The following is a 57,061-nucleotide window of genomic DNA, read 5'->3' on the forward strand; positions in this document are numbered from 1 at the left end:
GCACCAGCTTCATGATGTGGTCGCCGGGCGGGCGGGCGCCGATCTCGATGATGCGGGCGGTGCCGGGGGAGACGAGCTTGATCTCCGCGTGCGCGATGCCGTGCCGGAAGCCCAGCGCCGCCAGCCCCGCCGCGGACGCGGCGAGCAGGGTGGCGCGGTCGTCGGAGGACAGCTCGGCGGGCACGGTGTGGCCCAGCTCGGCGCGGCTGTCGTCGGCGGTGGTGAACTTCTGCGTGATCGCCAGCTCGCGCACCCGCCCGTCGACCACCGCGGACTCGACGCTGAACTCCACGCCGCCGACGTACTCCTGGGCCAGCACGGAGTTGTCCAGCGGGGTGCCGTGCGGGAACTCGAACGGCCAGCCCTGGGCGAACTCCACCGCGCGGGCCAGGTCGTCGGCCGAGCGGACCACGGTGACCCCGATCGACCCCGCGTTCTCGGCGGGCTTGACCACCAGCGGGTACTCGATGCCCGCGGCGGCGACCAGCTCGGCCAGCTCCTCGGCGGTGGCCGCCGAGACGGTGCGCGGCGCCGGGGCGCCCGCCCGCTCGAACGCCTCGGCCATCGCCCGCTTGTTGCGGGTGGCCAGGGCCAGCTCCGGGTCGTGCGACGGCAGGCCGAGGTCGGCGGCGACCTGGGTGGCCAGGCCGGAGAAGAACTCCCAGCCGGTGATGACGCCCTCGACGCCCTCCTCGCGGCCGTAGGCGACCAGCGCCTTGCGCGCCAGCTCCAGGTCGGAGAAGTCGGTGAACACCGTGCCCGCGATCAGGTCCTTGCTGCTGGGCGGGTAGTTGTCGTAGAGGTCGGCGTGCGTGGCCACCAGGGTCCGCACCCCCAGCGCGGCGGCGGCCCGCAGCAGGTCCTCCCCGGCGTTGCCGTTCGCCTCGATCAACAGCAGCTTCGTCATCGTGACCTCTCGTGTGGTGACTGGGGTGGGTGTCCGGGGGACGGGTCAGGCGGTGGGCGCGGGGGCGGCGCGCAGGGACAGCAGCGTGGTGGAGAGCAGGCTCAGCGCGGCCAGCACCGCCCACGGCCACACCCGCCCCCACGACAGCAGGGTGGTGAACAGGGCGGGGGCCAGCGCGCCGCCGACGTTCCAGGACAGCATCTGGAACACCGCCAGGTACCGGCCGCGCAGCGCGGGCGGGGCGAGCGCGACCGACAGCGAGCTCACCGCGGGCGACTGCACGACCTCGGCCAGGGTGTAGACGAGCATCGCCGCGGTGAGCGCCGCGATGGCGAGCCAGCCGGGCACCAGGCCCGCGGCGGCGAAGGCGGCGAACGCCACGGCGTTGAGCACCGCGGCCAGCGCGATCACCCGGTGGGGCCGGTGCCGCTCGACCCACGCGCTGACGCTGGTCTGGGTGAGCGACACCAGGACGGTGTTCACCGTCAGCAGCACGCCCGCCAGCCAGATGATGCCCGGCACGGTGCGCTCGATGTAGATCGCCAGCAGCACGCTGAGCACCATGGCGTCGAGCACGAACACGAAGTTGACCGCGACGAGCCGCAGGAACGCCCGGTCGCGCAGCACGACCCCGTAGCCGACCTTCGCCGCCGCCGGTGCCTCGTCGTCGGCCACCGCCGCCGGGGCCTCCTGGGGCACCGGGCGCCAGCTGATCAGCAGCCAGGACGCGAAGGCGTAGGACACGGCGTTGGCCACCAGCAGCCAGTGCAGCCACCCGGTGCCGCCGACGCCGACCACGACGGCCGCGATCGCCCCGCCGAGCCCGACCCCCGCGTTGCGCAGCGCCTGCATCAGCCCGAACCACCGGGTCCGGTTGTCCTCCGTGGACGCCAAGGCGACCAGCGAGCCGTAGGAGGTCCAGTAGCCGCTGATGCCCACCTGCACCAGCAGGCCCAGGACGGCGACGTGCCAGAACTGCTCCGCCAGCAGGTAGGACAGGAACCCGATGCCCGCGACGAGGTTGCTCACCGCGGCCACCAGCCGCGGGCCGAACCGGTCCACGAGCCCGCCGAACAGCGCGGGCGCGGGGATCGCGAGCAGCTGGGCGACCGTCAGCGCGAAGCCGACCTGCACCAACGACATCGACGTCGTCCTGGCGAAGTAGACGACCTGGAAGGCGAACAGCAGCCCGCTGCCCAGGCTGTCGATGGCGCCCGCGGTCAGGAAGCGGGCGTTGCCGCCGATCTCCGGCAGGCCCCAGCGCGAGCGCGGCCCCCGGTCGTCGGGTGCGGTGGTGGTGGTCGGTTCAGACATGGGTGTCCGCGTCCTGTCCTGTCATGCCGGGTCCTGGGTCCGCGCGGTCGGGCCTGCTACAGGCCGTAGGCGCGGCGGAACTTCTCGAGGATGTACTCGCCGGAGCGCACCGGGGCGTGCCGCGGCGGGTCCTGCAGGGAGGTGCAGGTGGGGATGCACTCGATGAGCGCGTCGAAGTTGGGCTGGTGGAAGAACGGCACCGAGTACCGCTCCCGCGTCGCCACCTCCGGCGCCGGGTTGACCACCCGGTGCACCGTGCTGACCCAGCGGTTGTTGGTCCACACCGCCATGAGGTCACCGATGTTGACCACGAACGAGCCCTCGATCGCGGGCACGTCCACCCACTCGCCCGCCTTGTCCAGCACCTGCAGGCCGCCGGGGGCGTCGTCCTGGTAGAGGATCGTCAGGCTGCCCCAGTCGCTGTGCTGGCCCTTGCGCAGCTGGCCCGGCTTGGGCGGCACGAGCTGGGCCGGGTAGTAGTTCGCGGTCAGGTTCGTCATGTGCTCGTCGACCTTGTCGTCGAACCAGCCCTCGGGCAGGTCCAGGGCGAGGGCGAACAGCCGCATCAGCTCCAGCGCCAGCTCCTGCATGCTCGCGTAGTAGGCGCGGTAGGCGGCGGCGAACCCGGGCAGGTCCGGCCAGTGGTTCGGCGTGGTGAGCAGCGGGTCGGACCCGGCGGGCAGCGCGGGCGCGTCCGGCTCGCCCAGCCGGTTGTAGGTGTAGGTCTGCGACAGGTCCGGCAGGTCGCGCTCGTCGGCCACCGAGGCGTCGGTGTTCGACGCGGCCAGGCTGCCCGCGCGGCCGAACCCGCGCATCAGCGGGTCGTCCGGCGCGGCCTGCAGGGCCAGCTTGGCCGCGTCGGGCAGGGCGAAGAACTCCCGGGTGGCCCGGTACATCGCCGCGATGCGCTCGGCGGGCACGCCGTGGCCGACGATGGCGAGGAACCCGCTGGTCTCGCACACCCGGCCGAGGGTCTTGGCCACCAGCTCGCGGGCGGCCGGGTCGCCGGAGCGGGCGCTGGAGATGTCGATGACCGGCACGTAGCCGTCGACCAGGGTGACCGGTGCGGTGCGGGTGTCGACTGGTGAGAGGGTCATGCTCGGACTTCCTGTCTCGTTCCTGCTGGGGTGGCGCCGGGCGCGGGGGCCCAGCGGGGTGGTGGCGGGGTCCAGTCCCGCACCGCGGCGGTGAACCCCGCGGCCCCCGACACCGGGACCAGGGAGTGCCGCTCGGCCGGGCGCAGGAAGCCGTGGCGGGCCATCCGCGCCGCCACCTCGACCAGCGGGGCCCAGTAGCCGTCCACGTCGAGCAGCAGCAGCGGCTTGCTGTGGTGGCCGAGTACCAGCGCGGCCCACACCTCGAACAGCTCCTCCAGGGTGCCGACGCCGCCGGGGACGGCGACGATCGCGTCACCGAGCTCGGCCAGCTGCCGCTTGCGCTCGTGCATGGTGTCCACCACGCGCAGCTCGGTCAGCCCGGGGTGGGCCACCTCGGCGTCGACCAGCTCGCGCGGGATGACGCCGATGACCTCCGCGCCCGCGGCCAGCGCGCGGTCGGCGACCACGCCCATCAGCCCGGTGCTGCCGCCGCCGTAGGCGAACCCGGCGCCGTCCGCGGCCAGCTCCTCGACGAAGCGGCCGACCGCCTCCGCGAAGGCGGGGGAGTCCCCGCTGGCCGACCCGGCGTAGACGGTGACGCGCATCAGGGGGCCACGCGGCCGAAGGTCTCGAACGCCGCGTGCGTGATCGGCATCAGCTCGCGCCACTGCCGCTCCATCTCCTCGGCCACCACGGCGATCTCGTGCTGCGGGTGCGAGGGGTAGGTGGCGTCCTGGCGGTGGGTGCGCAGGCTGAGGAAGTGCATCAGCGAGCGGGCGTTGCAGGTGGCGTAGAGCGAGGAGTAGGTGGCCGTGGGCAGCACGATGCGGGCGATCTCGCGGGCCACGCCCCGCTCGATCAGCTCGTTGTACCCGGCGTAGGCCGCGCCGTAGGACTCCTTGGCGATCTCCACCAGCCGGTCGTGGTCGCCCTCGGCGCCCGGGACGTACTGGTAGTGGCCCGGCTTGCCCACCTGGCGCAGCAGCCGGTCGGCGTCGGGGACGTAGAACACCGGGCGCACCTCGCGGTAGCGGGCGCTCTCCTCGTTGAACGACCACGTGCGGTGGCGCATCATGTGCCGCACGGTGAAGATCGGCGCGGTGACCAGGAAGGTCAGGTAGTTGTGCTCGAACGGGCTGCCGTGCCGCGACTTCATCAGGTACTTGAGCATCCCCTCGACGTAGCCGTCGGAGCGCGTCTCGGTCTGCGCGATCTCCCCGACCGTGGACACCCGGGCGGCCCGCACCACGCCGAGGTCGCTGGCCTGGTGGTCGACGAGCTGCACGGTGATCTCGCTGCGGAACTCGATCTCGGGGTCGACGGCCGCGACGGCGGCGCCCTCCGGGCGGATCAGCTGGCTGGTCACGTGTGGTGGTCCCATCTGGTCGTTGGTGGCGGCACCCGGACCCGGACCGGGGGGTGCCGCGGCACGCCTCGCCACCCGGCCCCCCCGGGTGGCGCCTGCCCGCGCCGCCGGTGTGGCGCGGCGGTGGGCCTGTGCCGACCAGTCAACCCGGCGGTGTTATCGCAGCCTTATCGCAGGGATATCGACGCGGGCACCCCACCGCGATAGTCCGCGATAGTGCCGGGATATCGCCCGCGGCTAACGTTTTCCCCTGGCGGCCACGACGTCCGCTGCGGGGGGACGACCCCCGGGCCGGAGAGGAAGAGCGCTGATCATGAGGGGGAGCACGGTCGTGACGAGGACGCCGAGGGCCACCGCACCGCCCACCGCGGCACCGGACACCCCGTGGGGGAAGTGACGGGGTGATCCGGCGGGTGGCGCGCGTGGCGTGCCACCCGCCGCGGTTCGTCCGCCCGTGCTGGTTGCAGCGCAGCGGGACCGGGCGCCCGCGTCGTCGAACTCCCCGCTGTGGCGGGGAAGCGCTCAGCGCCCGCTGGTCAACGTGTCCAGCACCAGCGAATCCACGGTCAACCGGGCCGCTCCCACCACCGGCGGCGCGGCCTCGCGCTCCGCGCGCTCACCGAGCACCGCCTCCAGTTCCCGCTGGATCCCGTCCACCGGGATCGCGGCCGCCGCCTGCCCCGCCAGGTCCAGCGCCTCGCGCAGCACCTGCGCCGCCGCGGCCCGGTCGCCCAGCACCGCGTGCACGGCCCCCAACCGCTCCAGCACCCGCACCTGCCCCATGAGGTCCCGGCTCGATCGCACGGTGTCGAGCAACCCGCGCAACAGCTCGGCGGCGTGCTGGTAGCGCGCCTGGCGCACCAGCAGTTCGCTGAGCCGGAAGCGCAGCTGGTTCTCCACCCGCTTGCTGCCCTCCGGCGGGCACAGCGCCAGCGCGTGCAGCAGGTGCTGCTCGGCGCGGGCGATGTCGCCGGATTCCAGCTCCAGGGCCACGATCTGCACCCACACGTGGGCCTGGCCGACCACGTCGCCCACCGCGGCGAACTCCCGCGAGGCCTGCTCGTAGCCGCGCAGCGCGCTGTCGTCCTCGCCGCGCATCTGGTCCACCAGCGCCAGGTTCCGCCGCGCGATGGCCGTGCCGTGCGCGTCGCCCAGCCGGGTGAAGGTCGCCAGCGCCGGGTGCAGCAGCTCGCGCGCCAGGGCCAGCCTGCGCCCGCTCAGGTGCATCGATCCCAGCGAGCACAGCAGCGCCGCCTCGCCGCGCTCGTGCCCGGCGGCGCGCACCGCCTCCAGCGCCCGCTCGTGCGTGCGCTCCCAGTCGTCGTGGTACAGCCTCGCCTCGAACAGCGCCACGAGCGTGACGGCCAGGTCCCAGGCGTGCTCGTCCAACCCGGAGTCCGCGGCCATGTCCACCGCGCCGCACAGGCAATCCCGCTCGAACTCCAGCCACGCCAGCGGGTCCTCCTTGACCTGCCGCACCAGGTCTGCGGGCAGCTCGGGGCGCTCCACACCGCTGTGCAGCACGGTGCTGCCGTCCCGGCCGTAGAGGGTGGTGTGCGCGGTGCGGGCCAGTTCCAACCACCGCGCGACGACGCGCGCCACGGCGTGGTGGGCGCCGTCGTCCTCGACCTCCGAGCGCTCCCGCGCGAACAGCCACAGCAGCCCGTGGAACCGGTAGCGCGGCGCGGACCCCGCGCCCGCCGGGGCGATCTCGATCATCTGCATGTCGACCAGGTGCTCCAGCAGCGCCGATCCCCGGTCGACGCCGACGTCGAGCAGCACGCCCGCCACCCACGCCGGGAACGTCGCGCAGCGCAGCGCGCTGAGCAGCCGCAGCAACCGGCGCGCCTGCGGGTCGAGGCTGTCGTAGGTGAGCGCGACGCTGGCCCGCACCACCAGTTCGCCGTGCGAGAGCTCGTCGAGCCTGCGCTTCTCATCGGACAACCGCTCCAGCATCCACGACAGCGTCAGCGTGGGGCGGGCGGCCAAGCGCGCCGAGACGATCCGCAGCGCCAGCGGCAACCGGTCCACCAAGCGCACCAGGGCCTCCGCGGCCGCGCGCTCGGCGGCCACCCGCTCCTGCCCGATCACCCGCACCAGCAGCTGCACGGCCTGCGCGGGCTCCAGCACGTCGACCTCGAACACCCGCCCGCCCGCCAACCCGGTGAGCCGCACCCGGCTGGTGACCAGCACCGCGCAGCGGCTGTTGCCCGGCAGCAGGTGCGCCACCTGCGACTCCGAGGCCGCGTCGTCGAGCACCACCAGCAGCCTGCGGTCGGAGATCAGGTGCCGGAACAGCGCCGCGCGCTCGCCCAGGCTGTCCGGGATGCCCTCCACCAGCACGCCCAGCGCGCGCAGGAAGCGCCCCAGCACGTCCGAGGGCGAGACCGGGGACGGCCCGGTGCCGCCCAGCTCGCAGTAGAGCTGGCCGTCGGGGAAGTCGTGCTCGCACACCCGGTGCGCCACGTGCGCGGCCAGCGCGCTCTTGCCCACGCCCGGCTTGCCCGCCAGCACCACGACGTTCGCCGCGCGCGGGGCCTCCCGGTCGAGCAGCACCCGGCGCAGCGTGGCCACGAGCTCGGCGTGCCCGGTGAAGTCCGCGATGTCGGCGGGCAGCTGGTGCGGGGCGCGCGGCGTCCTGTGGTCATCGGATGACCGCGCCTGCACCGGAACCGCCGCGGGCCGCGGCGGGAGCAGCTGGTCGGCGTCGGAGAGCATCGCCGCCTCCAGCTCGCGCAGCTCCGCGCCGGGCTCCATGCCCAGCTCCTCGATCATCAGCTCCCGGCCGACCCGGTAGACCTCCAGCGCCTCCGCGCGCCGCCCGGAGCGGTAGAGCGCGAGCATGTACTGCCCGCGCAGGCGTTCGCGCAGCGGGTGCTCGGCCAGCAGCGCCGCGACGCCGCCGATGGCCGTGCGGTGGTCGCCGAGCCGGATCGCCAGGTCGAACGAGGTCTCCTTGGCCTGGAGCAGGCTCTCGTCGAGCTGGGCGGCGCGCGCCCGCACCAGCCTGCTGTGGATGCCGTCGAGCGCGGGCCCGCGCCACAGCGCGATCGCCCGGCGCAGCAGCGCCGCGGCCGCGGTGAGCTTGCCCTGCGCGGCCAGCACGTCGGCGTCGGCGGTCATCCGCGCGAACAGCTTGGCGTCGACCTGCTCCTCGGGGACCTGGAGCAGGTAGCCCGAGGCCCGGGTGACCAGCGCGTCGGCCCACCCGGAGCCGCGCAGCACGTTGCGCAGCGCCGACACGCAGATCTGCACCTGCGCGCGGGCGGTGGCGGGTGGCGCGCCGTCCCAGATCGCGTCGATGAGCCGGTTCGTCGCGACCACCCGGTTGGCCTCCAGCACCAGCATGGTCAGCACGATCTCCTGGCGACCGGGGGAGAGCCGGGACGACTCGGCGACGCGGACCTCCAGCGGCCCCAGGACGCGGAACGCGGGCTCCTCGCCCGCCGCACGGTTCTGGTCCACGCGCACGTTCTCCCCTGGTCAGCTGCTGCCGGGTCACCGGACCGGTCGCGACAAGTGGTCCACTGTAGCGAAACCGCGATCCAGCATAGAGATTTTGCGGGAATGGACCAGCAGTTCCAGGAGGCGAAACCATGACCGATCCGATCCCCGCCATCCGTTCCCTCTGCCTGCCCTTTCCCGGCTGCGCCGAACGGCTCAGCCACGGTGAGCCCGCTTGGTTCGCCGGTGCCCGGCGCAGGTTCGTCACCTACGCGGGGATCCGGCACTGCGCCCGGCCCGCGATCTGGTGCGCCGCCCCGCCCGGCGCCCAGGAAGCCCTGGTCGCGGCCGATCCGGTGCGCTTCTTCCGCCCGCCCTACGTCGGCCACCGCGGCTGGCTCGGCGTCTACCTCGACGTCGCCGTCGACCCCGCTGAACTGGCCGAGATCATCACCGACGCCTACCGCCAGGTGGCCCCGCCCACCCTGTTGGCCCAGCTCGACGCCGCACCCGCCCACCCCGCCGCGACGCCCCGTGAACTCCCGGGAACGCGCCGGGGCTGACAAATGGTAATTCCGCCCACCCTCCGGAAAATTCCCCGAAGAGGCCGAGGACGTGCTAACGCGCCCGCTGACGTGAATACGTCTCAGCCGCATTCCACGGCCGCGGACCACCGCATTCCCCCTGGTCGGCACCCGACAACCGCAGCCGGGACGCCGGGGGAGACGCGCGAGCGCCGCTCCGTCGGAACCCTTTCACGCGATAACCACCCTTCCGGGGGGAGAGTGCCGATAACCGTGCCGGAGGAATCCAACGAACCCCCTTTCCTGGCCGCCAATCCCCGACCCGCCGTACTGGGGACACCAGGTTCCTCGTTCACGGCGAATCGGACGTTAGCGGTCCGCAACGGACAATCCGATCGTGGCGGTGAGAAACTGACACACAAAGAGATCGGCCCGGTTATTCCCCGTCCAATTCCCGCAACCCCGCCACCCACCGCTCCCGCCGCTCGGCCGAACTCGCCTCCCACCACGGCACCCCGCGCTCACCCAACGCCACCTTCGCCACCTGCACCCGCCCCCGCGCCACCCGCTCCCCCTCGGCGTCCCCGGCCCGCACCGCCACCCCCACGGCCCGCCGAGCCGCCATCAAGTGCTTCCGCAACGCCGCCGCCGCGTCCTCCGGCACCTCCGGGTCGGTCGCCCGCCACCGCCGTCCCTCCACCACCACGTACCGCCCATCCGGCGTCCGCTCGACCACTCGCCCCTCCTCGCGCTCCCGGTGTGGCCACGGAGTGCCCTCGCGGTCGCGGCGTCAATCCCACCGAACGGTGGGTGCGGTGGGCCAATTGATACGGGTCCACTACGGATTGTTCCGGTGTTCACGGTCACTTCACACTTCGGGGCGTGGTCGGGTGTCCCCCCGGCCGCGCACCCTGCAAGCAGAGGAGAGCGCTCGTGAGGACGATGTTGGCCGCTGTGGCGGTGGCGCTGGGGGCGGTCGTGGTGGCGGCGCCGGTGGCGGGGGCGAAGCCGGGGCCGCCGGTGGGGGAGGCGCCGCCGTCGACGCAGATCATCGACGGGGGGTACTACAACCAGAGCGCGCCGTGGGCGGCTCGGCTGTTCCTCAACGGGCAGCAGAACTGCACGGCGACGTTGATCTCCTCGCAGTACGTGCTGACGGCGCGGCACTGCGTGGGCGGGTCGTTGTCGTTCCGGATCGGGAGCCTGGACCAGAGCAGCGGGGGGTACGTGGCCTACGGGGCGCAGACGACCACCCACCCGTCGGCGGACCTGGCGCTGGTGCGGCTGGACCGCAGCATCCGCACGACCTACTCGCCGCTGGGCACCTCCACCGACGTGGCGCCGGGGCGGTACGCGGTCGTGCTGGGGTGGGGGGCCACCTGCACGGACCAGGCGGAGATCAACTGCCAGTCGCGGTACCTCAAGTACGCCGACGTGACCGTTTCCACCGTCGCCGACCGGGACTACTTCGGCGGGGTGGCGATCGGCGCCCGGTACTACAACGGGATCACCGCCGGGGGTGACTCCGGGGGGCCGATGTTCGCCAACGGCCGCCAGGTGGGGGTCGCGTCGACGAGCAACCGGTACGACTACACCTCCTACACCAACATCACCCGCTACCGGTCCTGGATCAGCTCCATCGCCGGTGTGTGACCCCGTCCCGCGTCCGCGCGTCAGGCGCGGGCGCGGGGCGGTCCCCGTGGTTTGATCAAGCGGAGGTACCCCGGTCGGGGTACACATTCCGGGTGAGCGCGGAGGCGTCGGGGACACGGGTGGGGTGGGCGCAGCGGTGGCGCCGGGCACGGGTGCGGTACCGGTGGCTAGACCACCTCGTCCGGGCGGTGGACCGCTACATCGAGCACAGCGGGTACCAGTACGTCGGCGCGATCACCTACTTCAGCGTGCTGTCGGTGGTGCCCATCATGATGGTGGGGTTCTCCACCGCCGGGTTCGTGCTCGCGGGCAGCCCGGACCTGCTCACCCAGTTGCGCATCGGGGTGGGCAACGTGGTGCCCCGGCCGCTGGTGGGCGAGGTGGGCACGCTGGTTGACGGGCTGATCGACCAGCGCACCCACATCGGCGTCCTCGGCCTGGTCGTCGGGCTCTACTCCGGCTGGAACTGGATGAACGCCCTGCGCGACGCGCTCACCGCCATGTGGGACCAGCACCGGGTCGACCAACCGCTGCTGCGGGTGGTGGTGCGCGACGGGCTCGCGCTGCTCGGGCTGGTGCCCGCCATCGCGGTGTCGTTCGGGCTCACCGCGGTCGGCGGCAGCGTCGGCGGCTGGCTGCTGCGGTTGGCGGGCATCGAGGACACCCTGGGCGCGACCGTGCTGCTGCGGCTGTCCACGGTCGTGCTCGCCCTCACCGCCGACTGGCTGGTGTTCCTGTGGGTGCTCACCAAGCTGCCGCGCCGCCCGGTGGGCCTGCGCAGCGCCGTGCGTGGCGCCGCCGCGGCGGCGGTCGGGTTCGAGGCGCTCAAGCTCGCGGGCAACGTCTACCTGGGCATCATCGGCGGCTCGCCCACCGGGGTCGCCTTCGGGTCGGTGATCGGTCTGCTCGTGTTCATCTCGCTGGTCTCCCGGCTGCTGATCTTCATCGCCGCCTGGACCGCGACCGGGTCGGACACCGCCGCCCGCCAGCCCGTCGCGCCGCCTGGCCCGGCGGTCATCCGGGTGACCGCCGCCGAGCGCGCCAACCCGCTCGTGCCCGCTGCGGTCGGCGCGGCCTTCGGGGCGCTGCTCACGACCGTGTTCCGGCGCAAGCGGAAATGACCTCGTCGGTCCTCACCGGACCGTCAGCAGGTGCTCTCCGTCGCCATCGGGGCCGCGGGGTCGAACGCGTCCCGCTCGGCATCTCCCGCGTCGAGGTCCGGCTTTCCGCCCTTGCCCAGGCTGGGGGCGAGGAAACCCGCCTCGGCGGCGGCGCAGTCGACGGAGTAGGAGTACGACGACCAGTCCAGCGCCGTCAACCCGGTCGCGTCCCACCGGTCGTCGTAGAAGCCGTACTGGGTGCGCACCCGCACGACGCTGATGATGTGCAGCGGGTCGTTGACCCGCTCGGGGTCGGGGGGCCGGAACGCGTAGGCGAAGGCGTAGGACGTGTCGACGAGCAGTTCGCCCGGTCTGCCCGCCTTCGCGGTCATGGTGCCCGCGACCTTGGCAGGAACGCCCAGCAGCGTGCTCCCCGGGGCGATCGCGGTGCGGTACCCCTTGTTGGTGTGGACGTCCGCCCGGTCGCGCTCGGAGAAGCGGGCCGCGAGCCGGTCGAGGTCGTGCCCGTAGAGCACCTCGGGGTCGAGCCGAGCGGTGATGAGCACGTCGCGGACCTGGGTGAGCGCGCCCGCCACCTGCTCCGCCGAGAAGCCCGCCAGCGGTGTCGGCACGGGCACCACGACCCCCGCGGCACCGTCCTGCCAGCCGGCCGCCGCCGTCCCCGCGAAGGGTTGCGCGAGGTCCACCCGGCGCACCTCGGTCTGCGTGGTGGCGGTCGTGCTGGGCGCGCCCGTGAGCCCGGAGTCGGTGGCGCCGCGGTCCACGCTCCCGACCACCACCACGCTCGCCGCGAGCACCACCACGACCCCACCGGTGCTCAGCACGGCGGCCCGGTGCCGGGCGAAGAACCCCGGGCCGCGCCGCCGCGGTCGCCGCTTGGGCGCCTTGACCCGGTCGAGCTCCTTGCCGAGCCGGTCCCACTCCGGGCCGCGCAGGTCCGGGTGGTCGAAGATGTCGTCCCCTACGCCTGCGAATAGCTCCAGGCGGGCCCCGCGTTACACCTCCTGGAGGGGTGGCGGTGGGGGCGGCCGCCCCCACCGCCACGCGGCTACCAGGTGACCGGGAGCTCGTAGGCGCCGTAGATGCCCGCGTCGGTCTTGAACGGGATGTCGTCGACCGGGGCGGCCAGGCGCAGGGTGGGGATCCGGCGGAACAGGGTCTCGAAGACGATCTCCAGTTCCAGCCGGGCGAGGTTCTGGCCGAGGCACTGGTGGGGGCCGAAGCCGAACGCGATGTGGTGGCGGGCGCCGCGCTGGACGTCGAGGCGGTCGGGGTCGGGGAAGACCGCGGGGTCCCAGTCGGCCGACAGGCCCGAGACGATGATGCCCTCGCCCGCGCGGATGGTGACCCCCGCCAGCTCCACGTCCTCGGTGGCGACCCGGGCGGTGACGGACTCGACGATGGTGAAGTAGCGCAGCAGCTCCTCCACCGCCAGCGGGAGCTTCGTCGGGTCGGCCGTGACCAGGGCGAGCTGGTCGGGGTTGTCCAGCAGGCCGACCACGCCGAGGGAGATCATGTTGGCGGTGGTCTCGTGGCCCGCGACCAGCAGCAGGAACGCCAGGCTGACCATGGCGCCGCGGTCGAAGGTGCCGTCGGCGGTGCGCGCGGCGATCTGGCGGCTGAACAGGTCGTCGCCGGGCTCGTCGACCTTGCGGTCGATCAGCGTGCCGAGGTAGTCGCGCAGCGCGTCGACCGCGGCCGCCCGCTCGCCCGGTGCGGCGTTGCGGCGGACCAGGACCGAGGTGTGCTCCTGGAAGAAGTCGTGGTCGGCGTAGGGGACGCCGAGCAGCTCGCAGATGACCAGCGACGGCACCGGCAGCGACAGCGCCCGCACCAGGTCCACCGGCTGCCCCGGGGCGGCGAGCAGGTCGTCGACGCACCCGTCCACGATCTGCTGGATGCGCGGGCGCAGCGCGGCGACCCGCTTGACGGTGAACTCCGCGATCACCGCGCGGCGGGCGGTGGCGTGCTCGGCGCCGTCCATGCTGATCATCGAGGGCGGCTGGGTGCGGAACCGCTCCCGGATGCTCTGGTCGGTGCTGGGGATGGGGAACCCGTCGAGCCTGCGGTCGGAGGAGAAGCGCTTGTCGGCGAGCACCGCGCGGCCCTCCCGGTGCCCCGACACCCACCAGACCTCGTCGCCCCCGGTGATGCGCACGCGGCTGATCGGCGCCTGCTCGCGGCGCTCGGTGTACTCGGCGGGCGCGCTGAACGGGCACCGGCGGTCGACCGGGTACTCGGTGCCCTGCTGCTCGACGCGCTCCACGACGGCCTCGGTCACGGGCCACCCCCATCTCGGCGGATCATGTGGATGATTTTCTTCCGGTTGCCCCAGAGTAGCTAACCGGAAGGAATTCGTCCACATCCGCCGATCGGGTGACGCCGTCCCCGCCCCCACCGGTGCGGAATCGCCCGTGAGGTGCGAAAATGCCCGCTCCAGCCGGGACGACGACGAGCAGGGGGTGCGCGGTGGGGGACAAGGGCGGGACGCCACCGGCGCTGCGGGCCGACGCGCGGCGCAACCGCGCGCAGATCATCGACGCCGCCAGGGCGCTGTTCCTGCGGGTGGGCGTGGACGTGCCGATGGAGGAGATCGCCAAGGCCGCGGGCGTCGGGGTGGGCACCCTCTACCGCCGCTTCCCCGACCGCGCCGAGCTGATCAAGGCCGTCAGCCTGGACAACTTCGCCCGCCTCGTGGAGCTGGCCGAGCGGGTGGAGGGCGCCGAGCCGGACCCGGCCCAGGCGCTGACGACCCTGCTGCGCTCGGCGCTGGAGCTGCGCCTGGGCATCACGATGACGGCGCTGTCCGACCGCGCCTACCGGGCCATCCAGAGCTCGCCGGAGATCGACGAGCTGCGCGACCGGGTCATGGCCGTCGCCCAGCGGCTGCTCGGCCGCGCGCAGGCGGCGGGCACCATCCGCGCGGACATCGAGATCGGCGACACCATGCTGGCGCTGGTGCTCGTGTCCCGGCTCGTGCCGCCCGCGGGCGACGACCTCGCGGAGATGGTGTTCCAGCGGCTGTTCGCGCTGGTGGTCGACGGGTTGCGGGCCATCCCCGGCACCCCCATGCCCGGGCGGCCGGTGACCTACGAGGACATCAACGAGCTGCGCCGCTCCGGCGGGCTCGGCGGCTTCGGCAAGTTCGCCCCCGCCGACCCGGACGAGTCCCAGCGCGCCCGCTAGGGCCTGTCCACTGTGGTCCGAACGGGTGGGCGCGCTGCCGCTTCCGCGCCCACCTCCGGCACCCCCCGCACCGCCAGCGCGCCCGCGACCCCGAGCAGTGCCAGGAAGCCGAAGAACGCCGGGTATCCGCCCATGCCCAGCAGCAGCGGCGCCGACAGCGGGACGAGCGACTGCGGCAGCGTGTTCGCGATGGCCACGATGCCCAGGTCCTGGCCCGCCGTGGCGCCGTCGGGCAGCACCCGCACGCACATCGCCAGGTCCACGGCCAGGAACGTGCCCATCCCGATCCCGAGGACGCCGCCTGCGGCGAGCACGACCGGGATCGAGGGCGCGGTGGCGAGCAGCAGCATGGCCACCACCCCGATCACGGCCGAGGCCACGACGAACGGCTTCTGCTTGCGCAGCACGTCCGACAGGTGTCCCGCGACCAGGCTCGCCACCACCGCGGTGGGCACGGTGATCAGCGACCAGGCCAGCACGAGCCCGCCGACCTCCGCGGGCCGCACGCCGAACCGCTGGATCAGCAGCAGCGACACGTAGCTCCCCGCGGCGTAGGTGCCGGTGATGAGGAAGCGCACCAACCACGCCCAGCCGAACGCCGGGTACCGCCGCGGGCTCACCCAGAAGGTCCGCAGCACCGAACGGGGACCGTCCCCGCCCGCCCGTCCGCGGGCCCGGCGGTCCTCCCGCACGAGGACCACCGCGACCACCCCGGCCACGGCGGCGATCGCGCCCACGACCTGCCACTGCGCCGCGGACCCGGCAGGCAGCGCGTTGACCACGAGCAACCCCAGCAGCGGCGCGAACGGGATCACCAACCCGAGCATCCCGGACGCCAGACCCCGCCGCCGCGGGGGAACCTGGTCCGCCAGGACGGCGTTGGTGGCCGCCTGCTGGAACCCGAACAGCGCTTTGGCCAGGCACCACAGCACGACCACCTGCCACACCGCTGACGTCCCACCGATGGCCACCACCGCCGCGGCACCGCCGAGCGCGCCGACGAGGACCCACGTGCGCCGCGGCCCGAGGGCGAACGCCGTCGCGTCGCTGATGCGCCCGGCGACCGGCGTCACCACCAGGACGACGACGGCGCCGAGCCCGGTCGCCAGCCCGAAGGCGTCGGCCGCCCGGCCCGCGTCGCCGGTCAACCCCGTGAACCGCAGGGCCAGCAGCAGTTGCAGCGGGGTGATGATGGCGGTGTAGACACCGAACTGCGAGGTCAGAAGCGCGGCGGCGACCCTGCCGAACGGCGTGGCCCCGGGACCTCGTGCACCCATCCCGTCCTCCTCACACCTGGAGCCGCGAATGGTGCTGGCGCCCGGGATCGCGGGTCAACCGCCCGTCCGGTGAAATCAGCGGACCGCGTTTTCCCGCACTACCGCATATTTCCTGTTTACGCGCCGCGGCCTTGACCCGGTGATCACGCCGTCCCTAGCGTCGGTGGCGAACGCGACGACCCCGCTCATCGAACACCGCCGAGAGGCAGGCCTGTGACCCGGATCGTGCACCAGCTCTCCCTCAACGAGAACCACTCGCCGCCGCTGCCCGGGGTGCGCGCGGCGCTGGCGGGTTCGTTGGACTCGGTGCACCTGACCCTGGACGCGCTGTCGAGCGGCTTGGAGGCGGAACTGGCCGCGCACCTGGGTGTCCAGCCGGAGCAGGTCGTCGCGGGTGCGGGGTCCGGCGCGCTGCTCGCGCAGTTCATGACCGCCCACGCGGGTCCCGGTGACGCCGTCGTGCACAGCTGGCCGTCGTTCGAGGTGTACCCGCTGCTCATCAGCACCAGCGGCGCGCGAGCGATCGCCGTGCCCGCACCGGACGACCGCCAGGACCTCGCGGCCGTCGCCGCCGCCGTCACACCCGCCACGACGGTCGTGCTGCTCTGCAACCCCAACAACCCCACGGGTGAAGTGCTCGGCGCCCCGGCGCTTCGGGAACTCCTTGACGCCCTGCCACCGCACGTGGTCCTGCTGGTGGACGAGGCGTACCGGGAGTTCGCCGAACCGGGGTCGATCGCGGACGCGCTGGAGCTTGCGGCCACCGACGACCGCGTCGCCGTGGTGCGCACGTTCTCCAAGTCCCACGGCCTGCTGGGCGCGCGCGTCGGCTACCTCGTCGGGTCCCGGCGCGTGGTGGACCCGCTGCGCCCCTCGACCATCTTCTACCGGGTGCCCACCCCCGCCCAAGCCGCCGCGGTGGTGGCGCTGCGGGCGGAGGACGCGATGCGCGCGCAGTGCACCCAGGTCGCCGCCGAACGCGACCGCGTGCGCCGCGGCCTGCTCGACCTCGGCTTCGACGTGCCGCCCAGCGGCGGCAACTTCCTCTGGGTGCGCCTGGGCGAGCGCAACGACGAGTTCGTCGCGCACCTCGCCGAGCACGGGATCGCCGTGCGGGCGCTCGCGGGCGGGGCCGGGGTGCGGGTCAGCACCGGCACCCGCGAGGCCGACGACGCGGTGCTCGACGCCGCCAAGCAGTTCCCCCGCTGACCACCCCGAGAGGACGGCTCCGCATGGCACCGGTGCAGGTGGACGCGCTCGACAGGGCGGTGGCGGAGGGCGCCGAGGCCCTGTTCCGCGCCCAGCGCCCCGACGGCGTGTTCGACTACAGCGAGGACAACCTCACCTCCACCCTGGGCACGGTCGGCGCGGTGTCGGCGCTGCACTTCGCGGACCCGGGCGGCAGCGCCGACCTCATCGCGGCGGGCGCGGGGTGGCTGCGCCGCACCCAGAACCCCGACGGCGGCTGGGCCATGGTGCCCGGCCTGGCCAGCGAGGCGGGGCCGACCGCCGTCGCCTCCGCCGTCCTGCACCTGGTCGACCCCGGCGGCAGCGCCGGCCCGGTCGCGTCGGGGCAGCGCTGGATGGCCGACTTCGGTGGCCTGGACGCGATCCCGCACCCCGAGGTCGTCGCCTGGTGCAGGCAGTACTACGGGTTCGTCGGCTGGCTGGACCCCCGGGAGATGCGCCGCTTCCCGCTGGAGCTGGCGCGCTTCCCCGGCCTCTACCGCAAGCTGTTCGACCTGCGCCTGCCCATGGCGTCCGCGCTCGGCCTGGCCCAGGCGCGGCACAAGCCGCTCAACCGCCTGCACCGCGCGCTGGCCCGCTGGGGCGAGCCGAAGGCCCTGGAAGTCGTGCGCCAGGTCTACGAGCACGAGGGGTCCACCGGCGCCTGGTGCGAGAACGCCTGGGTCACCGGGCTGGTCTGCACCGGGCTGGCGCGCGCGGGCCTGGCCGAGGACATGGTGGCCGCGGCCGTGGGCTGGTTCCGCCGCTCGATGCACCCGGACGGCTGGTGGCAGACCGGCCCGCTCGACGCGGCGTGGTCGATGTACGCGGTGCGGGGGCTCATCGAGGTCGGCTACGCCGACGATCCCCGGCTCGTGGCCTCACGCGAGCTGTTCGTCCGCCTCCAGCAGCACAAGCCGTTCCTCGCCTTCGGCTGCCCGCCCGGCTACTGGGGCTGGGCGGGCACCGAGGGGTGGCCATCGACCCTGGAGACGGGGGAGATCCTGTCGGTGCTGAGCAGGCTGCCCGGCGACGCCCAAGCCGGTGCCGTCGCCGCGGGCGTCGAGTGGCTGACCCGCGTGCAGGACTCCCGCGGCTCGTGGGGGCTGTGCGTGCGCAACACCAAGGTCGCCAACAGCGGCCCGTGCCCCATGACCACCGTCCAAGCCGTTGACGCGCTGCTCGACGCCGGGGTGCCCGCCGACGACCCGCGGGTGCGCCGGGCGTTGCGGTGGCTGGCGCGGGTGCAGGCGGCGGACGGGACGTTCGAGTCCGTCTGGTACCGCCACCACACCATGGCCACGGCCGCCGTCCTGGAGACCTTCACCCGCGTCGGCCAGGCGGCGGGCCCGACGGCGCGCCGGGCCGCCGCGTGGCTGGAGCGCACCCGGCTGCCCGACGGGTCGTGGGGCGACGGGCTCGGCGCGCCGGGCACCGTCGAGGAGACCGGCTGGGCCATCGCCTCGCTGCTCGCCGCGGGCGCGGACCCGGCGGGGGTGCGACCGGGGGTGGAGTGGCTGCTGGCCCGCCGCACGCCGGACGGGTGGCCCGCCGAGAGCGTGCACGAGTACGTCCGGTTCGTCAGCCGCTACGCCAACCCGGCCTTCACGCAGGGCATGGCCCTGCGCGCACTGGGCCGCTACCGGGAGGTCGCCAGGTGACCCGCGCGGAGAGCTTCACCGAGGAATACTGGCGCGATCCGCACGCCGCGCTGGCGTGGGCGCGCGAGCACGAACCGGTGCGCGCCGTCGACTTCGAGGGTGGCCGCACCTGGCTGGTCACCCGGTACGCCGACGTCCGCGCTGGCCTGGTCGACCCGCGGTTGGCCAAGGACCACCGCTCCGCCCTGCCCGAGCACGAGCGCGCCACCACCCCGCACGCCCTGCCCGCGCCGATGTCGCACATGCTGACCTCGCTCGACCCGCCCGAGCACACCCGCCTGCGCGCCCTGGTCACCCAGGCCTTCACCGCCCGCCGCGTCGCCGAACTGCGCCCGCGCGTGCTCGCCGTGGCCGAGGACCTGCTGGCGGGGCTGCCCGAGGACGAACCCCTCGACCTGGTGGCCCGCTACGCGATCGTGCTGCCCATGGTGGTCATCTGCGAGCTGCTCGGCGTCCCCGACATCGACCGCGACGAGTTCGCCCGGCTGTCCACCGTCCTCATCGACGAGTGCCCCGACGAGGAGCTGGCCAGGGCCTCGGCGCAGATGGCGACCTACCTGGAGGGCCTGGTCGCGGCCAAGCGCGCGGCCCCGGACGACGCCCTGCTCTCGGCGCTGATCACCGCCTCCGACGAGGGCGACCGGCTGACCGACCTGGAGATCGTCGCGATGGCCATGCTGCTGCTCATGGCGGGCCACGAGACCACGGCGGTCTTCCTGACCAACGGCGTGCGCGCGCTGCTCGCCGCCCCGGCCCTGATCGACCGGCTGGCCACCCCCGCCAGTGCCGCGGTGCTGGTGGAGGAACTGCTGCGCTGGCTCTCCCCGGCCATGAACGCCTCCCTGCGCTTCGCCACCGAGGACCTGGTCATCGGCGGTGTGCCCATCAGGCGGGGCGACTCGGTGATGCTCTCCACCGGCGGCGCCAACCGCGACCCCGCCCGCTACCCCGCCGCCGACCAGTGCGACCCGGACCGCGACACCACCGGCCACCTCGCCTTCGGCCATGGCATCCACCGCTGCCTGGGTGCGGCCCTGGTGCGCTTGGAGGGCGAGATCGGCTTGTCCGCCCTGTTCCACCGCTACCCGCGGTTGCGCTCCGCCGCGGACGAGGACGACCTGACCTTCCGCCGCAGCGTCCACGTCCACGCCCCGCGCACCTACCCCGTCGTCCTCGGGCCCCGCAACCGGGAGTAGACGACCAGGCGCGACCCGCAGTCGCGCCGGGGGCCGCAGCTGGCATCAACCACCGAAATGCGCACGGGGAGTTGCGCAGTCAGCGGGAAGGCGGGGGCCGCAGTCCCATCGCTCCGTCCCCGCCTCCACACTTCCCGCCTTTTCCGAGCCGCTACTCCTTCACGGTGGTGGCGGCCATGCCCGGTTCCGCGAAACGCTCCCACCGGGGTTCAGCACCGCGGGGTTCGTCGCCCATGACCGTCACGCGCTGGCCCACTCGCCTGCCCGCGTAATCGTTGACCGCGTAGTGCTGGGTGGCCCGGTTGTCCCACATGGCCACCGCGCCTTCCACCCAGCGGTATCGGCACGTGCGCTGTGGGCTTTCCGACAGCTCGAACAAGTGCGAGAGGACGGCGTCGCTCTCGCCCTTGCTCAGTTGGAGGATGCGGCGGGTGAACATGCGGTTGACGTACAGGCTCTTGCGGCCCGTCACCGGGTGCACGCGCACGACCGGGTGTTCTGCCTCGCTGCGGAAACTGCCGTGGGGGTGGGCGAAGACGTGGGCGGCGGTGGTCCCTTCCAGCAATTCCTTCATGGGCGCGGACAGGGCCTCGTACGCCAGGTGCTGGTTGCTCCACATCGTGTCGCCGCCCGCCACCGGGGTGCGGGTGAGCTGGAGGACCGAGGCGATGGGCGGGCTCTGGACGTAGGTGACGTCGGTGTGCCAGACGTCGGCGCGGGCGCCCTGGTCGGAGTCCAGGACGACGATGTGGTCGTGGCCGGGCAGCTTGGGCAGGAAGGGGTGGACCTCCAAGGCGCCGAAGCGGCTGCCGAACGCCTCGTGCGCCGCGGGGGACAGCCCGCCCGCCTCGGGGAAGAACAGGACGAGGTGGCGCACGAGCAGGTCGTGCAGCTCGGTGAAGACCTCGTCGTCCACCGCGGCGAGGTCGACGCCGCGGACCTCCGCGCCGAGCGCGCCCGAGATCGGGTTGACCTGGATTGCCATTGCACTCCTCCACTGCTGTCGCTGAACACCACGCCTGGGGCGTGGTGGACTTTCATCCGGAAGCGCCGAGCGCGCCCTTTCCCGCTCCCCGGCGGGCTGCCAGCATCGGATCAGAGGCATTTCCCCGGCGACGAGAGGATTGCACCGGTATGTCGGCACAGCAGGAGTTGGCCAGGATGGTCGACCTGGCGACCCCGTTCGCGGTCCGGGTGGCGGTGGCGCTGCGGCTGCCCGAGCTGGTCGAGGCGGGCACCACCGACCTGGCGGCGCTCGCGGCGGCCGCGGGCGCCGACCGGGACGCGCTGCGCAGGCTGCTCGGCCACCTGACCGGCATCGGCTTCCTGGCCGAGCCGCGGCCGGGCAGCTACGCGCTGACCGAGGTGTCCCGGGTGCTGCTGCGCGACGACCACGCCGCCGCGCGCCGTTGGCTCGACAGCGAGGGCCCCGGGGCGAAGATGGACCTGGCCTACGCGGGCATGGCGCACTCCGTGCGCACCGGCCGCTCCGCCTACGGGCAGGTGCACGGCGTGCCGTTCTGGGACGACTACAGCGCCGACGAGGGCCTGCGGCTGTTCTTCGGGCAGGTCATGGCCGCGCACGCCTGGCAGACCGGGCCGGTGGTGGCCGCCGACCTCGACTGGTCCGGCGACGAGCGCGTGCTCGACGTCGGCGGCGGCATCGGGGCGCTGCTGGTCGACGTGCTCGCCGCCAACCCGCACCTGGGCGGCGGCGTCCTCGACCTGCCCGCCGTGGAGCCCGAGGCCACCGCCCACCTCGCGGAGGCCGGTCTGGCGGACCGGGCGCGGTTCGTGCCCGGCAGCTTCTTCGACCCGCTGCCCGCGGGCTACGACACCTACGTGATCTCCCGGGTGCTCACCGACTGGGGCGACGAGGACGCCGCGCGCATCCTGCGCCGGGCCGCGGAGGTGGTCGGCGGGGGCCGGGTGCTGGTGGTGGAGGTGCTCGCGGGCCAGGAGCACGCCAAGAACAACTCCTCCTTCGACCTGCAATCGCTGGCCCTGCTCGGCGGCCGGGAGCGGTCGGAGGCGGACTTCCTGGCCCTGGCCGCCGAGGCGGGCTTCGCCACCGCCGTCCCCCGGCGCTGGGACGGGGGCCTGCTCGTGGTGGAGTGCCGGGCCTGACACCCCGGTCACGACCGCGCCCAGCTCGGGATCCGCCCGCCCCGCGGGTCCGGCAGGATCCCGAGCTGGTGCAGGCGGTCGAGCGGGGTCAGCGGGTGCCTGCCCAGGCCCGCCATGTTGTGCATGATGGTGAAGCTCAGCCTGCGGTTGCCGCCGGTCTTGCGCAGCGCGCGGCGGCCCAGCGCCCGGCCGAGCGGCGACCGGTCGGTGATCATGCGGGTGGCGTTGTGGCTGGTGGTGCCGACGTGCTCCAGCGCCTGCCTGCGCTCGCCGCTCCACACGCGCAGCCGCGGCAGGAGCGCGCCGTCGGACAGGTCGCCGTCGGACAGGTGCGCCGCCAGGCTCGCGGCGTCGATGATCGAGCTGTTCATGCCCTGGCCCGCGGCGGGGTGCACCGCGTGCGCGCTCTCACCGATCAGCACGAGGCGCCCCGAGGTCAGGGTCTTCGCCAGGGCGCGCCCGACCGGCAGCACCTGCCGCGTCGGCCAGGCGTGGACGATGGCGTCGCGCAACGGGGCGAAGGCCGGGACGTCGCGGATCACGCCGTCCACCCAGCCGCCCGCGTCGGAGACACCCCGCAGCTCGTCCGGTCCGATCTGGACGTAGAGCCGGGCACGCCCTCCGGGCAGGGAGTAGCGCATCGCCAGACCGCGCGAGGTGGCGTAGGTGGAGACGTCATCGGTGAGCGGTTGGTCGACGAGCTCGAACGCGGCGAGCCGGTGCGGGTAGTCGACGCGGTCGAACCCGATCCCGGCGTCGCGGCGCAGGCGCGAGGACACGCCGTCCGCCGCCACCACGAGGCGCGCGGACACGTCGCCGTCGTCAACGCGCACCCCCGCCACGGGGCCGTCGAGCAGGTTCCGCACGACGGCACCGCGCCGCAGCTCCACCGACGGCGGCAGCGTGCGGGCCAGGGCGTCCAGGATCACGTGGTAGTCGTGCACCAGCAGCCACGGCCGGTCCGTCCCGAGCGTCGTGTAGTCCATCGTCATCAACGCCTCGCCCGCGCTGTCCCGCGCCACGAGCCCGGACAGCCTCAGTGCGCCCCTGGACCCCAGCCCCGGTGCGACGTCCCAGTCGCGCAGGACGCCGGTGGCGCCGGGTTGCAGCAGCTCGCCCTTGGGGATGGGCCGCACCTCGCGCTGCTTGTCCAGCACGAGGACGCGCAGCCCGAGGCCACCGAGCGCGTGCGCGGCCGATAGCCCGGCCACCCCCGCCCCGCTCACCACCACGTCCACATCGGTCGTGGCGGGGCCGGTGTTGGAGCTGGTCATGGTGCAGTCACCTTCCGCGGTTCGGCCGGGGGGATCTCGTGGGTGGAGCGCATCGCGTTCTGGGTGAGCACGCTGAACACCAGCACCGGCACCAGGACGGTCACGGCGAACGCCGCCCCCGCACCCGCGGCGGTGACAGCGCAGGCCAGCACCAGGCGTTCTGCCACCAGCACTTCGTGCGCGCGCAATGCCGATTCACGGGTGATGCCGTCGCCCTGCGAGAGCAGCCCACCGAACACCCACGCGCCCATGGCGGTGGCCGCGATCAGCAGCACCAGGTAGGACGTGCGCTCGTGCAGCGGCAGCAGGACGCAAGCAGCGGCAGTGGCCAACGCCGAACCGTAGAGGGACTGGGCGAGCCTCGCTCCATAAGCGACACCCCGCCGGACGGGCACCGACCGGTAGCCGCCCGCCTGGTCGCCCCCGACGTCGCGCACAGCACCGACGAGGTTCGACGCGGTGTCGTGCAGGAGGAAGACCAAGGCGAACGGCACCGCCACCCACACCTGCCCGCCGGGGACGCACGTCGCCCCGCACAGCACGGCCAAGGCCGTCAACGCGCCGCGCACGAGGTTCCCGGAGATGCCACGCCCCTTGCACACCCTGCTGTACGCGGCGATGCCCACCACGCCCAGCGCGAGCAGCACCAGCACCCGCCAGTCGACCGCGAGCGCCACCACCGCGGCGCCCACCTCGCACACCACCGCGGAGATCAGCGCGGCGCGCGGGCTGAGGCGGCCGGACGGGATGGGGCGCTGCGGCTTCTCGATCGCGTCCAGCTCCCGGTCGAACCAGTCACCCAGGTAGTGCCCGCCCAACCACACCAGCACCGGCACCACGGCCGCGGCGGCGAAGTGCGCGGGCCCCGGCGTGCCCCCCGCGATCGCGGCACCCGCCAGGCCGACGAACCCGGGGTAGGGGAGGGTGTAGGGGCGCCACGTCTGCACGTGCGCGGTCAACCGCACCGACACCGCTACCGCCTCCGGTCGACCGACAGGTCCGCCACCTCGGCCAGGACCGCCGTGTGCTGGTTGGGCCCCAGACCGTCCAAGTAGGACTTGGCCAGCGCCACCTCCGCCTCGGCGTGCTCAACGGCGCGCTTCACCGCGCCCGTCTCGTCGAGCACGTCCCGCAGCTGCGGGTAGGCCTGCTCCGGGGGCAGGGTGCCGCTCAGCGCCGCCGCGACCCTGGCCCGCTGCTCCGCGGTGCCGGTCTCGTGCGCCAGCAGCACGGGGTAGGTCGGCCGCAGGTTGCGCAGGTCGCTCAGCGCCGACTTGCCCGCGGTGGCCGAGTCCGACAGGTAGGGGAGCAGGTCGTCGTGCATCTGGAACGCCAGGCCAAGGTGGTCGGCGTACCGGCCGATCGCGTCGACGACCTCCGGGGCCGCGCCGCCGAGCAGCGCGCCCGCCCGGCACGCGCCGCGGAACAGCGCGCCCGTCTTCAGCGCGATCATCGCGAGGTAGTCGGCCAGCGGCCGGTCCGGGTCGGCGGCCATCGCGCCCTCCAGCGCCTGGCCGCGGCAGACGTCGACACCGGCGGCGGAGATCTCCCGCACGGCGGCCAGCGCGGCGGCCTCGGGCACGCCGCGCTGGACGCACTCGGCCACCGAGCCGAAGGTGCGCAGCATCAGCGCGTCCCCGGTGGCGATCGCGTCCGGGACGCCGAAGCGGTGCTGCACCGACGGCTTGCCCCGCCGGGTGTCGTCGCCGTCGATCACGTCGTCGTGCACCAGCGACCCGACGTGCAGGTACTCCACGGCCAGGGCGGCGGGCACGACCCGCTCGACCGCGCCGCCCACGGCCCCCGCCGCGGCGGCGAGCAGCAGCGGGCGCAGCAGCTTGCCCGGGGTGAGCAGGGCGTACCGGGAGATGCCCAGCACCGGGTCGGTGTGCTCCGGCCACGCCCGGTGCAGCGCCTCGCGCAGGCGGGTGACGGTGGCCTCGGCGGCGGGGGACAGGCCCCGGCGGGTGTGCTCGGAGATCAACGCGATCGCCGCGTCGTTGGCCTCGCGCGTGCCCACCGTGACCCGCACGCCCATGCCGTCCACCTCGCTCACGGCCACGCCGTTGTCCGCCAGGTGGCGCACCAGGTCGGCGCTGCGGTCGCCGAGGGGCAGCCAGAGGTAGTTGCCCGCGCTGGGCGGCACGGGCAGCCCCCGGTCGAGCAGGGCCGCCCGCACCCGGTCGCGCTCGACGCGGACGGCCGCGCACTGGGCGCGCATCTGCTCCTCGGCGGCCAGCGCCGCCGCGGCCGCCGCCTGGGCGACCGTGCTCACCCGGTAGAACGGCGTCGTCTCCCGCACCCGGGCCGCCACCGGCTCGGCCGCGACCAGGTACCCCACGCGCAACCCCAGCAGGCCGTGCGACTGGGAGAACGTGCGCACGACGACCACCCGGTCGTCCACGCCGCGCAGCGCCACCGCGTCGGCGACCTCGGCCCGGTCCGCGAACTCCCGGTACGCCTCGTCCACGATGAGCAGCACGTGCTCCGGCAGCGCGTCGAGCAGCCCGCGCAGCCGGTCGTGGTCCAGCACCGATCCCGTGGGGTCGTTCGGGTTGGACAGCAGCACCGCCGCCGTGCGCGGCGTGACGGCGGCGGCCAGCGCCTCGACGTCGGTGGCGTACCCGTCGGCCAGGGGGACCGGGACGGGGGTGGCGCCGGAGTTCCGGATCATCCTCGGATACCCCCACGACGCCGGGACGGCGTGCACGACCTCCCCGCCGGGGCCCGCGACCGCGTCCAGCAGCTGCTGGAGGACCGCGCCGGAACCGGCGCCGACGACCACGTCGGCGGCGGGCACGGCGAGGTGGTCGGCGATGGCGCCGGTGAGCCCGTCGGCGAGCGCGTCGAGGGCCAGGTTCGGGTGGTCGGCGGCGTGGATGACCGCCTCCCGGACACCGGGCAGGGGCGGCGCGAAGTGCTCGTTGCGGGACAGCTGGTGGACGATGCGCGGCACGCTCTGCTCCCCGTTCACCGGTCGGGCACCGGGTCGCTTGACTGGTCCGGACCACCATCGCCCGGGGGCGCGCGGCGGCGGGAGGGTGGGCGCGGCGATGCTGGAAGAAGGTCCACCTCGACCACCTGCTTGTCGCAACGGCCGACCACGCGCCGTTCCCAGGTCCGCCCGTCCGGGTGACGCGCGTCCGGCGCGGGCGCGGTCGGGGTTGTCGTGGCGCGGTGCGAGACTGGGGCCGTCGCGTGTGGAGGGAGTGTGCTGTGGAGACCCTGGTGCTGCTGTGCGTCCTGGCGGGCTCGCTGGGCCTGACCGCGGTCGCGCGGCGCTTCGAGCTGTCGGCGCCGCTGCTGATCACCGTGGTGGCGCTGGCCGTGGCGGCGGTCCCCGGGGTGCCCAGGGTCGACCTGGAACCGGAGCTGATCCTCACCGCCGTGCTGCCGCCGCTGCTGTACTCGACCTCGGTGGACAGCTCGGTCGCGCACTTCAAGGCCAACCTGCGCCCGATCATCTCGCTGGGCGTGGTGCTGGTCGTGCTGACCGCGTTCGCCACCGCGTTCGTGGTGCGCCTGCTGCTCCCGGGGATGCCGTGGGCCTCGGCGCTGGTGCTCGGCGCGGTGGTGTCCCCGCCGGACGCGGTGACAGCGGTGGCCATCGGCCGCAAGCTGGGCCTGCCGCGCCAGGTGATGTCGATCCTCACCGGGGAGAGCCTGGTCAACGACGCCGCCGCGCTGACCCTGTACAAGGTCGCGCTGGCCGCCGTCGCGGGCACCGCGGCGACCCTGCCGCACGGGCTGGCCGTGTTCGCGGTGGCCGCCGTGCTCGGCATCGCGGTGGGCCTGGCGATCGGCGTGGTGGTGACGGTGGTCCGCGCCCGGCTCGACGACCCGCTGGTCGAGTCCGCGTTCGGCATCTTCGTCCCGTTCGCGGCCTACCTCGCCGCCGAGCACCTGCACCCGTTCGGCCCGGGGTTCAGCGGCTCGGGCGTGCTGGCGGTGGTCACCGCGGGCCTGTGCATCGGCCACCGCTCCCTCTACGCCTCGGCCGCCACCCGGATGCAGGACCGCACCGTCTGGTCGGCCATCGACGTCGTGCTGGAGGGGTTCGTCTTCGCGCTGATGGGCTTGCAGCTGCCGGTGGTCCTGGAAGGCGCGGACGCCGCGGGCGAGGACAACCTGCTGCTCGCCGTCACCGCGGGCGTGGTGCTGCTGGCGGTGATGTTCCTGCGCATCCCGGCGGTGTTCCTGTTCACCGCGCTGCCGCTGGCCGCCCGCCTGTCCGGCCGCGACCGGCGCAGACCGCCCTGGCAGTCGGTGGCGGTGGTGTCCTGGACGGGCATGCGCGGCGTCGTCACCCTCGCCGCGGCCGCGGGCGTCCCCGAGGGCACACCGGGGCGCGAGGAGATCCAGCTCTGCGCCTTCGCCGTGGCGGTCGGCACCGTGCTCGTCCAGGGCCTGACCCTGCCACCGCTCATCCGCTTCCTCGGCGTCCGCGACCCCGGTGAGGCCGCCCGCGACCGCGCGGAGGAGGAGGCCGCGCGCGAGGTGGCCCGCCACGCCGTGCAGGACCGCCTGCGCGAGCTGGTCGAGGCCAAGCTCACCGCCCCCGGCGTCGGCCCCGAGCAGGCCGAGCGGCTGCGGCGCAAGGTCGAGTGGATGATGGACAACCGCGACCGCTTCGCCAAGGCCGCCGCGTCCCTGTCGACCGAGGAGGAGGGCGCCGACGTCCGCGCCAGGATGGGCGCCTTTCGCCGCGAGGTCCTGGCCACCCAGCGCGCGGTCGTGCTGCGGGAGAACCGCGAGGGCAGGCTGGACGACGAGGTGCTGCGCAAGGTGCTCGAACAGCTCGACGTCGACGAACTGGCCTCAGCCGCCCGCACCTGACCGCCCGTCGCGCCCGGGGGTCAGGCGCGCCCCGAACGCGGCGCAGGCGGCCCGGAACTCGGCGGGCTCGTCGACGGAGAAGTCCGCGTCGAGGAACGCCAGGGGGAGCAGCAACCACTGCCACGAGTCCAGGCGCAGCACCGCCCGCGTCCGCCGGGCCCCGAGGCTGGTCAGCTCGACGTCCTGGTGGCGCAGGGCGTCCGCGACCCGCTCCACCGGGGCCTCGACGGTCAGCACCACGCGCGTCCGCTCCTTGTTCAACCCCGCGCGCAGGTAGTCGATGCCGCTGTCGGCGGGCAGGGGGCGCGGGGTGAACCCGCGCCCGGTGTCCGCGACGCCGCTGACGCGGTCGGTGCGGAAGACCCGCCAGTCCTGCCGGTCGGTGTCCCAACCGAGCAGGTACCAGCGCAGGTGCCGGTGCAGCTGCCGGTGCGGCTCGACCCGGCGGCGGCTGCTCCGCCCGGACACCGAGGTGTAGTCGAAGGACACGACGTGCCCGGCGTGGATGGCGTCCGCCAGGGCGCCGACGGCCGCCACGTTCGTGCTGGGCGCCGGGGTCCGCTCGGCCTCCAGCGCCCCGCGCAGGGCCGCGGCCCGGGGGCGCAGCCGCTTGGGCAGGTACTGGTCGACCTTGCCGTGCGCGCGGGCCGCCGCGTCGTCCAGGCTGCCCTCGACCGCCGTCCCGGTCGCGGCGAGGGTGGCGAGGGCGAGCAGGGTGGCGACGGCCTCGTCGTCGTCGAGCAGGAGCGGGGGCAGGGCGCGGCCCGCCGCGAGCCGGTAGTACCCGCCCGGCCCCGGCTGGGTCTCGACCGGGTACCCGTAGCCGCGCAACCGGTCCACGTCCCGGCGCAGCGTGCGCGGGGTCACCGACAGCCGGGTCGCCAGCTCCGCGCCCGAGAACGCCCGGCCCGTCTGCAACACCGCGAGCAGGGCCAGCACCCGTCCCATCACGTCGGCCACGCCCCGAGTGTGCACCAGGACGCGGACACTTTGTGGCCACGTCTGGTCCTAGCTTCGCCGTCATGCAGAAGACCGCCATGGAGAAGATCAGCATCCGCGGCGCCCGCACCCACAACCTCGCGGGCCTGGACCTCGACCTGCCCCGGGGCGCGGTGGTGGTGTTCGTGGGCGTGTCGGGGTCGGGCAAGTCGTCGCTGGTGTTCGACACCATCGCCGCCGAGGCCGGGTACCAGCTCACCGAGACGTTCCCGCCGTTCACCCGCAACCGGTTGCCGAAGTGGACCCGGCCGCGGGTCGACCGGGTCGAGGGCCTGTCGCCGGTGGTGGTCGTCGACCAGCGGCGCCTGGGCGGCAACGCCCGCTCCACCGTAGGCACCGCCACCGACGCCTGGACCTACCTGCGGCTGCTGTTCTCCCGGGTAGCCACCCCGCACGTCGGGGAGTCGAACCACTTCTCCTTCAACGAGCCCGCGGGGATGTGCCCGACCTGCTCGGGGCTCGGCGAGGTGGTCACCAGCGCCGTCGACCGCTTCCTGGACCTGGACAGGTCGCTGGCGGGTGGCGCGATCCTGCTGCCGGGGTTCGGCAACGGCGGCTACTGGTACTCCCAGTACGCCGACATCGGCGCGTTCGAGGCGACCACACCCCTGCGGGACTGGACCGAGGACGAGCGCCAAGCCCTGCTGCACGGCGGCGAGCGCGCCGCGGCCCTCGGCGCCAAGTCGGACTACGAGGGCGTGGTGGAGCGCTTCGAGCGCGTCTACCTGCGCACCACCGACAACCTGTCCGACCGCAAGAAGGAGGCCCTGGCCCGGTTCACCCGGTCGTCGACCTGCCCGGAGTGCGCGGGCGACCGCCTCAACGCGGCCAGCCGGTCGGCGACGCTGCTGGGGCGCACGATCGGGGAACTGGCCCGCGTGGAGATCAGCGAGCTGGCCGGGTTCGTCACCGGGATCACCGAACCCGCGGTGGCGCCGGTCGTGGGGCTGCTCAAGGACCGGCTCGACGCCATGGTGGCGATCGGCCTGGGCTACCTGCACCTCGGGCGCGGCACCACCACGCTCTCCGGCGGCGAGTCGCAGCGGGTGAAGACGGTCAAGCACCTGGGCAGCAGCCTCGTGCAGCTGCTGTACGTGTTCGACGAGCCCACCGCGGGCCTGCACGCGCAGGACGTGCCCGCGGTGGTGGCGCTGCTGGAGCGGTTGCGGGACAAGGGGAACACCGTGCTGGTCGTCGAGCACGACCCGGTGGTGATGGCCGCGGCGGACCAGGTCGTCGAGATCGGCCCGTCCGCCGGGGACGCGGGTGGGCGGCTGGTGTTCCAGGGCCCGTACGCGGACCTGCTGCGGGCGGGCACCCCGACGGCGGCGACCCTCACCGAGCCGCGCCCCACCACCGGCGCCCCGCGCACGCCGACGGGGTGGATCACCGTCGAGGGCGCCACGCGCAACAACCTCCGCAACGTCACCGCCCGCATCCCCACCGGGGTGATGACGGTGCTGACCGGTGTGGCGGGGTCGGGCAAGTCGAGCCTGGCCGCGGAACTCGTGGCCCGGCACGACGCGGTGGTGGTCGACCAGCGGCCGGTGAGCGCCAACCGCCGCTCGACCCCCATCACCTACACCGGCGTCGCGCCCGCCATCCGCAAGCTGTTCGCCAAGCGCAACGGCGTGCCCGCGGGCCTGTTCAGCGCGAACTCGGCGGGCGCCTGCCAGGAGTGCAAGGGGGCGGGCGTCCGGTACGTGGACCTCGCCTTCCTCGAAGGCCAGGAGACCGAGTGCGAGGCCTGCCACGGGCGCCGCTTCACCCCCGAGGTGCTGGCGCTGACCGTGGACGGCCTGTCGATCGCGGACGTGGACGAACTCACCATCGCCGAGGCCATCGACCGGTTCCAGGACCCCGCCATCACCGGCGCGCTGCACCACCTCGCCCGGGTGGGGCTGGGGCACCTCGGCCTGGGCAGGCCGCTGTCGACGCTCTCGGGGGGCGAGTGCCAGCGGGTGAAGATCGCCAAGGAGCTGCGCGGGACGACCGGCCCCGCGCTGCACGTGCTCGACGAGCCCACCACCGGCCTGCACCTGCGCGACGTCGACACCCTGCTGGCCGCCGTGGACGACCTCATCGCCGACGGGCACACCGCGGTGGTCATCGAGCACAACACCGATGTGGTGCGCCGTGCCGACTGGCTCATCGACCTGGGGCCGGGGCCGGGCAGGCACGGCGGGCGGGTCATCTACGAGGGTCCGGTGGCGGGCATCTCGGGCACCCCGACCGCGCGCGCCCTGCACGGCGGGTGAGGTGCCGGGGGAGTGGCGGTCGGGTCGCCCGCGCGCTGTCGCCCCACGTCGGGGTGGGGGTGGGTCACGAGGTGCCGGAGCAGGCCTGGAGGAGGGCGTTGGCCTGGTCGGTCTTCTGGCGGAGCCAGTCCACCGGGCTCGCCAGGTCGTCGAGGGTGACCGAGTCCAGGGTGGCGGCCAGGCGGTCGATCGCCTCGTTGACCGTGGTGTCGGCGGCTTGGCCCGCGAGGCCGGACAGCTTCTCGGCGGCGTTCTGGGTCTGCTCCAGCGCCTGCTGCGGGTCGACGTCCGGGGTGAAGTCCACGGCGTTCACCGCGTCCAGGCAGACCTGGGCGGTGGTCAGGGACTGGTTGACCTGGGTCGCGGTGTCCGCGGCCTCCTGCAGGCTGCCGCACGCGGACAGCAGCACCAGGCCCGCGGCGGTGGTGAGGGCGACGATGGTCTTGCGCACAGGGCTCTCCTCCGGTCGATGACCGAAGGTCTCCCCACCGCCCGAGGCGGCGCCGAGGCCGGGCGGATGTGGATCCACCGTACTGACGACCCGCGGCCGGGGGGTACTCCCCTTCGCACCACCCATGATCCGGACGCCGGGGGTCGCTGTCAAGCCAGGACGTCCGCGTCCCACCCGCCGATCCTGTCCACAACGGACGGATGGCGGCGCAAGCCCTTCCACAGTGCGGACACCGTTGCCGCCCGCCGCGCGACGTCGGCACGCTCAAGGCCGCGGCCTGCCCACCCGGGCGGCCAAGCCCACCCAGGAGGTACCGGTGACCGCGTCCGCCCAGCAGCTCAACGCCGTCGACATCGCGGCGGTCGGCGCACTCGTCGAGGCCGTCCGCGCCGACCCCGCCCAGGCCCGCACGACCTGGGCGGCGCACGTCACCTGGGAGGGCGGGTTCCGCTCCGCGGCCAGGGTGCGCCGGTTCGACCCGGTGGCCTCCGACGAGCCGCCCGCCCTCGGTGGTGGGGACAGCGCCCCCAACCCGGTGGAGCAGCTGCTGGCCGCGCTCGGCAACTGCCTCGCCGTCGGTTACGCGGCCAACGCCACGGTGGCGGGCATCGAGCTGGAGTCGCTGTCGGTGGACGTGCGCGGCGACGTCGACCTGCGGGTCTTCCTGGGGCTGGCCGAGGGCCACGCCGGGTTCGACGGCATCACCGCCACCGTGCGGCTGGGCACCGGCGCGTCCCCGGAGCAGGTGGCGGCCCTGCACGAGAAGGTCGTGGCCACCTCCCCGGTCGGGCACACCCTGGGCGCGGCCGTGCCGGTGGACGTGCGCCTGGCCTGACCCCGTCGGCGGACAGCACGGCTCGGCGGGACAGCCCGGCTCGCGGACAGTAGGTGTCCGCGAGCTGTGGCAGGGTGGCCGCGCAGTCCGCAACGACGAGGAGAACCGATGAGCCGCGAGGTGCAGATCACCTTCGACGCCCACGACCCGCACGCCCTGTCGTGCTTCTGGCGCGACGCGCTGGGCTACGTCCACCCGGGCCCGCCCGGGGTGGAGCTGCCCGAGGGCGCCGACCCGCTGGCGGCGTGGGACGAGTTCCTCGACCGGGCGAACGTGCCGCAGGACCAGCGCAACACCAGCTCGGCCGTGCAGGACCCGGACGGCCGCGGCCCCCGGCTGTTCTTCCAGCAGGTGCCCGAGGACAAGGCGGGCAAGAACCGGGTGCACCTCGACGTCCGCGCGGCCCCGGGGCTGCGCGGCGACGAGCGGATGGCGGCGCTGGAGCTCGAGTGCGAGCGCCTGGTCGCGATCGGCGCCACCCGGCTGCGCCGCGACGAGCCCGCCCCGCCGCTGAGCCACGGGTTCATCGTCATGGCCGACCCCGAGGGCAACGAGTTCTGCCTGGACTGACGGCGACGACCTGCGGGGCCGCCGCGCGGCGGCCCCGCAGGTGGGCTGTGGGCCCGGGTGGGCTGTGGGCGCGGGTAGTCTGTGGGCACTGTGGAGACTGGTGGCGGGGCGCGCAAGCGCCGGGGGTTCTTGGACTACGCGGCGATCGTGATCCCGGGCATCGGCCGGGTGCGGGCGCAGAAGGAACCGTTCGCCCGCGCCTGGGAGCGGGAGAACGAGCGCGCGCTGGCCTCCGGTGAGCCGCTGTGGGTGGCGCTCGGGGACTCGATGAGCCAGGGCATCGGGGCCGCCGACATCTCCGGCGGCTGGGTCGCGCAGCTGCGCGACCGGCTCGACGGCGTGGCCGTGCTCAACCTGTCGGTCACCGGTGCCCGCATCGGTGACGTGCTCACCGACCAGCTGCCCCGCCTGCACGACCTGGGCGTGCGGCCCCGGCTGGTGACGCTGATGGTCGGCGCCAACGACATGCTGCTGCGCAAGCGCAGGCGCGGGGCCCCGGACGAGTTCCGCGCCGTCCTCGACCGCCTCCCCGGGTGCGACGCGGTCATCGCGACGCTCCCGCAGGGCGTCACCGAGGCGCAGGAGATCAACGCCGTCCTCGACCGGGAGGCCGCCGCCGGGCGGCTGCGCGTCGCGGAGATGCGCGGCGGCGCGCTGGGGTCCTGGCGGGGCAGCCTGGCCGAGGACTTCTTCCACCCCAACGAGCGCGGCTACGCCCGCATCGCCGCGGTGTTCGAGGACCCCGTGCGCCGTTCCCTGCGCGAGCCCCGGCGGCAGTAGCGTGACCGGGTGGACGAGTCGCGGGACGGTGTGATCCGGGTCGAGCAGGGGCGCAAGCGGGTGCGGGCGTTCCTCGGTGGGCAGTTGGTGGTCGACACCCTGCGCCCGGTCCTGGTGTGGGAGTGGACGCGCTACCCCACCTACTACGTGCCGGTCGAGGACGTGCGGGCCGAGCTGGTCCCCACCGGCGAGGTGCTGCCCACCGGCCGGGGCCGCGCCGCCGTCCACGACCTGCGCGCTGGTGGGCTGACCGCGCCCCGGGCGGCGGTGCGCTACCTCGACCCGCCCGTGGCGGAGCTGCGTGACCTGGTGCGCGTCGAGTGGGCGGCGGTGGACCAGTGGTTCGAGGAGGACGAGCCCGTCTCGGTGCACCCGCGCGACCCGTACAAGCGGATCGACGCGCTGGCCAGCAGCCGCCGCGTGCGGGTGGAGCTCGGCGGCGTGCTGGTCGCCGACTCCACGCGGCCGGTGATCCTGTACGAGACGGGGTTGCCGCCGCGGTACTACCTGCCGCTCACCGACGTGCGCCAGGACCTCCTGCGGCCGTCCGCGCTGCGCACGAGCTGCCCGTACAAGGGCACCGCCGACTACTGGTCCGTCGAGGTCGGCGGCACCCTGCACCGGGACGTCCTCTGGGGCTACCGCACGACCCTGCCGGAGAGCGCCAAGATCGCCGGGATGGTCGCCTTCCACGACGAGCGCGTCCACCTGACCGTCGACGGCGCTCCCGGCTGACCTAGGGCCCGTCCTCAGCTGGGGTCCAGCTTGGACTCCAGCCTGCCCAGCGGGTCGGGGTCGGCGTCGAGCTCCTTGCGCGCCAGGTCCCACGCCCCGCCGTCGACGCCGAGCGCGTCGCGCAGGAAGGCCGTGGTCAGCCGCTGCTGCAACGCCACGCGGCCCGGGTGCGCGTCGGTGGTCTCCGCGACCTCGTAGCCGGGGATGCCGCCGAGGGAGTGCTCCGCGCCGAACAGCGTCAGCAGGCTCTTGCGGCCCGGGCTGAGCGCGTACGGGTCGGTCATCCAGTCCGGACCGCGCAGCGTCAGCGGGGAGTCGTCCGCGTCGCCGGCCACCACCAGCGCGGGGGTGCGCATGTGCGTGAAGTCGGGGTTCATGAAGGGGAAGTGTTTGGCGGCGAACGGGCTCAGGTCGGCCCCGCCCCTACCCGCGGTGGCGAACAGGACCCCGGCCCGCACGCGCGGGTCGGACAGGTCCTCGCCGTCCCCGCTGACCGGGTCGACGACCCGCAGGCCGAGCAGGGTCCCCGCGGTCTGCCCGCCGAAGGAGTGGCCCGCCACGGCGACCCGCTCGCGGTCGACCCGCCCGCCCAACCCCGGCACCGCGGCCTCGACGGCGTCGAGCTGGTCCAGCACCGCGCGCACGTCGGCGACCCGGTGGCGCCAGATCAGCGGGGTCCGGGGGTCGTCCTGCGGGGTGGCGAGGGTGCGGGAGTCGAGGTGGGTCGGCTGCACGACGACGAACCCCTGCTCGGCCCAGTGGTCGGTGAGCGGGCCGTAGCCGTCGAGGGAGGAGCCGAAGCCGTGCGAGAACACGACGACGGGCAGGTCCCGACCGGTGGCGGGCGCGCTGACCCGCACCAGCAGGTCGGTGCCGCGCGCCTGGGTGCCGACCGGGTCGGGGGCGCGCAGGGCGAGCGGCTTCACGGAGATGATCACGGGGGAGGTCCTTCCGGCGATCGGCGGTCCCGGCGGGGTGCGCGGTCTGGCACCATGGTCAAGCGGGACGGCGTCCCGTTTGACGATACGGAACAGCGTCCCGGTTAACAAGTGGGACGTTGTCCCGCTTGGCTGGGTGGCGGGAGGGTTCGCGGTGGTGGACGACCGGGCGCAGGGGCGCGAGCCGCGCCGCGCCGACGCGCGGCGCAACAAGGAGGCCCTGCTCAGGGCCGCGGCGTCGGTGTTCGTCGAGGCCGGGGTGCAGGCCCCGATCCGCGACATCGCCGCCCGCGCCGGGGTCGGCACGGCGACGATCTACCGGCACTTCCCGACCCGGGCCGACCTGATCGTCGGCGTCTACCGCCACCAGGTCGAGGTGCTGGCCGAGGCCGGGCCCGCCCTGCTCGCCGAGTCCGCCACCGGGTACGCCGCGCTGGCCCGCTGGCTGGAGGCGTTCGTCGACTTCGTGGTCACCAAGCAGGGCCTGGCCTCGGTGTTGCAGTCCGACGACCCGTGCTTCGACCCGCTGCACTCCTACTTCCTCGACCGGCTCGTGCCCGTGTGCACCGAGCTGGTCGAGGCGGCCTCGGACGAGCTGCGCGAGGACGTCAGGGCCTACGAGCTGATGCGCGGCGTCGGCGGGCTGTGCGCGAGCTCGGGTGGCCCGGGCGCCTACGACGCCCGCAAGCTGGTGCGCTTCCTCGTGGCCGGGCTCCGCCGCGCGGCGCCACCGGCCGGGGACGCGGCGTGAGCGGCGGGGAATAGGCTGGCGGGCACGGGCGTTCGCAGGACAAAACCGAGATCGACTGGGAGGTACGCGGTGGCGCTGGACCCGGAGGACGTGGTGGAGGTCGACTCCGACGTCCCGGACCTGGACGGGGTCGTGCTCCTGCACCACTTCGACGGCTTCATGGACGCGGGGTCCGCGGGCGCGGTCGTCGTGGCGCACCTGCTGGAGACCCTGGAGCACCGGGTGGTCGCCCGGTTCGACGTCGACGACCTGCTCGACTACCGCGCGCGCCGCCCGCCGATGACCTTCGAGACCGACCGGTGGACCGCCTACGCCGCCCCCGAGCTGGTGGTGCACCTGCTGCACGACTCGCTGGGCACGCCGTTCCTGCTGCTCACCGGCCCCGAGCCGGACCGGGGCTGGGAGCGGGTCATCCGCGCGGTGCGGTCGCTGGTCGAGCGGTGGGGCGTGCGGCTGGCCGTGGGCATGCACGGCATCCCGATGGGCGTGCCGCACACCCGCGACCTCACCGTCATCTCGCACGCCACCCGGCAGGAGCTGGTGACCGGCACCTCGCCGTTCAGCCGGGTGCAGGTGCCCGGGCACCTGTCGGCGCTGCTGGAGTACCGCCTGGGCGAGGCGGGCCACGACGCGCTCGGCTACACCGCCTTCGTCCCGCACTACCTCGCCCAGACCACCTACCCCACCGCCGCGGTGAAGCTGGCGGAGGCGCTGATGGCGGGCACCGGGCTGGTGTTCGGCCTGGAGGCGATGCAGGAGTCCGCCACCAGGGTCGAGGCGGAGATCGCCCGGCAGGTGTCGGAGTCCGAGGACGTCGCGCAGCTGGTGCAGGCGCTGGAGCAGCAGTACGACGCCTACGCCAGCAGCCCGGGCAACCTGCTCACCGACGGCGAGCGGGTGCCCAGCGCGGACGAGCTGGCGGCGGAGTTCGAGCGGTTCCTGTCCGAGCAGCCCCGCGACGGCTGAGCCACCCCGCCCGTCCGGTGGCGCGGTGTTTCACTTTCGCGCGACCGGCTACACGGGGAACATGGACCACTCACGCGCACCGGTTCTGCAGGCCCTCGCCGACTTCAAGGAGGAGGGGCACCTGCCGTTCATCCCGCCCGGGCACAAGCAGGGTCGCGGGGTCGACCCCCGCGTGCTCCAGGTGCTCGGCGGCGACGTGTTCCGCTCCGACGTCATCATGATGAACGGCCTGGACGACCGCGCCATGGGCAAGGGCGTGCTGTCCGAGGCCATGGCCCTGATGGCCGACGCGGTCGACGCCGACCACGCGTTCTTCTCCACCTGCGGCAGCTCGCTGTCGGTCAAGACGTGCCTGATCACCGTCGCGCGGCCCGGGGACAAGGTGCTGGTCTCGCGCAACGCGCACAAGTCGGTGATCGCCGGGCTGATCATCAGCGGTGTCGAGCCGGTGTGGGTGCACCCCCGGTGGGACGCGCGCTGGCAGTGGGCCTACCCGCCCGGGGCCGAGGAGGTCGCCGCGGCCTTCGACCGCGCGCCCGAGGCCAAGGGCATGCTGCTCATCACCCCTACCGACTACGGCACTTGCGCGGCGATCCGCGAGGTGGCCGAGGTGTGCCACGAGCGCGACCGACCGCTCATCGTCGACGAGGCGTGGGGCGCGCACCTGCCGTTCCACCCGGAGCTGCCGTCGTGGGCGATGGACGCGGGCGCCGACCTGTGCGTCACCAGCGTGCACAAGATGGGCGCGGGCCTGGAGCAGGGCTCGGTCTACCACCTGCAGGGCGACCGGGTGGACCCGGCCGTGCTGAGCATGCGCGCCGACCTGCTGGACACCACCAGCCCCTCGTCGCTGGTCTACGCGGGCCTCGACGGCTGGCGCAGGCAGATGGTCGAGCACGGCCACGAGCTGCTGGACAGGGCCATCGCGCTCGACGCCGACGCCCGCAAGCGGCTGGGCGAGGTCGTCACGGTGGTCAGCCGGGAGGACGTGGTGGGGCCGGGCAAGGCCGACGACCACGACCCGCTCAAGATCGTCATGGACCTGTCCGAGCTGGGCATCTCCGGCTACGACGCCGCCGACTGGCTGCGCGAGCACCACCGGGTCGACGTCGGCCTGTCCGACCACCGCCGGATGGCCGCGCAGATCACCGTCGCCGACGACGACGGCACCGTCTCCCGCCTGGTCGACGCCGTGGTCGACCTCGCGGAGCACGCGCGGGAGCTGCCCAGGGCCGAGCGGGTGGACGTCCCCGAGCCGGGGGAGTTGGAACTGGAGCAGGCGATGCTGCCGCGCGAGGCGTTCTACTCCGACGCCGAGCACGTGCCCGCCCAGGAGGCGGTGGGGCGCGTCTGCGCGGAGACGATCAGCCCGTACCCGCCGGGCGTGCCCGCCGCGCTGCCGGGCGAGGTCATCACCCAGCCGGTCGTCGACTACGTGGTCAGCGGCCGCCGCGCCGGGATGTACCTGCCGGACCCGACCGACTCGGAGCTGAAGACCATCCGCGTCGTCAGCCGGTGATCGCCGCTCACGGCCGCCTGACCGGCCCGGTCAGGCGGCGGTGAGGGCGGGTGCGGTGTCGCGGAGGGTGCGCAGGGCGTTGTGGACGCGGCTTTTGACGGTGCCGACGGGGATCTGCAGGACGGTGGCGGTGGCGGTGGTGGTGCGGTCGGCCCAGTAGATCTCGATGAGGGTTTGGCGGTGGGTGTGGGGGAGGGTGTCGAGGGCGGTTTCGACGACCATGCGGTCGAGGATGTCGTCGGTGTGGGCGGGGGTGCTGGTGGGGTCGTTGTCGGGCATGGTGACCTCGGTGGGGCGGGCGGTGCGGGCGCGGTGGTGGTCGATGGCGATGTTGTGGGCGACGCGCATGAGCCAGCCGCGGACGGAGCCGCGGGTGTCGGTGAGCTTGTCGAGGTTGCGCCAGGCGCGGAGCCAGGTTTCCTGGAGGACGTCTTCTGCGTGGTGGGTGTCGCCGTTGAGCAGGCGGGTGGTGTAGGCGAGCAGGGCGGGGCGGTGGGTGGTGATGATGGTGTCGAGGGTGTTCATGGTGTTCTCCCCTGCTGGTGCCCGTTGCTGACAGGGAGAACTCTGGTCGAATCGCGCCCGCTTATCGGTGGGCTGAGCCCTCCCGCCCGAGGGGAGCGCCCGATAGTTGAATGCGGGAATACCCGGGGTGCCCCGGTAGGGGAAACCCCACCGGGCCCCGGTCGGACCACCACCGCGGCACTGGGGAACCAGGACCGCGCTGCGGGTCAGGCGGTGCGGACGCGGAAGATCGCCACGCGGGCGTCGTGGCCGTCGACATCCATCGCCACGGACTTGGTGTTGAGCAGTTCCACCTGCACGCTGCCGTTGCCCGGGGGCAGCCAGTCGATGCGGTCGATGCCCGAGCCGAACGCCTTGCGCTCGGCGTCCTGGCCGGTCGCCTTGTCGTAGCCGGGGTTGTTGGTGTCGGCGGTCCAGAACACGAGCCTGCCCTGCTGGTGCTGGGCGATCACGCGGTCCCGGTGGGTCTGCTTGTGCAGGTTCCACTCGTCGCGCAGGTCCGGGTTCTGGGCGCCGTTGTACGCCCCGGCGATGTAGTGGGTGTTGATGACGGCGAACTGGAGCCCCGGGATGGTCTCGTGGCGCACCACCACCTCGGTGATCCACCGCGGCGGGCTGACGCCCGCGATGCCGCCGTGGACGAAGGTGGGCTTGGTGTCGACCACGACCCACGGCGCGGGCACCGAGATGGGCACGCGGAAGGCGGTGTCGTGGCGCAGGAAGGTGTTGCGGTAGGCGCTGCCGAAGTGCTGCTCGATCAGCGCGGGCTCACCGCTGTCGCCCTCGCTGATCTCCTGCCAGCCCACCAGCGGGCGGGTGTCGTCGGCGGCGCGCACGTCGCGGATCGCGGGCCCGCGGGCGGCCAGGTTCTTGCGGCCGATGTTGGCCGTGACCAGCGGCAGGCGCACCCACGCGCTCGCCGCCGAGGCCGGGGTGGCCGCGCCGACACCCGCCGCGGCCCCGAGCAGCGCCGCACCCCCGAGGGTGAGCGCCGCACGCCTGTTGATCTTCCCCACCACTGCTGATCCCCTCTCCGACGATGAGACGGACGTGGTGGGATTGTCACATCTCGCGGCGGTGCCCGGTGGGGGGTCCACCGCGGATCAGGGGGTGGCAGGGGTCCGGTCGTGCCCGACGACCAGCAGCGCCACGTCGTCGCCGTGCGGCTGGGCACCGATGAGGGTGTCCATGACGTTCGCGCACACCGCCGCGGGTGGGCCGTGCTCGACCGCGCCGGTCAGCGCCGCCAGGCCGAGGTCCAGCGGCTCGGTGCGGCGCTCGACGAGCCCGTCGGTGCAGAAAGCGAGCACCGCTTGGTCAGGCAGGTCGACCACCAGGGCGCGGCGGCGGCGGTCGGCCTGCAGGCCCAGCCCGATCGGCAGGTCGGTGGGCACCGGCAGCAGGGTGGCCGGTTCGCCGGGCACCGCCAGCACCGGCGGCAGGTGGCCCGCGCAGGACAGCGCCAACCGGGCCGTGCCGATGTCGACCACGCCGTAGATCACCGTGGCCATGGCGTTCGGCTCGAAGTGCGAGGACTTGCGCGCCAGCCGGGTCAGCACCTCGGCCGGGTCGTCGTGCTCCAGCGCGTAGGCCCGCAGCGCGCTGCGCAACCGCCCCATGACCACCGCGGACGGCAGCCCGTGGCCCGCCACGTCCCCGATCGCCAGGCCCAGCCTGCCGCCGGGCAGGGTGAACACGTCGTACCAGTCGCCGCCGACCGCGCTGCCGGTGCCGGGCACGTACCGGGCGTCGAAGGTGAACCCGGCCACCGGCGGGAAGCTCGACGGCAGCAGGCTCTGCTGGAGCAGCGTGGCCGCGGCCAGCTGCGCCTGCGACACCTCGGCCTGCACCACCAGGGCCATCCGGTCGGCCACCGAGGCGAGCAGGTCGACCTCGGCGCCGCTGAACTCCCGGGGCGTGCGGGCGCCCACGTGCAGCACCCCGACCAGCTCGTCGCGGGCCACCAGCGGCACCCCGGCCAGCACGCGCAGCCCGGAGCGCCACAGCAGCGGGTTCACCACCGTGGTCTGGTCCACCTGGTGCAGCACCACCGGGCTGCGGCGCTCGGCCACCCGGCCCGCGAACCCCGCGCCGATCGGCACCGTGACGCCCTGGCTGACCTCCTGCTCGATGCCCACCGCCGCGCGCACCCGCAGCGCCTGGTGCCCGGGGTCGCGCAGCAGCACGCTCGCGGTGTCCACGCCCAGCCCACCCGCGACCTCGGTGAGCACCGCCCGCAGGTAGTCCTCCAGGTCGGCGTGGTCGATCGCGAGCTCGATGACCGCGTCGAGCACGTCGCCCCGCGGGCCGGTGGTCTCTGGCACCTCAGAACCGTACCGAAGGGGCGGGCGGGTGCGGCCGACCGCCGCTCACGCGTCGAGCAGCCCGGCGTAGAGGGTCAGCCCGGGTCCGAAGGCCATCGCGACCACCGGCGCACCCGCGGGCAGGCCGCGGCGGCGCAGCTCGTCGAGGATGAGCAGCACGGTGGCCGACGAGCAGTTCCCGCGCTCGCGCAGCACCGCCCGCGACGCCGCCAGCGCGTCCCGGGGCAGCCCCAGCACGTCCGCGACGGTGTCGAGGATGCGCGGGCCGCCCGGGTGCACGGCCCAGGCGCCGACGTCGGCGCGGGTGAGGCCGTTGCGGGCGAGCAGGTCGTCCACGGCGGGGCCGACGTGGCGGCCCAGCACGTCGGGCACGCGCGGCGACAGCTCCATCCGGAAGCCGCGGTCGGTGATGTCCCAGCGCATGTGGTCGGCCGTGGCGGGCGCGGTGCGGGCCACCAGGTCGCGCACCCCGATCCCCGGTCCCGCCGCGCCACCGGGGTCGTCCGGCCCCGCGCCGTCCGGGCCGGGGCGCAGCACGACGGCGGCGGCCGCGTCCGCGAACAGGGCGTGCGTGATCACCTGGGCCAGGTCGTCGGTGGTCGGCTGGGCGTGCAGCGAGGTCAGCTCCAGGCACAGCAGCACCGCGGGCCTGCCGCGGGCGACCACGTGGTCGGCGACCGCGCCGAGGCCCGGCAGCGCCGCGTAGCAGCCCATGTGCCCGATCACCAGCCGCTGCACGTCGGCGGGCATGCCCAGGTCGGCGGCCAGGTGGATGTCCAGGCCCGGGGTGGCGTAGCCGGTGCAGGACACCACCGCCAGCAAGCCCACCTCCTCGGCGGCCAGCCCCGCGTCGGCCAGCGCGGCCGACACCGCCTCCTTGCCCAGCGCGGGCGCCTCGGCGGCGTAGCGCAGCATCCGGCGCTCGGTCGACCAGTCCGACACGTCGTCGACCAGCGGGTCGGCCACCGCGTGCCGGTGCTCGACGCCCGCGGCCCGGAACAGCCGCTCGGCCACCCGGGAGTGGCCCAGCCGAGGCGCGAAGTAGCCCGCCCACACCTCGTCCTGGTCGATCCGCCGCGGGAAGGCCGTGCCGAACCCGCTGATCCGGGCGCTCACCACGCGCGGGCCGGGGTCGGCTCGGCCGCCGGTGCCTGCACCGGGTCGATCAGCACGCCTGTCATGCACTCCTCTTCCTGCCTGCGGCCTGGAACAGCACGGCGGTGGTGGGCGCGGGCACCATCCGGACGTCGTCGCACCGCCCGGCGAGCCACCGCGCGAGGTCCACCGCCGAGGGCCGGATTCCCCGCAGCGCGAGTTCCACACCGCCGCGGGCGCAGGAGCGCACCAACCGGGCGCGGTCGACGAACAGGGCCGGGTCGTGCAGGCCGCGCGGCGGGCCGCCGGGCAGCCGCTCGGCCAGGGTGATCGAGACGAACCGCGACAGCGCCGTGGCGGCCAGCGTGTCGAGCACCAGCAGCCCACCGGGGCGCAGCACCCGGCACGCCTCGGCGACCGCGGCGTCGTGGTCGGCGACGTGCTCCAGGATCTCCCCGGCGCACACCACGTCGGCCACCCCGTCGGCCAGCGGCACCCGGGTGACGTCGCCGCGCACGGCCTCGACGCCGTGCGCGGCGGCCAAGGCCAGGGCGCTGCGCGTCAGGTCGACCCCGACGTGCCGGTACCCCTTGCCCGCCAGGTGCGGCGCCAGCAGGCCCGCGCCGCAGCCCAGGTCGACCAGCACCGCGCCGGGCCGGGTGGCGGGCGGCACCAGCGCCGCCCGCGCGGCGGCCAGCCAGTGCAGCATCGCGAAGTCCCCGCGCGGCAGCCACCACTGCCCGGACAGCTCGTCGTACTGGGCCGGGTCGTTGCGGACCCGGGTACCTCCGGCGACTCCCACCCGCCCACGCTCGCACACCCGGCGCCCGCCCGCTCGGGCCCGCCGCGCCCAGCGGCCGCCGCCCGACCCGTGCCAGGCTGGTCCGGTGCCCACCGCCGCCGCCCTCGTGCGGGCCTGCCACCCCGAACCCACCGCCGCGGTGACCCTGGTCGCGGCGGGTGTCGCGCTGAGCGCCGGGGCGCCGTGGCGGGTGGTGCTGCTGGTCGCGGCCGCGGTGCTGGCCGGTCAGCTGTCCGTGGGGTGGTTGAACGACTTCCTCGACGCCGAGCGCGACCGCGCGGTGTCCCGCTCGGACAAGCCGATCGCGAGCGGGCGCGTGTCCCGGCGGGCTGTCGGGCGCGCTGCCCTGGTGGCGGCGCTGCTGTGCGTCCCGCTGTCCCTGGCGACGGGGTGGGTCCCGGGCGGTGTGCACCTCGCGGCGGTCGTGTCCGCGTGGGCCTACGACGCGAAGCTGAAGGCGACCGCGCTGTCGGTGCTGCCGTACGCGGTGTCGTTCGGCTTGCTGCCGCTGTTCATCCTGCTCGCGGCGGACGCGCCTGCGCCGTGGTGGGTGCTGGGGGCGGGCGCGCTGCTGGGCACGGGCGCGCACTTCGCCAACACCCTGCCCGACCTGGCCGACGACGCGGCGACGGGGGTGCGCGGCCTGCCGCACCGGCTCGGCGCCCGGGCTTCGGTGCTGGTGTCCGTGCTGGCGCTGCTGGCCGCGATGGTGTGCCTGCTGCTGGGCCCGCCCGGCGGACCCGGGCCCGTCGCGGTGGTGCTGTTCGTCGTGGCGGTCGCCGCGGTGGTCGCGGCCCTGGTGTGGCCGGGCGCCGATCGCCCGCGCGCGCTGTTCCGGGCGATCATGCTGACGGCGCTGCTGGCGGTGGCCATGCTCCTCACCGCCCCGGTGGGCACCTGACCCGCCCGGGCAGGCAGTCTGCTGTGGTGGATGCGAAAGCCCTCCTGCACGAGCAGTTGCGCGAGCAGCGCGACGCGGTCGTCCGCACGCTCGACGGATTGTCCGAGTACGACACCCGCAGGCCGCTGACCGCCACCGGGACCTCCTTGCTGGGCTTGGTGAAGCACCTGGCCACCTGGGAGGCGCGCTACCTCGGTGAGGTCTTCGACCGGCCCTTCCCCGGCGCGCTCCCGCGCTGGGACGACCCGGCGGCGCGCGGGGCGGACCTGTGGGCCACCGAGGACGAGAGCCGCGCGGACGTGCTGGGCCGCTACCGCGCGGTGTGGGCCCACGGCGACGCCACCGTCGAGGCGCTGCCGCTCGACGCGCCGGGGTTCGTGCCCTGGTGGCCCCGGCCGCACGTGACCCTCGCCGACGTGCTCGCGCACCGGGTGGTGGAGACGAGCAGGCACGCCGGGCACGCCGACATCCTGCGCGAACAGCTCGACGGGACCACCAGTTCGGCCGGGGTGCGGGAGCCCGGCTTCTGGGAGGCGAGGTGGGAGCGCATCGAGCGCGCGGCGGCGCACTTCCGGTGACCCGCGGCCGGCCGCAGTGGACGGCGGCGTCGCCCACCGCGCACACCGGGGCCGTCGGCCAGCGCGGGTGAGCCCACGTGCGTGCGCACACCGCTCCCGGAGCGGTGGCCCCACCCAGCGCATTGTCCAGTCTGGTGCCGTGCACACGGGGTGACCTGGCCCCGCGCGCCCTGTCGGAGTGGTCACGAGGGGCGTACGGTCGGTTCGGGGGTCACCGCAATCCACCGCTGCCACCGGGGTGGGGAAGGGCGAATGCCCGATGCCGCTGATGACGAGTTCGTTCCTGGCCGAAGCGAAGGCGCCGTGCGTGGTCGTGGGCGGCGAAGTCGACGTGAGCAACGCGCAGGAGCTGCGCGAGTCCCTGGAGGCGGCGCTGCGCCGGGTCGACCGGCACGAGTCCCTGGTGGTCGACCTGCTCGGCGTCGACCTGCTGGCCTGCGCGGGCGCCCGCGAGATCCGGCGCTTCTGCGCCCGCTGCCTTGAGGCCGGGGTGGTGATGACCATCCGAGCGCGCGCGGGCGGCACCGTCGCCGAGGTGCTGCGCGTCGCGGGGCTGGCCGACCTGCTCGGCTGAGGCCCGCCAGCGCGGCAGACCGGCGAATTCCCCACCAGGACCGCACCCGTGTCGTGTGGACCCCACCACCGGCCCGTAGGGTCGTCCCGGCCCCACCCGGGGGCGGCGACGGGGAGGTGCGGCCGATGGCGGGGCGCGGCAGGCGGGCGGTGGCCCTGGTCCGGGCACGGGTGTCCGGGTGGCCGTGGGCGCACCGGGTGGGCGCGACGCTGGAGCGCTACCGCGACCGCGACGGCGACCACTACGCCGCCGCCATCACCTTCTTCACCCTGCTGTCGATGGTGCCGCTGCTCATGATCGGCGTCTCGATCGCGGGGTTCGTGCTGGCCAGCGACCAGGAGCTGGTGGCGCGGCTGGGCCAGGCCTCGGCCGGGGTGCTGCCCGCCGCGGTCAACGAGCAGCTCATGGGGATCGTGCGGCTCGTCGTGGACGAGCGCGGCAAGCTGGGCCTCATCGCCCTCGCGGCCTGCCTGTACTCGGGGTGGAGCTGGATCAGCAACCTGCGCGACGCCGTCACCGCCCTGCTGGGGCAACCGCGCGAGCGGGGGCCGCTGGTGCGCACGGTGCTGGCGGACGTGGGCACCCTGTTCGGGGTGGGGGCCGCGCTCGCCGTGTCGTTCGGCCTCGCCGCGCTGACCGGGGCGCTCGGCGCCTGGCTGCTGGCGCTGACCGGGCTCGACGGGCTGCCCGGCGCGCAGCTGGTGCTCGCCACCGGGTCGCTGCTGCTCGCCCTGGTGGCCAACTGGCTGCTCATCGCGTGGTGCCTCGCCCGGCTGCCGCGCACCCGCCTGCCGTTCACCGCCGGGCTGCGCCCCGCCGCGGGCGCCGCCGTCGGCCTCGCCGCGCTCCAGCAGGCGGGTGGGCTCTACCTGGGCCTGCTCGGCCGGTCGCCAGCGGTGACCACCCTGGGCGCGCTCGTGGGCCTGCTGCTGTTCGTGTTCCTGGTCGTGCGCTGGCTGCTGCTGGTCACGGTGTGGACCTCGACGCGCGGCGTCGAGCCCGAGGAGGGCGTGCGCACCGAGGCGGGCCGCGCGGGGGCCACCCTCGCCGTGGGCGCCTCCGCGGGCGTGGCGCTGCGCACGCTCACCGGCCGCTGACGCGCGGTTCACCGCCGCGCCGCCGGGTAGCCGGACCCCACCGGCGACCAGGAGGCAGCGCATGAGCACGACACCGCTCACCACCCCACCGCGGACCCCGCCCATGTCGGCCAGCAACGAGGCCGACCCCGACCAGCTCCAGGTGGCCCGGGAGCAGGGCGAGGCCTACCACCGGGCGCTCAACGCCATGCTGGAGGAATCCGGCGGGGTCGTCGAGCGGGCGGGGGAGTACACCGTGGTGCTCGTGCAGGAGGGCGCGGAGGGCATGTACGGCCTGCACGACGGCGAACTGGTGTGGCACGAGGCGGCCGAGGGGGCCAACGGGCACCTGGAGGTCGCCGTGGCCGACGCCGCCGACGGCCGGTTCGTCCCCGGGCTGGAGGTCACCGCGACGGTGCTGCGCGGGGACCGGCCGCTGTTCACCGCGCACCTGCCGTTCCTGTGGCACCCCTTCCTACACCACTACGGCGCGAACGTCCGCATCCCCGGGGAGGGCGCCTACACCGTGCAGGTGCGCATCGAACCACCCGCGTTCATGCGCCACGACCCGGTGAACGGCAAGCGCTACGCCGAGCCGGTCGACGTCACCTTCACCGACGTCACCTTCCGGCCCGGGCGCAAGCCGAGCCCGGAGGCGGGCCCCCGCGGGGAGGACGCGTCGTACTACGCGCCCCCCGGCGAGCGCTGACCCCCGGGCCCGCCCGCTCACAGCCCCCGGGCGATCACCGCCGCGGTCACCCGGTCGTCGATCGCGGCGACCGGGGACTCGGTGGCCACCCAGGGCGACCCGCCGAAGTACTTGCTGAAGATGTTCTCCGCCGTGCGCGTGGCGAGCGCCTGGGCGGTCAGGGTGGGGTTGGCCCCGCCCGCGGAGTTGGCCAGCGCGGAGTTGTCCGCGACGAACAGCCCCGGCACCGCGCGGGTCTCGCCCGTGGGCGCGACCACCGAGTCCGCCGGGTCCAGGCCCATCCGCATGCTGGAGTGGATGTGCAGCAGCAGCGGCGGCCAGTTGATCCGGTGCACCCGCCGCGCCCCCGCCGCCCGCACCAGCTCGACGGCCCTGGCGGCCAGGAAGTCGCGGTTGCGCCGGGTGCGCGCCGTGCGGGCCCGGTACTTCATCTCCACCCGCGGCACCGGCCCGTTCTCGTCCGGCGGGATGATCGGCGACAGCGTGACCCGGTTCTCCGGCTGCACGTCGTCGTCGGTGACCACCAGCAGGGTGAGCAGCTTGTCCACGTTGGACATCACGTCCTGCAGCTGCGGACCCACCAACCTGCCCACCGTGTCGGCCCCCTGCGGGCCTACACCGCTGCCGTTGTCGTAGGCACCGGCCACCCCGGAGTCGCTGAAGTTGAGCGCGAACGCCTGCAGGGCGGGTCCGAAGCCGACGTTCTCCACCCCGCCGTAGCCGGGGAAGTCCATCCGCGCCTGGGAGTTCGCGCCCTTGCTGGTGCCCACCTCCTCGTCCATGAGCCCGACGACCCAGTCGAGGTGGTGGTCGGTGACCCCGCGCCCCACCCAGCCGTTGGGGTTGGGCAGGCCGCTGTTGAACCACAGCCGGGGGTTCTCCACCGACCCGCCGGAGAGCACGACCACCTTGGCCTCGACGGTGTGCCGGGCGCCGTCGGGGGTGCGGAACACCACGCCCTTGGCCCGGCCGCCGTCGGTGAGCACCTTGACCACGTAGGCGTCGGTGATCAGCTCGGCGGGCTTGCCGCCCGGCGACCAGGCGTCGGCCGTGAGCATCATCGGCACGTACGACACGTCGGTCGACTGGCGGGCCTTGAGGTTGCGCGGCGCCTTGCGCGGCTCCATGCAGCCCTGAAAGCAGTGGCCGCAGAACGTGCAGCCCCGCGCCTGCGGGTGCAGCAGGTCCTTGGGGTCGCTGCTGCGGCCTGCGGTGCCCTGGGGTTGCAGGATCGCGTTCTCCTGCGGGCGGTAGCAGGGCCCGGTGGGCTCCTTCTTCGTCAGGTGCGGCAGGCCCATCCGCTCGGCACCGCGGTAGAACGCCGCCTCCTTGCGCCCCATCGGCGCCGTCTGCACCTGCACCGTGTGCTCGACCCACCGCAGGTACGGGCGGAACTCCTCGTAGGTGAAGGGGAACAGGTGGGCGGTGTCGTAGTTGCCCTTGTCCGCGCCCTCGTACCCGGCGAACGCCCCGGCGGGCGGGCGCGGGTAGTTGCCGAAGAAGTGCAGCGTCGTGCCGCCCACCCCGGCGATCTGCCAGACGTAGGAGCTCTGCGGGAAGTCCCGGTCCCACGGCGCCTCACCGAGGTCGGAGGGCCCCACCCGGAACTTGCCGGTGATGGGGTTGTTCATGTCGTCCTCGAGGTGGGTCCACTCCTGCTCGGGGCGCAGGTGGCGGGCACCGGCCTCGATGACGAGCACGTCCAGGCCCCGGGCGGCGAGCTCCTTGGCCACCACCGGCCCGCCGCCCCCGGACCCGACGACCACTACATCGCGCATGGTGCTCTCCTCACTCGGGGACGCGGTCGATGCCGCGGTAGAAGCCCTGGAACTCCGCCCAGCCGTCGTTCGGGCCGTCGTAGGCGGACAGGTCCCAGCCCAGCGGTCGCCCGGTCAGCTGCTGGGTCTCCCGGTTGAACACCGGGGCCTCGGAGTAGAGCTGGAAGGCGGCGAGGGTGGGGATGGTGTTGATGACGAAGCGCACCGGGGTGCCGTCGGCCAGCCCCGGTTCCTCCAGCCTGCGCAGCACCTCGGTCTTCTGCGCGTGCTTGAGGTTGGCGAAGGACGAGGCGAACGGGCCGATGAGCGCGCCGGGGTTGACGTTGAGCGCGACGATGTTGAGCAGGGCGGCGACCGCGGCGGCGCCCGGCAGGTTGAGGTTGAACGGCCGACCCACCACGGGGAACGGGATGGCCTGGTCGTAGGTGCGCTCCAGCGGGGCCGCGCCCCCGGTGTCCGCGCCGCCCCGCAGCGGGAGGGTGACCCCCTGGTGCTGGGAGAACTTGTCCGTGCCCGGCACGAGGTAGGCGAGCAGGCCCTGGAAGGTGTCCCGGATCGGCGGCAGCTCGACCGCGCTCGCGGTTGGCGCCACCCCGACCGTGGCGACCAGACCCGCGACCCCCAGCCCGGCGAGCAGCGTGCGACGGGTGATCGGTTCCGACATGCCGATGACGCTAGGGGCGGCCACCGCATTCCGCTGGGCCCCGAGGACAAATCCGCCCGACATGACAAGTACCCGTTTCCGGTCGTGGGCGAAATGATGCCTATTCGATGTTTCCGCTCGGTCCCGGCGGGTACCGCCTGCGGTTTGACGTGCGGATACGCGGTTGTGGCCACTTCTGGGCGAAAGGTTCGGCTGTTCGCTGGTTTGCCGGTTCCGGCGCAGGGAACACCCGGGCGCCGGATCGCGGCCGGAGGAGGAACATGCGCCAGGAACTGACCGGTACCATCGCCGCCCTCTTCCGGGCGCTGGGCCGCGCGCGGTCCGCGCCCGCGTTCCACCCCACCGGCCGAGTCTTCGAGGGCAAGATCACGGCGACCCCTACATGTCCGTCGTGGCTGCCTCTGTCCAGCGGCGGCGCGCCCGCGCTGGTGCGGCTGTCCAAGGGGGTCGGGCTGCCCGGCGGCGCGCCCGACATCCTGGGGCTGGCGGTGCGCACCTGGCCGGGTGGGCGCTCCTGGGACCTGCTGCTGTCCAGCAGCGCCTTCGGCGTGCTGCCTTTCCCGGCCCGCGAGTGGGGCCGGGCGAACTACAGCACCATCGGCGCGCTCGCGGGCACCCACGGCGGCGGGGTGCTGCTGGCCCGACCGCGACGGCTCCCCGCGCACGCCCGCCTCGACGCGCTGAACCCCCTGCTGCCCTTCCACTTCGACCTCCTGCTGCGCGGCACCGGGCTCGTCGGTCGACTGTCGATCACCCGGCAGGTCGACCCGGGCCGCACGGCCTTCGACCCGGTGCGCAACGCGGGCGGGCTGGAGCTGCGCCCGCGGTGGCTGCGCGCGGTCCGCGCGGCGGCGTACGCGGGCAGCCGCGCGGGCCGCGACGCCGAGGCGGCGGTGGAGCGCGGCAGCGCAGCGACGCCCCTCATCGCCACCCCCGATGCTTGACGCCGACGGGGATTGGCGCTCGGAATCTCGATCCGGCTGAGGTCGAGCTGGAGTGCGGCAGCGCGCGTGTGCGCCTTGCCTGCGGGGTTGTCACCCGCGTACGAGAACCCGACCGCCGTCGCTCACCTGGCCGCATCCCTGGTCCCGTTTCCTGGGAATCACCCCCCGGGTGCGCGTGATCGGGCGGAAACCCGCTGGCACGGGCCTACCATGGGGGCGTGGCCCGACCAGTCCCGCTGCCCCGCGCCCTGCGCGTGGTGCGCGGCGGTCTGCTCGCGGCCAGTGCGGCCACCCTCGCCACCGCCGCCCACCTGACGGCGGGTGGCGCCGTTCCGGCCACCGGCGTGGCGCTGCTGCTGACCGCGGTGCTGAGCTGGGCCGGCATCACCGTCGCCGAGCGCAAGCCCGGCGTCCTGGGGACGACCGCGGTGCTCGGCGTGGTGCAACTGGTCTCGCACGGGCTCCTCACCGCCCTCGCGACCGCTGAGGACCACCACCTGCACCACCACCCGCACACCGCGCACCCCGGCCCGGCGGCGATGCTCGGCCTGCACGCCGCGGCCGTGCTGCTCACCGGTGTGCTGCTGGCCAGGGCCGACGCCGCTGTTCTCGCCGCGGCCCGGCTCGTGGCGGCCGTCCTGCCCCGCCCGCCCGCGCCCGCGGCGCCGGTGCGGGTGCCCCAGCCGGTCGTCGCGACCGCGCTGCTCGCCCCGGTCTCGGTGACCTGGGCCAGGCTGCCCGCCCGGCGCGGCCCACCCGCTCGGCGCTGATCGCCCTCTCGGGCCGTTCCCGCGCGGAACGGCCGGTCCTCGTCGCGCACCGCCCGCGGTGCCGCGCACCCGCACCCCGCCGCGCCGTCGCGCGCGCCCGGGGCTCATCGACCTGAGCGAGGCTCCCAGTGCCGCACCCCGCGCTGTCCAACACCGACCCGCCGCAGTTCACCCTGCCCCAGACAGTCCAGCCCCATACCGCCCTACCCCAGACAGCCCTACCCCATACCGCCGTGCCGCAGGACGCCCTGCCCCACGCGGGTCTGCTCCGCGCCACCGACCGGTTCTGGGTGGGGGACCCCAGCGCCGACCTGCTCCCCTCCGGCAGGCACGTGCTCAGCCGGGAGGAAGTGGAGGTCGCCCAGCGCAGGCGGTTGCTGCGCAGCGCCTTGGAGGTCGTCGCCGAGCACGGCTACGCGAAGGCCACGCTGACCGAGTTCGTCGACCAGGCCGCAGTGTCCCGCCGGACTTTCTACGAACAGTTCGAGAACAAGGAGCACTGCTTCGCCACCGCCGTCGCGCTGTACACCACCGCCGCCCACCAGGTGCTGGCAGACCTCGTGCACACGACGCCGGACCCCGACTGGCAGGGGCGCCTGCGCGCGGGTGTGCACGGCTACCTGGACTTCCTCGCCGCGCACCCGGCCTACACGCGCGCCTGCCTGGTCTGCGCCACCGGGGCCGCCCCGTCGGTGGACGCCGTGATCACCGCCGGTCGCGCGCACCTCGGGGACATCCTGTCCCAGCTGCACGAGGAGGCCCAGGCCGCCGGGGCCGCGGTCGAACCCGTCGGCCGCGACCTGATGGACTTCGCCGTGGGCGCGCTCGCCGACGCCGTGCGGGTGGCGGTCCTGCGGTCGGGGGTGCCGTCGCTGCCCGCGGTGGCGCCGACGGTCGTCGAGTTCACGACCAGGATGTTCACCGCCCGCGGCTGAGCCAGGTCCGGTCCCGCAGGGCGAGCTGGAGCTCCAGCAGCAGCCGGTCGGCGGGGTCGGTGAGGTCGACCCCGATGACCTCGGCGGCCCGCCGCACCCGGTACCGCAGGGTGTTCGGGTGCACCGCGAGCGCGGTGGCGGCGGCCCGGACGTCGCCGTGGTGGGCCAGGAACACCGCGGTGCTGCGGGCCAGGTTGGCGCCGTGGTCGCGGTCGTGGGCGGTGAGCGCGTCCACCCTCGGGTCGCGCAGCTCGGGGTGCTCGGCCACCAGGTCCAGCACCTCCCCGAGCAGCACCGCCGTGCGGGACTCGGCCAGGGTGGTCACCCGGTCGGCGGGGAAGGCGGCGCCGTCGAGCACCCGGTCGACCTCGGTGCGCGCGGCGGCCACGGCCCCGAGGTCGGGCACCGGCAGCGCGATGGCCGCCCGCAGCACGCAGGCGCGCCGGGTCTCGAACTCGGCCACCAGCCTGCGCGTCCACGCGGTGACCGCGGCGGCGGAGGTGTAGCCGGGGAGCAGGACGTAGGCGCGCTCACCGAGGGCGGTGACGAGCGCGTCCGGGCGCAGCGCGCTGGCGAGCAGCCGCAGGCTGCTGCCCGGCACCGCGCTCCCCGGCCCGTGCGGGGCCAGCCCGATCACCGCCGCGGCCCCGGTCTGCGGCAGGTGCAGCGCGGCGGCCAGCGACGGCACGTCCACCCCGCCGCCCCCGGCGCCGAACAGCCGCTGCACCTGCGCGGCCTCGGTGGACGGCGCCGCCAGCGAGCGGGCGATGGCGTGCGCGGCGATCGCGGCGGCCCCGCGCAGCACCTCCTCGGCGTCGGGGCTGAACGGCCGGTCGCCCTGCTGCAACCAGATCGAGCCGAGCACCCCCGCCTGCCCCCGGATCCCCACCACGAGCCTGCGCTCGGTGCGCAGCTCCGGGTGGGCGGGCACGTCGATCACCTCGTCGCTGGCCCTGATCCGGTCGAACACCCCCCACTCGCGCAGGGCGCGCAGGTAGTCGCGCGGGCCCTGCCTGCCCAGGATCGACAGCCTGCGCAGCTCGTCGGCGGAGGCGTCGGAGGCCGAGTAGGCCAGCACCCGGGACTGGGCGTCCTCGATCGAGACCATCCCCCCGGCGTCGCGGGCGACGATCCTGGCCAGGTCGAACAGGTCGGTGGCGGCCAGGTCCGGCGCCGCGGCCTGCCTGCGCGAGCCGTCGAGCAGCCGGTGCACCACCGGCAGCACGCTGTCCCACCGGGCCAGCGGGTGCACCGCGACCAGGGCCACCCCGGCCGCGCGCGCGGCGGTCCGCACCCCGGCGCCGACCGACTTCGCCATCACCGCGCGCGGCCGGTCGCGGGGGGCGCGCCGGGCCAGGTCCGCGAACCACCGCTCGGCCTCGGCGGCCCCGACCCCGACGTGCAGGTGCAGGTCGGGCACGGCGGCGGGCCAGTCCCCGTCGGCGGCGAGGTCGGCGCCCTCGACCAGGGCCGCGGTGGCGACCTCGACCAGGTCGCCGTGGGGGGCCTCCAGCAACCCCACCACGGCCGAGTCCAGCGCCGCGACCAGCTCGCGCAGGGTGATCGCCCCGGTGCCCATGCCACCCTCCTCGTCCTTCGTCCGATCGTACAAAACCCGGCGGTCAGGTTTGGCCGACCGGATGAACCGCGCGGGGCCGCGCGCGCGGTTGACTGGCGGCCGAACCCGCCCGCCACCTGGAGGTCTTGTGCAGGCCGTCACGACAACGCCGCAGCCGGTCAACGAGCCGGTGGGCTCGTTCGCCCCCGGCTCGCCGGAGCGCGCCCGGCTCACCGCCAAGCTCGCGGAGCTGGCCGCGAACCCCACCGAGGTGCACAACGTCATCGGCGGCGAGCACCGCCGGGGGAGCGGCGCGGCCGTCGACGTGGTGCAACCGCACAAGCGCGCCGCCGTCCTGGGCACCTTCACCGAGGCCGGCCCGGCCGACGTCGAGGCCGCCATCGCCGCCGCGACCGCCGCGGCCCCCGCGTGGCGCGCGCTGTCCTTCGACGACCGCGCGGCGGTGTTCCTGCGCGCCGCCGACCTGCTCGCCGGGCCCTGGCGGGAGACCATCGCGGCGGCCACCATGCTCGGCCAGTCCAAGTCCGCCTACCAGGCCGAGATCGACGCCCCGTGCGAGCTGGTGGACTTCTGGCGGTTCAACGTCCACTTCGCCCGGCAGCTGCTGGCCGACCAGCCGATCTCCGCGCCCGGGGTGTGGAACCGGGTCGAGCACCGGCCGCTGGAGGGGTTCGTCTACGCGATCACCCCGTTCAACTTCACCGCCATCGCCGCGAACCTGCCCACCGCGCCCGCGCTGATGGGCAACACCGTGCTGTGGAAGCCCTCGCCCACCCAGGCCGTCGCCGCCTACTGGACGATCAAGCTGCTGGAGGCCGCCGGGCTGCCCGCCGGGGTGATCAACATGGTGCACGGCCCCGGCCCGGCCGTCTCCGACGTGGCGCTGGCGGACCGGCGGCTGGCGGGCATCCACTTCACCGGCTCCACCGCGACCTTCCAGCACCTGTGGCAGCGGGTGGGCGCGAACATCGCCCGCTACGACACCTACCCGCGGCTGGTGGGTGAGACCGGCGGCAAGGACTTCGTGCTCGCGCACAGCTCCGCCGACCCGGACGTGCTCACCACCGCCCTGCTGCGCGGCGCGTTCGACTACCAGGGCCAGAAGTGCTCGGCCGCCTCCCGCGCGTTCATCCCGCGCTCGGTGTGGAAGCGGATGGGCGACGACCTGGTGGCCAAGGCGTCCGCGCTGAGCTACGGCGACGTGTCCGACCTGGCGCACTTCGGCGGCGCCGTCATCGACCAGCGCTCGTTCGACCGCAACGCCGCCGCGCTGGCCCGGGCCAAGTCCACCCCGGGCCTGACGATCGCCGCGGGCGGGCACGCCGACGACGCCGAGGGCTGGTTCGTCGAGCCGACCGTGCTCCTGGGCGACGACCCCGCCGACGAGGCCTTCCGCACCGAGTACTTCGGCCCGATCCTGGCCGTGCACGTCTACGACGACGCCGCGCCCGGGTCGTTCGCCAAGGCGGTCGAGCTGGTCGACTCCGGGTCGGCCTACGCGCTCACCGGGTCGGTCATCGCCACCGACCGCGCCGCCGTCGCCGAGGCCACCGAGGGCCTGCGCTTCGCCGCCGGCAACTTCTACGTCAACGACAAGCCGACCGGCGCGGTGGTGGGCCAGCAGCCCTTCGGCGGGGCCCGCGCCTCGGGCACCAACGACAAGGCGGGCTCCCCGCAGAACCTGCTGCGCTGGACCTCGGCCCGCACGATCAAGGAGACCTTCGTCCCGCCGACCGACCACCGCTACCCGCACCAGCGGCCCGAGGAGTCCTGATGCCCCTCGCAGGCGTCCTGCGCCCCGCACTGCTCGCCGCGGCCCGCTCGCCCAAGGCCGAGCGCGCCATCACCCGCGTCCCGGCGACGAAGTCCCTGGTGGACCGGTTCGTGGCCGGGACGTCCACACCGGACGCGGTCGCCGCCACCCGCGACGTGCTGTCCACCGGGCGGTTCGTGACGATCGACCACCTCGGTGAGGACGTCACCGACGCCCAGCAGGCCACCGCCAACGTCGAGCACTACCTCGACCTGCTCGACGCGCTGTCGGCGATCAGCGACGCCGCGGCCGTCACCCGGCCGACCGAGATCTCCCTGAAGCTCTCGGCGCTGGGCCAGTCGCTGCCGCGCGACGGGCACAAGGTCGCCCTGGAGAACGCCCGCACGCTCTGCACCGCCGCCGAGGCTGCCGGGGCGTGGGTGACCGTGGACGCCGAGGACCACACGACGACCGATTCCACGCTGTCGATCGTCGCGGAACTGCGCGAGGACTTCCCGTCCTTGGGCACGGTCCTCCAGGCCTACCTCAAGCGCACCGAGGCCGATTGCGCCGAATTGTCCTGGTCGCGGATCCGGCTCTGCAAGGGCGCTTATCGCGAACCCGCGTCCGTGGCCCACCAGGGCGCGGCGGTGGACGAGGCGTACGTGCGCTGCCTGCGGGTGCTGATGAACGGCACCGGCTACCCCATGGTCGCCACGCACGACCCGGCGATGATCGCGGCGGCGACCCGGCTGGCGCTGGCCGCGGGGCGCACGACCCGCGACTTCGAGTTCCAGATGCTGCACGGCATCCGCGACGCCGAGCAGCGCACGCTGGTGGCCGACAACCACCGGCTGCGCGTCTACCTGCCGTACGGGGACCAGTGGTACGGCTACTTCATGCGCCGCTTGGCGGAACGGCCCGCCAACCTGGCGTTCTTCCTGCGCGCGGTGGCGGGGTCCGCGGGCCGTTGATCACCCGGGTGCAGGGGCGGCGGCGATCCCGCCGCCCCTTCCCGCGGTGGTGGGTCCTTGCATTCCAG

General features: G+C 74.4%; 52 protein-coding genes (1 of these 52 running past the window's edge). 27 read left to right on the forward strand and 25 right to left on the reverse strand.

Annotation, left to right across the window (positions count from 1 at the left end):
• From BJP25_RS09615 to BJP25_RS09640, 6 genes are all read right to left on the reverse strand, one after another.
• A protein-coding gene (locus BJP25_RS09615; RefSeq protein ID WP_075974483.1) for an ATP-grasp domain-containing protein crosses the window boundary here: on the reverse strand, positions 1–907 show its 5' portion. It extends 332 nt beyond the left edge of the window; only the first 907 of its 1,239 coding nucleotides appear in the window; the start codon lies at positions 905–907; its stop codon lies beyond the left edge, outside the window.
• 45 nt (positions 908–952) lie between these two features.
• The gene (locus BJP25_RS09620; protein ID WP_084793828.1) at positions 953–2,221 is read right to left on the reverse strand and encodes an MFS transporter; all 1,269 of its coding nucleotides are present in this window, start codon (positions 2,219–2,221) and stop codon (positions 953–955) included.
• Positions 2,222–2,277: 56 nt separating this feature from the next.
• Positions 2,278–3,318: an isopenicillin N synthase family dioxygenase gene (locus tag BJP25_RS09625; protein ID WP_075974484.1), complete on the reverse strand. Its 1,041-nt coding sequence runs from the start codon at positions 3,316–3,318 to the stop codon at positions 2,278–2,280.
• Positions 3,315–3,923: an LOG family protein gene (locus BJP25_RS09630; RefSeq protein ID WP_075974485.1), complete on the reverse strand. Its 609-nt coding sequence runs from the start codon at positions 3,921–3,923 to the stop codon at positions 3,315–3,317. Before BJP25_RS09630 ends, BJP25_RS09625 begins: the two co-directional genes overlap by 4 nt.
• Entirely contained in the window at positions 3,923–4,684 is a 762-nt protein-coding gene (gene thyX, locus BJP25_RS09635; protein ID WP_198943406.1) for an FAD-dependent thymidylate synthase, read from the reverse strand. The genes BJP25_RS09630 and thyX overlap by 1 nt, the downstream gene beginning before the upstream one ends.
• A gap of 522 nt (positions 4,685–5,206) precedes the next feature.
• On the reverse strand, positions 5,207–8,149 hold the full coding sequence (locus BJP25_RS09640) for an AfsR/SARP family transcriptional regulator (RefSeq protein WP_233157981.1): 2,943 nt from the start codon (positions 8,147–8,149) through the stop codon (positions 5,207–5,209).
• A gap of 131 nt (positions 8,150–8,280) precedes the next feature.
• Here BJP25_RS09640 and BJP25_RS09645 point away from each other — a divergent pair, with 131 nt between their 5' ends.
• Entirely contained in the window at positions 8,281–8,691 is a 411-nt protein-coding gene (locus BJP25_RS09645; RefSeq protein WP_075974487.1) for an MmcQ/YjbR family DNA-binding protein, read from the forward strand.
• Positions 8,692–9,088: 397 nt separating this feature from the next.
• On the opposite strand, the gene BJP25_RS34710 is transcribed toward BJP25_RS09645, so the two are convergent.
• Positions 9,089–9,388, reverse strand: a complete 300-nt coding sequence (locus BJP25_RS34710) for a hypothetical protein (RefSeq protein ID WP_075974488.1) — start codon at positions 9,386–9,388, stop codon at positions 9,089–9,091.
• A 206-nt stretch (positions 9,389–9,594) separates the two neighbouring features.
• On the opposite strand from BJP25_RS34710, the gene BJP25_RS09655 reads away from it, so the two are divergent.
• Positions 9,595–10,305 carry a S1 family peptidase gene (locus BJP25_RS09655; RefSeq protein WP_075974489.1) on the forward strand — a complete coding sequence of 237 codons (711 nt, stop codon included), beginning with the start codon at positions 9,595–9,597 and terminating at the stop codon, positions 10,303–10,305.
• A 188-nt stretch (positions 10,306–10,493) separates the two neighbouring features.
• Positions 10,494–11,426, forward strand: coding sequence for a YhjD/YihY/BrkB family envelope integrity protein (locus BJP25_RS09660; protein ID WP_233157982.1), 933 nt, complete (start codon positions 10,494–10,496; stop codon positions 11,424–11,426).
• A 23-nt stretch (positions 11,427–11,449) separates the two neighbouring features.
• Here BJP25_RS09660 and BJP25_RS09665 read toward each other — a convergent pair whose 3' ends face one another.
• Positions 11,450–12,250, reverse strand: coding sequence for a hypothetical protein (locus BJP25_RS09665; RefSeq protein ID WP_075974491.1), 801 nt, complete (start codon positions 12,248–12,250; stop codon positions 11,450–11,452).
• Between the two features lie 224 nt (positions 12,251–12,474).
• Complete coding sequence (locus tag BJP25_RS09670; RefSeq protein WP_075974492.1) at positions 12,475–13,707, reverse strand: cytochrome P450; 1,233 nt, start codon at positions 13,705–13,707, stop codon at positions 12,475–12,477.
• 146 nt (positions 13,708–13,853) lie between these two features.
• Here BJP25_RS09670 and BJP25_RS09675 point away from each other — a divergent pair, with 146 nt between their 5' ends.
• Positions 13,854–14,612: a TetR/AcrR family transcriptional regulator gene (locus BJP25_RS09675; RefSeq protein ID WP_075974493.1), complete on the forward strand. Its 759-nt coding sequence runs from the start codon at positions 13,854–13,856 to the stop codon at positions 14,610–14,612.
• On the opposite strand, the gene BJP25_RS09680 is transcribed toward BJP25_RS09675, so the two are convergent.
• On the reverse strand, positions 14,609–15,889 hold the full coding sequence (locus BJP25_RS09680) for an MFS transporter (protein ID WP_075974494.1): 1,281 nt from the start codon (positions 15,887–15,889) through the stop codon (positions 14,609–14,611). The two genes, BJP25_RS09675 and BJP25_RS09680, sit on opposite strands and share 4 nt — an antisense overlap.
• A 213-nt stretch (positions 15,890–16,102) precedes the next feature.
• Here BJP25_RS09680 and BJP25_RS09685 point away from each other — a divergent pair, with 213 nt between their 5' ends.
• The 3 genes from BJP25_RS09685 to BJP25_RS09695 are packed head-to-tail and all read left to right on the forward strand — an operon-like array spanning position 16,103 to position 19,973.
• Entirely contained in the window at positions 16,103–17,098 is a 996-nt protein-coding gene (locus BJP25_RS09685) for an aminotransferase class I/II-fold pyridoxal phosphate-dependent enzyme (RefSeq protein WP_084793831.1), read from the forward strand.
• Positions 17,099–17,121: 23 nt separating this feature from the next.
• Positions 17,122–18,777 carry a prenyltransferase/squalene oxidase repeat-containing protein gene (locus tag BJP25_RS09690; RefSeq protein ID WP_075974495.1) on the forward strand — a complete coding sequence of 552 codons (1,656 nt, stop codon included), beginning with the start codon at positions 17,122–17,124 and terminating at the stop codon, positions 18,775–18,777.
• Entirely contained in the window at positions 18,774–19,973 is a 1,200-nt protein-coding gene (locus tag BJP25_RS09695; protein ID WP_075974496.1) for a cytochrome P450 family protein, read from the forward strand. The genes BJP25_RS09690 and BJP25_RS09695 overlap by 4 nt, the downstream gene beginning before the upstream one ends.
• Before the next feature lie 151 nt (positions 19,974–20,124).
• Here BJP25_RS09695 and BJP25_RS09700 read toward each other — a convergent pair whose 3' ends face one another.
• Positions 20,125–20,958, reverse strand: coding sequence for a TauD/TfdA dioxygenase family protein (locus BJP25_RS09700; RefSeq protein ID WP_075974497.1), 834 nt, complete (start codon positions 20,956–20,958; stop codon positions 20,125–20,127).
• A 149-nt stretch (positions 20,959–21,107) separates the two neighbouring features.
• Here BJP25_RS09700 and BJP25_RS09705 point away from each other — a divergent pair, with 149 nt between their 5' ends.
• Complete coding sequence (locus BJP25_RS09705) at positions 21,108–22,100, forward strand: methyltransferase (protein ID WP_075974498.1); 993 nt, start codon at positions 21,108–21,110, stop codon at positions 22,098–22,100.
• A gap of 8 nt (positions 22,101–22,108) precedes the next feature.
• Here the strand turns inward: BJP25_RS09705 and BJP25_RS09710 are convergent, their stop codons facing one another.
• From BJP25_RS09710 to BJP25_RS09720, 3 genes are read right to left on the reverse strand one after another with little or no spacing between them, the layout of a single operon-like run.
• On the reverse strand, positions 22,109–23,374 hold the full coding sequence (locus BJP25_RS09710) for an FAD-dependent oxidoreductase (protein ID WP_075974499.1): 1,266 nt from the start codon (positions 23,372–23,374) through the stop codon (positions 22,109–22,111).
• Complete coding sequence (locus BJP25_RS09715; protein ID WP_233157983.1) at positions 23,371–24,345, reverse strand: UbiA family prenyltransferase; 975 nt, start codon at positions 24,343–24,345, stop codon at positions 23,371–23,373. The genes BJP25_RS09710 and BJP25_RS09715 overlap by 4 nt, the downstream gene beginning before the upstream one ends.
• Positions 24,346–24,347: 2 nt before the next feature.
• The gene (locus BJP25_RS09720) at positions 24,348–26,330 is read right to left on the reverse strand and encodes an aminotransferase class I/II-fold pyridoxal phosphate-dependent enzyme (protein WP_143218968.1); all 1,983 of its coding nucleotides are present in this window, start codon (positions 26,328–26,330) and stop codon (positions 24,348–24,350) included.
• Between the two features lie 260 nt (positions 26,331–26,590).
• Between BJP25_RS09720 and BJP25_RS09725 the strand changes: the two genes are divergently transcribed.
• A complete protein-coding gene (locus BJP25_RS09725) occupies positions 26,591–28,210 on the forward strand; it encodes a Na+/H+ antiporter (protein ID WP_075974500.1) in 1,620 nt (539 codons plus the stop codon).
• Here the strand turns inward: BJP25_RS09725 and BJP25_RS09730 are convergent.
• Positions 28,193–29,170, reverse strand: a complete 978-nt coding sequence (locus BJP25_RS09730) for a helix-turn-helix transcriptional regulator (RefSeq protein WP_075974501.1) — start codon at positions 29,168–29,170, stop codon at positions 28,193–28,195. The genes BJP25_RS09725 and BJP25_RS09730 overlap by 18 nt on opposite strands.
• 62 nt (positions 29,171–29,232) lie before the next feature.
• Between BJP25_RS09730 and BJP25_RS09735 the strand changes: the two genes are divergently transcribed.
• Positions 29,233–31,467, forward strand: a complete 2,235-nt coding sequence (locus BJP25_RS09735) for an ATP-binding cassette domain-containing protein (RefSeq protein WP_233157984.1) — start codon at positions 29,233–29,235, stop codon at positions 31,465–31,467.
• A 64-nt stretch (positions 31,468–31,531) separates the two neighbouring features.
• Here BJP25_RS09735 and BJP25_RS09740 read toward each other — a convergent pair whose 3' ends face one another.
• Positions 31,532–31,918: a bacteriophage spanin2 family protein gene (locus tag BJP25_RS09740; RefSeq protein ID WP_075974502.1), complete on the reverse strand. Its 387-nt coding sequence runs from the start codon at positions 31,916–31,918 to the stop codon at positions 31,532–31,534.
• 316 nt (positions 31,919–32,234) lie between these two features.
• On the opposite strand from BJP25_RS09740, the gene BJP25_RS09745 reads away from it, so the two are divergent.
• The 4 genes from BJP25_RS09745 to BJP25_RS09760 all read left to right on the forward strand — a co-directional run bounded on the left by BJP25_RS09745 (position 32,235) and on the right by BJP25_RS09760 (position 34,838).
• Positions 32,235–32,753, forward strand: coding sequence for an OsmC family protein (locus BJP25_RS09745; protein ID WP_075974503.1), 519 nt, complete (start codon positions 32,235–32,237; stop codon positions 32,751–32,753).
• Between the two features lie 108 nt (positions 32,754–32,861).
• Entirely contained in the window at positions 32,862–33,323 is a 462-nt protein-coding gene (locus BJP25_RS09750) for a VOC family protein (protein ID WP_075974504.1), read from the forward strand.
• 90 nt (positions 33,324–33,413) lie between these two features.
• Entirely contained in the window at positions 33,414–34,103 is a 690-nt protein-coding gene (locus BJP25_RS09755) for an SGNH/GDSL hydrolase family protein (protein WP_233157985.1), read from the forward strand.
• 9 nt (positions 34,104–34,112) lie between these two features.
• Positions 34,113–34,838: a DUF427 domain-containing protein gene (locus tag BJP25_RS09760; protein ID WP_075974506.1), complete on the forward strand. Its 726-nt coding sequence runs from the start codon at positions 34,113–34,115 to the stop codon at positions 34,836–34,838.
• A 14-nt stretch (positions 34,839–34,852) separates the two neighbouring features.
• Here BJP25_RS09760 and BJP25_RS09765 read toward each other — a convergent pair whose 3' ends face one another.
• A complete protein-coding gene (locus BJP25_RS09765) occupies positions 34,853–35,776 on the reverse strand; it encodes an alpha/beta hydrolase family protein (protein WP_198943438.1) in 924 nt (307 codons plus the stop codon).
• Between the two features lie 136 nt (positions 35,777–35,912).
• Between BJP25_RS09765 and BJP25_RS09770 the strand changes: the two genes are divergently transcribed.
• From BJP25_RS09770 to BJP25_RS09780, 3 genes are all read left to right on the forward strand, one after another.
• The gene (locus BJP25_RS09770; RefSeq protein WP_233157986.1) at positions 35,913–36,527 is read left to right on the forward strand and encodes a TetR/AcrR family transcriptional regulator; all 615 of its coding nucleotides are present in this window, start codon (positions 35,913–35,915) and stop codon (positions 36,525–36,527) included.
• Positions 36,528–36,596: 69 nt separating this feature from the next.
• Complete coding sequence (locus BJP25_RS09775; RefSeq protein WP_075974507.1) at positions 36,597–37,493, forward strand: proteasome assembly chaperone family protein; 897 nt, start codon at positions 36,597–36,599, stop codon at positions 37,491–37,493.
• A gap of 61 nt (positions 37,494–37,554) precedes the next feature.
• The gene (locus BJP25_RS09780) at positions 37,555–39,012 is read left to right on the forward strand and encodes an aminotransferase class I/II-fold pyridoxal phosphate-dependent enzyme (protein WP_075974508.1); all 1,458 of its coding nucleotides are present in this window, start codon (positions 37,555–37,557) and stop codon (positions 39,010–39,012) included.
• Positions 39,013–39,042: 30 nt separating this feature from the next.
• Here BJP25_RS09780 and BJP25_RS09785 read toward each other — a convergent pair whose 3' ends face one another.
• The 5 genes from BJP25_RS09785 to BJP25_RS09805 form a co-directional block, all read right to left on the reverse strand.
• A complete protein-coding gene (locus BJP25_RS09785) occupies positions 39,043–39,537 on the reverse strand; it encodes a sigma-70 family RNA polymerase sigma factor (protein ID WP_075974509.1) in 495 nt (164 codons plus the stop codon).
• Between the two features lie 206 nt (positions 39,538–39,743).
• Positions 39,744–40,553, reverse strand: coding sequence for a hypothetical protein (locus tag BJP25_RS09790; protein WP_143218969.1), 810 nt, complete (start codon positions 40,551–40,553; stop codon positions 39,744–39,746).
• An 87-nt stretch (positions 40,554–40,640) separates the two neighbouring features.
• Positions 40,641–41,861, reverse strand: coding sequence for a PP2C family protein-serine/threonine phosphatase (locus BJP25_RS09795; RefSeq protein WP_075974511.1), 1,221 nt, complete (start codon positions 41,859–41,861; stop codon positions 40,641–40,643).
• A 45-nt stretch (positions 41,862–41,906) separates the two neighbouring features.
• The gene (locus BJP25_RS09800) at positions 41,907–42,977 is read right to left on the reverse strand and encodes a type III polyketide synthase (protein ID WP_332888629.1); all 1,071 of its coding nucleotides are present in this window, start codon (positions 42,975–42,977) and stop codon (positions 41,907–41,909) included.
• A 61-nt stretch (positions 42,978–43,038) separates the two neighbouring features.
• On the reverse strand, positions 43,039–43,758 hold the full coding sequence (locus BJP25_RS09805; RefSeq protein WP_075974513.1) for a methyltransferase domain-containing protein: 720 nt from the start codon (positions 43,756–43,758) through the stop codon (positions 43,039–43,041).
• 85 nt (positions 43,759–43,843) lie between these two features.
• On the opposite strand from BJP25_RS09805, the gene BJP25_RS09810 reads away from it, so the two are divergent.
• From BJP25_RS09810 to BJP25_RS09830, 5 genes are all read left to right on the forward strand, one after another.
• Positions 43,844–44,659 carry a UbiA family prenyltransferase gene (locus BJP25_RS09810; protein ID WP_075974514.1) on the forward strand — a complete coding sequence of 272 codons (816 nt, stop codon included), beginning with the start codon at positions 43,844–43,846 and terminating at the stop codon, positions 44,657–44,659.
• Between the two features lie 23 nt (positions 44,660–44,682).
• Positions 44,683–45,237, forward strand: a complete 555-nt coding sequence (locus BJP25_RS09815) for a DinB family protein (protein ID WP_075974515.1) — start codon at positions 44,683–44,685, stop codon at positions 45,235–45,237.
• Positions 45,238–45,505: 268 nt separating this feature from the next.
• Entirely contained in the window at positions 45,506–45,811 is a 306-nt protein-coding gene (locus BJP25_RS09820; protein ID WP_158075623.1) for an STAS domain-containing protein, read from the forward strand.
• A 125-nt stretch (positions 45,812–45,936) separates the two neighbouring features.
• Complete coding sequence (locus BJP25_RS09825) at positions 45,937–46,908, forward strand: YihY/virulence factor BrkB family protein (protein WP_075974517.1); 972 nt, start codon at positions 45,937–45,939, stop codon at positions 46,906–46,908.
• A gap of 61 nt (positions 46,909–46,969) precedes the next feature.
• Complete coding sequence (locus tag BJP25_RS09830) at positions 46,970–47,596, forward strand: iron transporter (RefSeq protein ID WP_075974518.1); 627 nt, start codon at positions 46,970–46,972, stop codon at positions 47,594–47,596.
• 17 nt (positions 47,597–47,613) lie between these two features.
• Here the strand turns inward: BJP25_RS09830 and BJP25_RS09835 are convergent, their stop codons facing one another.
• Both BJP25_RS09835 and BJP25_RS09840 read right to left on the reverse strand, forming a co-directional pair.
• Positions 47,614–49,374, reverse strand: a complete 1,761-nt coding sequence (locus BJP25_RS09835) for a GMC family oxidoreductase N-terminal domain-containing protein (RefSeq protein WP_075974519.1) — start codon at positions 49,372–49,374, stop codon at positions 47,614–47,616.
• Positions 49,375–49,384: 10 nt separating this feature from the next.
• Positions 49,385–50,038, reverse strand: a complete 654-nt coding sequence (locus tag BJP25_RS09840) for a hypothetical protein (RefSeq protein ID WP_075974520.1) — start codon at positions 50,036–50,038, stop codon at positions 49,385–49,387.
• 260 nt (positions 50,039–50,298) lie between these two features.
• On the opposite strand from BJP25_RS09840, the gene BJP25_RS09845 reads away from it, so the two are divergent.
• From BJP25_RS09845 to BJP25_RS09855, 3 genes are all read left to right on the forward strand, one after another.
• Positions 50,299–50,982, forward strand: a complete 684-nt coding sequence (locus tag BJP25_RS09845) for a hypothetical protein (RefSeq protein WP_075974521.1) — start codon at positions 50,299–50,301, stop codon at positions 50,980–50,982.
• 218 nt (positions 50,983–51,200) lie between these two features.
• A complete protein-coding gene (locus BJP25_RS09850; RefSeq protein ID WP_084793833.1) occupies positions 51,201–51,752 on the forward strand; it encodes a hypothetical protein in 552 nt (183 codons plus the stop codon).
• A 233-nt stretch (positions 51,753–51,985) separates the two neighbouring features.
• Positions 51,986–52,687 (forward strand): TetR/AcrR family transcriptional regulator, encoded by a 702-nt coding sequence (locus BJP25_RS09855; RefSeq protein ID WP_075974522.1) that lies wholly within the window; start codon positions 51,986–51,988, stop codon positions 52,685–52,687.
• Here the strand turns inward: BJP25_RS09855 and BJP25_RS09860 are convergent.
• Positions 52,671–54,266, reverse strand: coding sequence for a helix-turn-helix domain-containing protein (locus BJP25_RS09860; RefSeq protein WP_084793835.1), 1,596 nt, complete (start codon positions 54,264–54,266; stop codon positions 52,671–52,673). The two genes, BJP25_RS09855 and BJP25_RS09860, sit on opposite strands and share 17 nt — an antisense overlap.
• A gap of 127 nt (positions 54,267–54,393) precedes the next feature.
• On the opposite strand from BJP25_RS09860, the gene pruA reads away from it, so the two are divergent.
• Both pruA and BJP25_RS09870 read left to right on the forward strand, forming a co-directional pair.
• Complete coding sequence (gene pruA, locus BJP25_RS09865; RefSeq protein WP_075974523.1) at positions 54,394–56,040, forward strand: L-glutamate gamma-semialdehyde dehydrogenase; 1,647 nt, start codon at positions 54,394–54,396, stop codon at positions 56,038–56,040.
• The gene (locus BJP25_RS09870; protein ID WP_075974524.1) at positions 56,040–56,993 is read left to right on the forward strand and encodes a proline dehydrogenase family protein; all 954 of its coding nucleotides are present in this window, start codon (positions 56,040–56,042) and stop codon (positions 56,991–56,993) included. Before pruA ends, BJP25_RS09870 begins: the two co-directional genes overlap by 1 nt.
• The last annotated feature ends 68 nt before the right edge of the window (positions 56,994–57,061 follow it).

This window comes from Actinokineospora bangkokensis (assembly GCF_001940455.1).
GTDB classification, from domain to species: Bacteria; Actinomycetota; Actinomycetes; order Mycobacteriales; family Pseudonocardiaceae; genus Actinokineospora; species Actinokineospora bangkokensis.

Excerpts from the sequence above, each read along its gene's own strand:
- BJP25_RS09780 (WP_075974508.1), top strand. The coding sequence starts at position 37,555 with ATGGACCACTCACGCGCACCGGTTCTGCAGGCCCTCGCCGACTTCAAG.
- BJP25_RS09655 (WP_075974489.1), top strand. The coding sequence starts at position 9,595 with ATGTTGGCCGCTGTGGCGGTGGCGCTGGGGGCGGTCGTGGTGGCGGCG.
- BJP25_RS09825 (WP_075974517.1), top strand. The coding sequence starts at position 45,937 with ATGGCGGGGCGCGGCAGGCGGGCGGTGGCCCTGGTCCGGGCACGGGTG.
- BJP25_RS09750 (WP_075974504.1), top strand. The coding sequence starts at position 32,862 with ATGAGCCGCGAGGTGCAGATCACCTTCGACGCCCACGACCCGCACGCC.
- BJP25_RS09680 (WP_075974494.1), bottom strand. The coding sequence starts at position 15,889 with ATGGGTGCACGAGGTCCCGGGGCCACGCCGTTCGGCAGGGTCGCCGCC.
- BJP25_RS09700 (WP_075974497.1), bottom strand. The coding sequence starts at position 20,958 with ATGGCAATCCAGGTCAACCCGATCTCGGGCGCGCTCGGCGCGGAGGTC.
- BJP25_RS09710 (WP_075974499.1), bottom strand. The coding sequence starts at position 23,374 with ATGACCAGCTCCAACACCGGCCCCGCCACGACCGATGTGGACGTGGTG.
- BJP25_RS09870 (WP_075974524.1), top strand. The coding sequence starts at position 56,040 with ATGCCCCTCGCAGGCGTCCTGCGCCCCGCACTGCTCGCCGCGGCCCGC.
- BJP25_RS09675 (WP_075974493.1), top strand. The coding sequence starts at position 13,854 with ATGCCCGCTCCAGCCGGGACGACGACGAGCAGGGGGTGCGCGGTGGGG.
- BJP25_RS09845 (WP_075974521.1), top strand. The coding sequence starts at position 50,299 with ATGCGCCAGGAACTGACCGGTACCATCGCCGCCCTCTTCCGGGCGCTG.
- BJP25_RS09620 (WP_084793828.1), bottom strand. The coding sequence starts at position 2,221 with ATGTCTGAACCGACCACCACCACCGCACCCGACGACCGGGGGCCGCGC.
- BJP25_RS09625 (WP_075974484.1), bottom strand. The coding sequence starts at position 3,318 with ATGACCCTCTCACCAGTCGACACCCGCACCGCACCGGTCACCCTGGTC.
- BJP25_RS09820 (WP_158075623.1), top strand. The coding sequence starts at position 45,506 with ATGACGAGTTCGTTCCTGGCCGAAGCGAAGGCGCCGTGCGTGGTCGTG.
- BJP25_RS09830 (WP_075974518.1), top strand. The coding sequence starts at position 46,970 with ATGAGCACGACACCGCTCACCACCCCACCGCGGACCCCGCCCATGTCG.
- BJP25_RS09690 (WP_075974495.1), top strand. The coding sequence starts at position 17,122 with ATGGCACCGGTGCAGGTGGACGCGCTCGACAGGGCGGTGGCGGAGGGC.
- BJP25_RS09860 (WP_084793835.1), bottom strand. The coding sequence starts at position 54,266 with ATGGGCACCGGGGCGATCACCCTGCGCGAGCTGGTCGCGGCGCTGGAC.
- BJP25_RS09630 (WP_075974485.1), bottom strand. The coding sequence starts at position 3,923 with ATGCGCGTCACCGTCTACGCCGGGTCGGCCAGCGGGGACTCCCCCGCC.
- BJP25_RS09645 (WP_075974487.1), top strand. The coding sequence starts at position 8,281 with ATGACCGATCCGATCCCCGCCATCCGTTCCCTCTGCCTGCCCTTTCCC.
- BJP25_RS09735 (WP_233157984.1), top strand. The coding sequence starts at position 29,233 with ATGCAGAAGACCGCCATGGAGAAGATCAGCATCCGCGGCGCCCGCACC.
- BJP25_RS09705 (WP_075974498.1), top strand. The coding sequence starts at position 21,108 with ATGTCGGCACAGCAGGAGTTGGCCAGGATGGTCGACCTGGCGACCCCG.
- BJP25_RS09835 (WP_075974519.1), bottom strand. The coding sequence starts at position 49,374 with ATGCGCGATGTAGTGGTCGTCGGGTCCGGGGGCGGCGGGCCGGTGGTG.
- BJP25_RS09840 (WP_075974520.1), bottom strand. The coding sequence starts at position 50,038 with ATGTCGGAACCGATCACCCGTCGCACGCTGCTCGCCGGGCTGGGGGTC.
- BJP25_RS09785 (WP_075974509.1), bottom strand. The coding sequence starts at position 39,537 with ATGAACACCCTCGACACCATCATCACCACCCACCGCCCCGCCCTGCTC.